The organism is Streptacidiphilus sp. MAP12-33 (assembly GCF_041261265.1).
In the GTDB taxonomy this organism is placed as follows: Bacteria; Actinomycetota; Actinomycetes; order Streptomycetales; family Streptomycetaceae; genus Streptacidiphilus.
Map to the genome: position 1 here is coordinate 1 of NZ_JBGCCA010000052.1, position 56,208 is coordinate 56,208.

The window sequence follows — 56,208 nt, forward strand, 5'->3', positions numbered from 1 at the left end:
CAGGGGCGCGGGGGGGGGCCCCCCCGCCGCGCCCCCCCCGGGGGGGGGGGGCCCCCCCCCCCGGGGGGGGCGCGGCGGGGGGGGGGGGGGGGGCCCCCCGGGGGGGGGGGGGCCCCCCCCCCCGCCCCCCCCCCCCCGGGGGGGGGGGGGCGCGCCCCCCCCCCCCCCACCCCTCTCGCGTTGTGGCTCAGTCCTCGCCGAGGTACGCCTTGCGGACGGACTCGTCGTGCAGCAGGTCCGCACCGGTGCCCGACAGCGAGATCTTGCCGATCTCCATCACATGGCCCTGGTCCGCCAGCGAGAGCGCGGCCTGGGCGTTCTGCTCGACCAGCAGGATGGTCATGCCCTGGTCGCGCAGCTCGACGACGGTCGACATGATCTTCTGCATCATGATCGGGGACAGGCCCATGCTGGGCTCGTCCAGCATCAGCAGCTTGGGCTGCGACATGAGCGCGCGGCCCATCGCCAGCATCTGCTGCTCACCGCCCGACAGGGTGCCCGCCGCCTGCTTGCGGCGCTCGCCCAGGATCGGGAAGAGCGCGTAGGCGCGGTCAATGTCGGCCTGGATCCCCGCCGCGTCCCGGCGCAGGAACGCGCCGAGCTGGAGGTTCTCCTCGATGCTCATCCGGGCGAAGATGCGCCGGCCCTCGGGCGAGTGGGCCAGGCCCATGCCGACGATCTTGTTCGCGGCCGTGCCGTCGATCCGCTCGCCGTTGAAGCGGACGGTGCCGCCCACCGGCTTCAGCAGCCCCGAGACGGTGCGCAGCGTGGTGCTCTTGCCCGCGCCGTTGGTACCGATGAGCGTGACGATCTGGCCCTGCTCGATCGAGAAGGAGATGCCCTTGACGGCCTCGATCTTGCCGTAGGCGACGCGGAGGTCCTCGACCTCAAGGAGCGCGGTCACTGGTTCTCCTCCGTGCTCTCCGTGCTGGTCGTGCTCTCCGTGCCGGCCTCGGCGCCGTCCATGGGGGTGCCGAGGTAGGCCGCGATGACGCGCTCGTCGCTCTGGACGGTCTGCGCGTCGCCTTCGACCAGCTTCTTGCCCTGGACGAGCACGGCCACCCGGTCGCACAGGTTGAAGATGAACCGCATGTCGTGCTCGATGACGAGCACCGCGATGCCGCGGTCGCGGATCGCGAAGACCAGCTCCTCGGTGGCGCGGGTCTCCTGCGGGTTCATGCCGGCCGTCGGCTCGTCGAGCAGCAGCAGGCCCGGCTCGCTGGCCATGGCGCGGGCGATCTCCAGCTTGCGCTGCTCGCCGTAGGGCAGGTTGCGGGCAAGCATGTCGCGCTTGTCCGCCAGCCCGACGAACTCCAGCAGCTCCATGGCCTTGGCCCGGGAGTCCGCCTCCTCGCGGTGGTAGCCGGGGCCGCGCAGGATCGCGGAGACGATGCCGACCTTGGTGCGCGTGTGCCGGCCGACCAGGACGTTCTCCAGCACCGTCATGTTGTGGAACAGACGGATGTTCTGGAAGGTCCGGGCCATGCCCGCCTGGGTGACCTTGTGCGGGGTCGGCGGCAGGATCTGGCCCTGATAGCGGACCTGGCCCTCCGTCGGCACGTACAGGCCCGTCAGGCAGTTGAAGAAGGTGGTCTTGCCGGCGCCGTTGGGGCCGATCAGACCGATGATCTCGCCGGTGTTGACGGTGAGGTCGACGCCGCCGACGGCGGTCAGGCCGCCGAAGCGCATGACGACGTCGCGCGCCTCCAGCAGCGGCGTCCCGGCCGCCGGGGCGGCCGCGGGAACGGTGGTGGTCTCGGTGGTCATCTCGTTCACGCCCCCGCGGTGCTGAGCTGGGCCGCGGGTGCTTCCTCGGCCTCGTGGAACTCCAGCTTCCGGCTCTTGCTCGCGATGATGCCCTCCGGCCGCAGCCGCATGAACAGGATCAGCGCGACACCGAAGATGAGCAGCTCGTTGCTCTGGAGGAACGTCAGCTTCTGCTGGAGCAGGTAGAAGAGTGTGGCGCCGACGATCGGACCGGAGACGGTGCCCATGCCACCGATGACGACGGCGGCCAGCAGGAACGCGGAGTTGGGAGGCACCGGCCCGGCGAAGACGAACGGGTCGGGCACCACGGAGAAGTTGACGTGGGCCATCACCGTTCCCGCGAGGCCGGCCAGGGAGGCCCCGAGCGCGAAGGCCAGCAGCTTGAACCGGAAGCCGTTGATGCCCATGGCGGTGGCGGCGGTCTCGTCCTCGCGGATGGCGACCCAGGCGCGACCGATCCGCGAGTCCGCGGCCCGGCTGAACACCAGCATGATGATCGCCATGATGATCAGCATCAGCCAGAAGTAGTTGGCGAACCGGCCGATGGTCGCACCCAGGATCGTGTGCGGGTTGCCGAGGTTGAACCCGAGGATGCTGAGGTCCGGGATGTTGACGATGCCGTTCGGGCCACCGGTGACGTTCGGGCCGGAGACACCGTCGAGGTTCGACACGACGATGCGGAAGATCTCTCCGAAGCCCAGGGTCACGATGGCGAGGTAGTCGCCGCGCACCCGCAGCGTCGGCGCACCGAGCAGCACACCGAAGATCCCCGAGACCGCAGCGCCGGTCAGCGCGGCGGCCCAGAAGGGGAAGGTGGCGTGGACGGAGGAGGTGACCGCGCCGGAGACCAGTGCCGCCGCGTACGCGCCGACCCCGAGGAAGGCCACGTACCCGAGGTCCAGCAGACCGGCCAGGCCGACCACGACGTTCAGGCCGAGCGCGGTCGCCGCGAAGATCAGCACGTTGACGCCCAGAGCGGCGTCGGCGTCGCTCTGCTGGACGAACACGAAGGCCGCGGCCGTGAGGAAGCCGAGCACCGCCGCGACGGCGCGGTTGCGGTCGAACACCTCGGTGGCCCGGCGCAGCAGCCCGGACTGGGACAGCGCCCAGAAGCCGAAGCAGAGGACCGCGAGGAAGCCGACGAACAGTTGCCCGTACGGCGTGTCCACGCCGTAGGCGAAGACCTCCAGGGCGATCGCCAGCATGACGACCATCAGCACGACGTCGAGCGCGACCGGCAGCCGCTTGGCCGCCCGCAGCGTCGGGGTCGGGCCGGTGTAGCGGCTGAGCACGATGCACAGACGGGCGATCAGGACCACGCCGGCGCCGGCCATGACGAGGCCCGAGGCCCCGTTGTCGGTCACGTGGAGCAGGTAGCCGACGGCGAGCAGGCCCGCGCCGCCGCCGAGGGTCTGCAGCCACTCGGCGCGCGTCGGCGCGCACGTGGTGGCCCCCGGCGCGCGCGGCAGGCCGAGCGTGCCGACCAGGGCGACCAGGCTCGCCACGCCGGCGATCCAGCCTCCGCTGGTCAGGTTGACCAGCCCGTGCAGCTGTACGGCGATGGCGATCAGGGTGAACCAGGTGACCGCGACGCCGCCGACCGCGAACAGCAGCGTGGCGTTGCCCGGGTTGCCCGGGGCCAGCACGCGCAGGCCCGGGACCGCGGCGAGGACGCCCATCAGGGCGGTGAGCACACCAGCCGTCAGGGTCAGCCACTGCAGGCCGCCCGGGTAGCCGTTGATGGTCAGGTCGCCGGGGAAGGACGAGCTGTAGGTCCAGGCGAGGAAGGCGGAGACGGCGGTGAACACACCGCCGCCGATGGCGAGCCCCTGGGCCACGACGACAGGCATGCGCAGGGCGGGGCGGAGCGCTGCCCCGTCGGGCAGCTCGGTGGTGAGGGTCTTGGTGTCGGTCATGCTGCTCACGCCCTGTCCGCGACGCGCTCGCCCAGCAGGCCCTGGGGCCGGAACATCAGGACGAGGATGAGGATGACGAAGGCCCACACGCCGGACCAGTCCTGGCTGCCGAACTGGCTCATGCCGGGGATGTACTGGATGTACGCGGCGGAGAGGGTCTGGGCCAGGCCCAGCACCAGGCCGCCGAGCATGGCACCGTAGATGTTGCCGATCCCGCCGAGCACGGCGGCCGTGAAGGCGAACAGGCCGTTGAGGAAGCCCATGTTGTACTCGATCTGGCCGTAGCGCAGACCACTCGAGACGCCGGCGATCGCGGCGAACACGGCGCCGATGGCGAAGGCGATCACGATCACCTTGTCGGTGTCGATACCCATGAGCTTGGCGGTGTCCGGGTCCTGCGCGGTGGCCTGCATGGCGCGACCGGTGCGGGTGCTGCGCACGAAGTAGGCCAGGAAGAGCGTCGAGAGGACCGCAGCGACCACAACGAAGATGTCAGCGGACTGGAAGACGACGGAGCCCACGTGGAACGGGCCGCCCGGCAGCGAGGGGAAGACCCGCGCGGACTTGTTGCCGGGGAAGCCCCAGACCAGCTGCTGCAGGAAGATGGAGAGGCCGATCGCGGTGATCAGCGGGGCGAGACGGGGAGCGTTGCGCAACGGCCGGTAGGCGAAGCGCTCCGCGAGGACGGCGACGAGCGTGGCGGTGGCCACGCCTCCCACGATCATCAGCGGCAGGGCGATCCAGATGGAGACACCGGCGCCGAGCTTGCTGTAGACGGCCAGCGCACCGAAGGCGCCGGTCATGAAGATCTCGCCGTGGGCGAAGTTGATGAGCTGGATGATGCCGTAGACCATCGTGTAGCCGACGGCTATAAGCCCGTACATGGCCCCGAGAAAAAGGCCGTTGGCCAGGTTTTGCGGCAGTTCGTGCACCGCAGGCCTCCGTTGTGGTTCGGATATGGAAACGCGCGGGGGCGCAACGGTGTGCTGCGCCCCCGCGCGGGCAGGGTCTGCGGTACGTCAGCCGGTGAAGGTACCGGTCTTGATGGTGGCCCACTGGCCGCTCTTGACGCCGTACACGGTGAGCTGCTTGTTGGTGGCGTCGCCGTACTGGTCGAAGGAGACCTGGCCGGTCACACCGGCGAAGCTGACCTGGGCCATGGCGGCCTCGATGGCCTGGCGCGGGTTGGCCGGCAGCTTGCCGCTGTTCGCCGCGGCGACGGCCTTGACGGCCTCGATGATCGACCAGGCGGAGTCGTAGGAGTAGCCGCCGTAGGCCGCGTACGGGTCGGCGTAGCCGGCCGCCTTGTAGTTGGCGATGAAGGTCTTGGCGGAGTCGAGGGTCTCGACCGGGGCGCCGACCGAGGTCGCGAAGTCACCCTCGGACGCGGTGCCAGCCAGCTTGATGTACGTCGGGTCGTACATGCCGTCGCCGCCGATGACGGGGATCTTGTCGCCCTGCTGCTTCAGCTGCTTGGTCAGCGGGGCGGCGTCCGGGTACTCGCCACCGAAGTAGACGAAGTCCGCGCCGGAGGCCTTGATCGCGGTGACGGTGGAGGAGTAGTCGCTCGCGCCGCTGGTGACGTGGTCCTGGCCCGCCACGGTGCCGCCGAGCTTGGTGAACTCGTCCTTGAAGGTCGCGACGAGGCCGACACCGTAGGTCAGCTTGTTGTCGACGAGGAAGACCTTCTTCTTGTTCAGCGTGCTGTACGCGAACTGGGCGGCGAAGGGGCCCTGGATGGCGTCCGTGGTCGCCGTGCGGAAGTAGGACTTGAACTGGCGCACCTTGGTGCCGGTGCCCCAGTTCGGGCCCTGGGTGAGCGCCGGGTTGGTGTTGGCCGGGGAGACCTCGACCAGGTTGGCGTTGTCGAAGATCTTCTGCATCGAGACCGCGACACCGGAGTTCAGCGGGCCGACCACGCCGACGACGCTGTTGTCGGCGACCAGCGTGGTGGCGTTCTGCTGGCCCTGCTGCGGGGAGGCCTTGTCGTCCGTCGCCTCGATCTTGAACGTGATGCCCGGGACCTCGTTGGTCTTGTTGGCGGTGTTGACCGCCAGGTCCACGGAGTTCTTGATGCCGAGGCCCAGGGCGGACAGCGGGCCCGTCAGCGGGGCATCCACGCCGATGGTCACCGTGGTCGCGGAAGACGCACTGCTGGAGCCGCTGGCGCCGGAGGCAGCGCGGGAACCGCAGGCGGTGAGGGTGAGCGTGCCGGTAGCCGCGATGGCGGTCAGCACGAGCAAGGAACGGTTGCGCACGGAGAGTCCTTCCACTGGCATGAGGGGTAGCCCGCGCGAAGGCCCCGACCTTCTTAACCATGGCGCGGTAACTGGCCGTGACTTTAAAGCTCCGTTGCGCTCCGCCGGGAGCGGTTGTCTCGCTATGTGATGGGGTTGTTATGTGCTGAGGAAGATTTGAGCCTTCACGCTCGACGGCAGGCGGCGGTCATGGCGTGGTGAAGGTCGGCGGTGTATCGGTCACCGAGTATTTCGCTTTCCTGCCCCATTGCGCGGATGTTACGGAACGTAACGTCTATGAAAGGTAGTTCGTCGTTCACCGGGATGTGCGAGCAATCGGTTGCGGTGGCGATGAGCCGAATCCGCCGACTTTGTCCGGGTTGCACCTCGACCGGCAGTGACGGTTCCGTACGCAGTGTCAAGCCCGAGTACTCAAAATGGATCTGAGTGACCGTCACAGCAGCGGCGTCATCGTCCCGAACGGAGATCACGAACTCGTCCGGGTGCGTACCGAGGCCGTCGTAGGTGACGGTGGAGCGCAGGGCGGGCCACGGGGTCGGTGCCGGAGGCGCGGGTTGAGGCAGCGTCAGATAGCGTGCCAGAGCGGCCGAAACGGCGACAAGAAGCCCGATACCGACCAGTGCGAGCCGACGCTTCGGGCTCTGTCGCCGACACCAGCCGCGCGGGCTGCGACGGTCACGGTCGTTGGCTTCCAGGATCTCGACCCGCCCCGCCCCGGACTCTCCCGCCATGCGGGCCAAGGTGCCCGCAGACAATGCGTGGCAAACACCTCGGGGGCGCGAGGAACCGCGAGACAAGCCACCGATGAGCAGATGGTCCTCAACGCGCAGGGCCATCCGCCTTGGGCGGGTTGCCCGCGCGGTTCCTCGCGCCCCAGGTAGTACAGCTGCTAGAGGTCGCGCAGCATGCAGGTCAGGCGGCAGCTGGTGATGCGGCGGCCCTGGTCGTCGGTGATGGCGATCTCGTACGTCGCCGCGGTGCGGCCGCGGAAGACGGCCGTCGCGACGCCGGTGACCAGACCGGAGGTCGCGCTGCGGTGGTGGGTCGCGTTGAGGTCCACACCGACCGCGTACCGGCCGGGGCCGGCGTGCAGCATCGCGCCGACCGAGCCGATGGTCTCCGCCAGCGCCGCGGACGCGCCGCCGTGCAGGAGACCGTACGGCTGCTGGTTGCCCTCGACCGGCATCGTGCCGACCACGCGCTCGGGCGAGGCCTCGACGATCCGGATGCCCAGCTTCTCGCCGAGGTGCCCGCCGGAGAAGGTCTCGGGGGTCACCCCCAGCTTCGCGAAGTGGTCCAGGACGTCCTGCGGGACGTTCAGCTGGATCGCGGCCTGCTCGGAGGCGGACTGCTCGGGCTGCTGGTCGGCCATGTTGCTCCTGACGCCGTCGTCGTGCGAGATCCGTGCGATCGTACGACGCGGGAGTGGGCCCGGCCGATGTGACGCAGGTCGCTCCAGCAGAACTGTCGGTGCCGGGCCATAGGATTCCAACGGCAGCAGCAGGACAGTCGGCGACGCGTTGGGTGGCGGAGTATGGCAGGCAGTAAGGGTACGACCGGCGGGGGCAAGGGGCGGCTGCTCCTCATGGACGGCCACTCCATGGCCTACCGCGCCTTCTACGCCCTCCCCGAGGAGAACTTCTCCACCGCCACGGGCCAGCCGACCAACGCGGTCTACGGCTTCACCTCCATGCTCGCCAACATCCTGCGCGACGAGAAGCCCACCCACTTCGCCGTGGCCTTCGACGTCTCCCGCAAGACCTTCCGGGCCGGCATCTACCCGGAGTACAAGGCCACCCGCTCCGCCTCGCCCGAGGGCTTCCGGGGCCAGGTCGAGCTGGTCTCCGAGCTGCTGGACGCGCTGCACGTGCCGCACCTGCGCTCGCCCGAGTACGAGGCTGACGACATCATCGCCACCCTGGCCACCGCCGCCGCGGCCGAGGGCTACGAGGTGCTGATCCTCACCGGCGACCGCGACGCGCTCCAGCTGGTCAACGACCACGTCACCGTGCTCTACCCGACCAAGGGCGTCTCCGAGTTCACCCGCTACACCCCTGACAAGGTGTTCGAGAAGTACGGCGTCACCCCCGCCCAGTACCCGGACCTCGCCGCTCTGCGCGGCGACCCGTCGGACAACCTGCCCGGCATCCCCGGCGTCGGCGAGAAGACGGCGGCCAAGTGGATCAACCAGTACGGCAGCTTCGCCGAGCTGGTCGCCCACGCCGACGAGGTCAAGGGCAAGATCGGCGAGAAGCTCCGCGGCGGCCTGGACGACGTCAAGCTGAACCGCGAGCTCACCGAGCTGATCCGGGACGTCGAGCTGCCGCTCGGCCTTACCGACCTGGTCCGGCAGCCCTACGACGTGCCGGCCACCACGCTGCTGCTGGACACCCTGGAGTTCCGCAACCAGCAACTGCGTGACCGCCTCTTCGCCGTGGACCCGGGCGCGGGTGCCGCCGAGGCGGGGGCCGCTGCCGAGTCCGCGGCCGGGCCGGGCGTGGAGATCCACGGCGCGCTGCTCACCGAGGCGGGCGCGCTCGCCGCCTGGCTGGCCGAGCACGCGGCCGAGGCGCGGATCGGCCTGGCGGCCGACTACAAGTGGTCGCTGGGGGAGGGCCACGTCACGGCCGTCGCCCTGGCCGTGGAATCCGGGCCCGCCGCCTGGTTCGACCCGACCTCGCTGGCCGAGGCGGACGAGCGGGCGCTGGCCGCCTGGCTCGCCGACGCGTCGCGGCCCAAGGCGCTGCACATCGCCAAGCAGGTGCAGCGCGCCTTCGCCGAGCACGGCTGGGAGATCGCCGGGGTCGAGGCGGACAGCGCGCTGGCCGCCTACCTGGAGAAGCCGGGCCGCCGCACCTTCGGTCTCGACGTGCTCGCCGAGGAGTACCTCGGCCGTACCCTCGGCTCCGCCACCGCTGCCGACTCCGGCCAGCTCGCCTTCGGCGACGAGGCCTCCGAGGACGACGCCACCGCGGCCGCCGCCGAGTTGCTGATGGTCGAGGCGCGCACCGTGCTGGATCTCGCCGAGGTGCTGGAGGCCCGCCTGGCCAAGGACAGCGCGCTCGCGTTGATGCGCGAGCTGGAGCTGCCCATCGCCGAGCTGCTGGCCCGGATGGAGCGCACCGGCATCGCCGCCGACCGGGAGTGGCTGGCCCAGCTGGAGATCCAGTTCGGCTCCGCCGTGCAGCAGGCGGTCAAGGAGGCCCACCACGCGGTCGGCCACGAGTTCAACCTCGGCTCGCCCAAGCAGCTCCAGGAGATCCTCTTCAACGAGCTGGGCCTGCCCAAGACCAAGAAGATCAAGACGGGCTACACCACGGACGCGGACGCGCTCACCTGGCTGGCCGGCCAGACCGAGCACGAGCTCCCCGTCATCCTGCTGCGCCACCGCGACCAGGCCCGGTTGCGGACGACGGTCGAGGGCCTGATCAAGACGATCGGCGCGGACGGCCGGATCCACACGACCTTCAACCAGATGGTGGCCGCGACGGGCCGTCTGTCGTCCACGGATCCGAACCTGCAGAACATCCCGGTCCGCACCGAGGAGGGCCGGATGATCCGCCGCGCCTTCGTCGTCGGCGAGGGCTACGAGACGTTGCTGACGGCCGACTACAGTCAGATCGAGCTGCGCGTCATGGCGCACCTCTCCGAGGACGCGGGCCTGCTCGCGGCGTTCGCCTCCGGCGAGGACCTGCACACCACCGTCGGCTCCTACGTCTTCGACGTCGCCCCCGACGCGGTCGACGCGGAGATGCGCCGCAAGGTCAAGGCGATGTCGTACGGGCTCGCGTACGGTCTGTCGGCCTTCGGCCTCTCCCAGCAGCTGGGCATCGAGACGGCCGAGGCGCGCCGCCTGATGGACACCTACTTCGAGCGCTTCGGCGGCGTGCGGGACTACCTCCAGCGCGTGGTGGAGGAGGCCCGGGGTACCGGCTACACCGAGACCCTGCTCGGCCGCCGCCGCTACCTGCCGGACCTCACCTCCGACAACCGTCAGCGCCGCGAGATGGCCGAGCGGATGGCGCTGAACGCGCCCATCCAGGGATCGGCGGCGGACATCGTCAAGATCGCGATGCTCAAGGTCGACGCGGCGATGCGGGAGGCGAGGCTGGCCTCGCGCATGCTGCTTCAGGTCCACGACGAAATCGTCCTGGAGATCGCCCCGGGCGAGCGCGGCTCCGTCGAGGACCTGGTCCGCCGCGAGATGGCCGGCGCGTACCCGCTGCGTGCGCCGCTGGACGTCTCGGTCGGCGCCGGCCGCAACTGGGAGGACGCGGGCCACTGAGGCGCGTAGCGCCTTTCAGGGGCGCGGGGAACTGTGCGAGCAACCCACCCGAGGCGGATGGCCCTGTGCGCTCGGGAGCTGACTGCATGTCGGTGGCTTGTCGCGCAGTTCCCCGCGCCCCTGGGTAGTGCACCTACGTGTCCGCGCTCATCCGATGGGCCAGCCAGACCGGCACCGCGGCCAGCACGATGAGCGCGGAGGCGCGACGTCCACGACCGGGCCCTGGTTGGGGCGGGCGAGGTTGTCGAAGATCCAGAGCGGCAGGGTCTGGGTGCCCGGGCCCGCGGTGAAGGTGGTCACCACGATCTCGTCGAAGGAGAGCGCGAAGGCCAGCAGCGCCCCCGCGAACAGCGCTCCGCGCACCGCCGGCAGGGTGACGTACCAGAAGGTCTGGAACGTGTGCGCGCCCAGGTCCGCGGAGGCGTCCTCGCTGGTGGAGGCCAGCCGCCGCAGGCGGGCGGAGACGTTGTTGAAGACCACGACGATGCAGAACGTCGCATGGCCGACGATCACGGTGAACAGTCCGAAGCCGATGCCCAGCGGCGTGAGCACCGTCCGGAACGCCGCGTTCAGGGCGATGCCGGTGACGATGCCGGGCAGCGCGATCGGCAGGATCAGCAGGAACGACACCGCCTGCCGCCCGAAGAACCGGTAGCGCGTCGCGGCGAACGCGGCCATGGTGCCGAGCACCAGCGCGACGCCGGTCGCACCCAGCCCTGCCTTCACCGTCCACAGCGCCGACCGCAGCCCCGGCTCCTGCCAGGCCGCCTGCCACCACCGCAGACTGAACCCGGTGGGCGGCCACGCGAACGAGCGTGAGGCGTTGAACGAGTTCAGCAGGACCACGAGCAGCGGCACGTAGAGCACGGCGAGCCCGAGCACCATCGCCAGACGCAGCGCGATCCTGGCACGGAGGTTCAGATGCATCAGAGGTTCTCCAACGCGCCGGTGCGGCGCACGGCCAGCAGGTAGCCGACGATCAGCAGCACCGGGACGCACGAGACCGCCGCCGCCATCGGGAGGTTGAGCGTCACGTCGGAGGCGATGACGGTGCCCAGCATCTGCGTCGTCCCGCCGACGATCTGAACGGTGAGGTAGTCGCCGAGGCTGAGCGAGAAGGTGAAGATCGAGCCCGCCAGCAGCGCGGGTTTGGCCAGCGGAAGGATCATCGACCGGAACGTGCGCCACGGGCGGGCCCCGAGATCGGTGGAGGCGTTCAGCAGGCTGTCCGGCAGCTGCGCGAACGCCGCGTACAGCGGCAGCACCAGGTACGGCAGCCACAGGTACCGGGCGTGGATTGTGCGCCCGTACAGTCGCGGCATGCCGGTGCGGTTGGGGGAACTGCTCGCGGAGCGAGGGCTGGGTCTGCGTGCCCTGACGGACGACTCGGGTGTGGGTCGTCCGGTCAGCTGGGCCGTGCCGTCCGAACTCGCCGATCCGACGCCGTGGTTGGACGGCGGCGAGCTGGTGCTGACGACCGGGCTGCGGCTGCGCTCCCGGGCCGTTCAGGAGGCCTTCGTCGACCGGCTGGTGCTGGCACGGGCCAGCGGGATCGGCTTCGGAACAGGGCTCGGGCACGACCGGGTGCCACGCGCCTTGGTGGCCCGCGCCCGGCCGGCGGCGCTTCCGGTGCTCGAAGTCCCCTACGAGACACCGTTCGTCGCGCTCGTCCGGTTCGTCGCCGAGCGGCTGGAGCTGGAACGGCGGGCGGCGACCGACCCGTCGGGGCGGCGTGGCCCGTTGGGCCGGGTGCTGTCCGAGGTGCTGTCCGGCGGCTTCGACGAACCCACCGCGGAAAGGGTGCTGGCCTGCCACGACATCGACCTCGCGCGACCGCACCGGGTGGTGCTGGGCGCCTGGTCCGCGACCGGGCGTGAGGCCGAGGCCCGGCTCGCGGCGCTGCCGTGCCGGTCGGCCGCCGCCGTGCTCGACGGTGCGCTGGTGGTGGCGGCGCCAACGGCGCTGGCCGAGGAGGCGGCGGCAGGGCTGCGCGAGGCGCTGGGCCGGGACCCGCGCTACGGCGCGGGTGCCGACGTCGCCCTCGGGCCGTCGGGCACGGGCGCGCGGGGCCTGCGGGTCGGCTACGCGGTGGCCCGCGAGCTCCTGGGCCGCGGGCGGCGCGGGAGCCCCGGAGGCCCCCGGCTCGCCGAGCTGCTGGCCGCGCAGAACGACCCCTCGGTCCGGCAGTTCGGCCGGCTCCTGCTGGAACCCCTGGTCCGCTTCGACAGCGAGCACCGCGCGGATCTCGTGGGCACGCTGCGCCGCTAGCTGGAGACCGACGGATCGGTGCAGGCGACCGCGGAGGGGCTGTTCGTCCACCGCAACACGGTGCGCTACCGCCTGTACAGGATCGAGGAGCTGACGAACCGTTCGCTCGCGGTGACGGCCGACCGCGCCGAGCTCTGGCTGGCCCTGGCGGTCACCTGACAGCCGGCGATACGCCCGGCGAGACGGGCAGCGAGACAGCCAGCGAGTAGAACTTGTTCTCATTTGGGGTGCGCGACGCTACGGTGCGCATCTGTCCGGCGACCGGAGGGAGCGGGAGACGTGCGTGTGCTGATCGCCGCGGCCGTGGGGGCCGCCGTCGCCGTGCTGGTGGGACTGGTCGCCGTGCCGCTCGCGGACCAGAACGGGCCGACCTCGCCCAAGCCCCTGCTCACCGGCGCCCCGGCGCATCCCTGACGCGCACCACCTGGCGCGCGTTCCCGACGAGAGGCGGCGGCATGAGGCAGCGACTGGCCCTGGTCCTGGTGGCGCTCTCGGCGTTCCTCGCCGTGCTCGGGGTGATGCTGCGCTGGTGGGTCTACCCGCACGTGGTGGCCGTGCCCGACAACCAGTACCAGGCCGTCGTTCTGGAGGCGGACGACGCCACCCTGATCGACTACAGCAAGATGACGGGCGTCCCGCACCAGCACGTCACCATCGTCGAGACCCTCAAGGGCGACGCGGCGGCTGCGCAGGCGGAGAAGCGGCGCACCGGGCGCGACGTGGTGGTCTGGGACGCGCTCTCCTACGTGCTCGGCAACGACGGCAAGCGGCTCTCCGCGATCCCCGAGATCTACCCCTTCGACGCCCGTACCCAGGAGCCGGTGCACTGCTGCGGGGAGAACGTCGACGGGCAGTCGCTCAGCCGGATCGGCATCGAGTACAAGTTCCCGTTCAACACCCAGCCCCACGACTACCAGTACTTCGACCCGCAGACCCGTACCTCCGCGCCGATTCACTACAAGGGGACCACCACCCTCGACGGATTGACCGTCTACTACTTCGAGCAGACGATCCCCTGGATGCGGGTGCCCTTCCCCAAGGCCATGCCGGAGGGTGTGGCGATCACGCCCCAGCAGATCGACAGTCTCGGCTACCAGCGCTGGTACACCACCGTCCGCAAGTTCTGGGTCGATCCGCTCACGGGCGCGCCGATCAACGGCGAGGAACTGCACAACGAGCAGCTGCGCATGCCGGCGAGCTCCGGGTTGGCCCCGGTGACGATCTTCTCCGGCGACGTGAAGATCCGCCCCGACTACCTGGCCGCGACGGTGGCCCTGGTCAAGAAGGAACGGGGTCTGTTGCTGCTGCTCCACGACGACCTGCCCGAGGGGCTGGCCGTCGCCGCGGTCGGGGCGTTGGCCCTCGCCTTCGTGGTCGAGGGCCGAGCCCGTCGTCGCCGGGTGGCGCAGTCAGTCGCGCACGCAGACGAAGATCGCGGTGCCGGGGAAGTGGCGTCCGCGCAGGGGGCTCCAGCCGCCCCATTCTGAGGTGAGGCCTTCGGGCCACTCCGGCTCGACCAGGTCCAGCAGTCGGAAGCCGGCCCCCGTCAGTTCGCGCACCCGGTCGCCCAGGGTGCGGTGGTGCTCGACGTAGACGGCGGCGCCGGTCTCGTCCTGCTCGACGTAGGGCGTGCGGTCGAAGTAGGAGGCGGTCGCCGTCAGTCCCTCCACGCCGGGCTCGTCCGGGAAGGCCCAGCGGATCGGGTGGGTGACCGAGAAGACCCAGCGGCTTCCGGGCTTCAGCACCCGGTGCACCTCGCGCATCAGCCGGGCGGTGTCGGCGGCGAAGGGGACCGCGCCGTAGGCGGAGCAGGCCAGGTCGAAGCTGCCGTCGGCGAAGGGCAGCACGGTGGCGTCGGCCTCGACCAGCGGCACCGGCGGGCGCTCCGACTGCTCGTCGATCCGCCGCGCGTGCTGGAGCTGCCGGTGGGAGAGGTCGAGCGCGACCGGGAGCGCCCCCTGGTCGGCCAGCCAGCGGGAGCACTGCGCCGCGCCGGCGCCGATCTCCAGTACCCGGGCGCCGCGCAGGGCCGCAGGGTCGCCGAGGAGCCGGGCGTCGGCCTCGTCCAGGCCCTCGGGGCACCAGGTGAAGCGGGCGTCGCCGAGGAACGCGCCGTGTTCGAGCTGGTACTCGTCGGCGTTCCGGTCCCACCAGCCCCGGTTGGCCCGGCTGCTCTCGTCGTCGCCGGCCTCGCGGCGGAGCGCCTCGGAGTCGTCCTCGGCGCTGTCGTCGTCCACGTCGTCGTGGGGTGTGTCATCGATCATGTCGTCGATAGCGTAGCCTTGGCGCCGTAGCAAGCGAGGTCAGCGCGTGGCCTAGCGGAATGTCCCGATCGGGCGATGTGTCACCATCCGTCCGGGCTGTTCCCGCAGTGCGGCTTCCGCATTGACCGTGCATGGCTGTCCCCGTATGCTACAAGTTGCGCTGCGGGCCTGCGCGCCTCGGACGGAGCAGGTCGCGCTCGCATCTGTTGAAGACTTCACGGACCGTGCTTTCAGGCTCTCTTCTGCGTGCACGTCAATGTGGCGTCCTTGGTGGAGCGAACACGGGTCCCCGGCGTGGTAGTACCTACGACTTCATGTCCGTACCGGAGCCCCTTTCCTAATGACGAGCAGCACCGAGGCCCCCACCACTCCCCAGGTTGCGGTCAACGACATCGGCGACGCCGAGGCATTCCTCGCAGCGATCGACGAGACCATCAAGTACTTCAACGATGGTGACATCGTCGAAGGCACCATCGTGAAGGTTGACCGTGACGAGGTGCTCCTCGACATCGGTTACAAGACCGAGGGCGTCATCCCGTCCCGCGAGCTGTCGATCAAGCACGATGTCGACCCGCACGAGGTTGTCGCGGTCGGCGACAGCATCGAGGCCCTGGTCCTCCAGAAGGAGGACAAGGAGGGTCGCCTGATCCTGTCCAAGAAGCGTGCGCAGTACGAGCGCGCCTGGGGCACGATCGAGAAGATCAAGGACGAGGACGGCATCGTCACCGGTACCGTCATCGAGGTCGTCAAGGGTGGTCTCATCCTCGACATCGGCCTCCGTGGCTTCCTCCCGGCCTCCCTGGTCGAGATGCGCCGCGTTCGCGACCTCCAGCCCTACGTGGGCAAGGAGCTCGAGGCCAAGATCATCGAGCTGGACAAGAACCGCAACAACGTGGTCCTGTCCCGCCGTGCCTGGCTGGAGCAGACCCAGAGCGAGGTCCGTCAGACCTTCCTCACCACCCTGCAGAAGGGTCAGGTGCGCTCCGGCGTCGTCTCCTCGATCGTCAACTTCGGTGCCTTCGTGGACCTGGGTGGCGTCGACGGCCTGGTGCACGTCTCCGAGCTGTCCTGGAAGCACATCGACCACCCCTCTGAGGTTGTCGAGGTCGGCCAGGAGGTCACCGTCGAGGTTCTCGACGTTGACATGGACCGCGAGCGCGTCTCCCTGTCGCTGAAGGCGACCCAGGAGGACCCGTGGCAGCAGTTCGCCCGGACGCACCAGATCGGTCAGGTCGTCCCGGGTAAGGTCACCAAGCTGGTTCCGTTCGGTGCGTTCGTCCGCGTGGACGAGGGCATCGAGGGTCTGGTCCACATCTCCGAGCTGGCCGAGCGCCACGTGGAGATCCCGGAGCAGGTCGTCCAGGTCGGCGACGAGATCTTCGTCAAGGTCATCGACATCGACCTCGAGCGTCGTCGCATCAGCCTCTCGCTGAAGCAGGCCAACGAGTCCTTCGGTGCCGACCCGATGGCGGTCGAGTTCGACCCGACCCTCTACGGCATGGCCGCGTCCTACGACGACCAGGGCAACTACATCTACCCGGAGGGCTTCGACCCCGAGGCGAACGACTGGCTGCCCGGCTACGAGAAGCAGCGTGAGGAGTGGGAGCGCCAGTACGCCGAGGCGCAGTCCCGCTTCGAGCAGCACCAGGCCCAGGTCGTCAAGAGCCGCGAGGCCGACGCCGAGGCTGCTGCCGCTGGTGAGGGTGCCGCTGTCGAGACCGGCGGCAGCGCCGTGTCCGGTGGCTCGTACTCCTCCTCCAGCGAGGAGTCCTCGGGCGCCCTGGCGACCGACGAGGCCCTGGCTGCCCTGCGCGAGAAGCTGGCGGGTGGCCAGAGCTGAGGCTCTGCCCCACGTGCTAGTCGCTAGCGTCTGACGAACCCCCGCCCGGGGAACCGGGCGGGGGTTCGTTCGTTGCCGGAGGTTTAACTCCAGCTGACGACTATGGCGCAGCCCATACCGGAAGCCTCTACCGATCAAGGGACAACTCGGTCACCGTGGACTGAGTTGCCCTGAACGGAAGCAGGCCGTCCACATGCACGAGACCCCCACGAAGCTCCGCGGTCCTTTCGCGGCGCTCGGCCGGTTCAGCTTCCGTCACCGTCGCTGGGTGGCGCTGGCCTGGGCCGTGCTGATCGTGGTCGGTCTGGTCTTCGGCACCAAGGTCTTCAACGCCGCCGCCCCCTCCGCCAAGGCCGCCGGCTCCGAGTCCGCGACCGGCTCCGCGCTCCTGTCCCAGTACGGCGGCGGTGGGGACTCCCTCCAGGCCCTCGTCAGCGGCAAGTCCCCCGACGACGCGGCGGTGAAGTCCGCCGTCGCCTCCGCCGAGAAGGACCTGCGCGCCCTGCCTGGCGTCTCGTCCGTCAGCGACACCCGCGCCCAGAACGGCACCTCCCAGATCGTCTCCGTCCAGCTGAGCGACCCCAAGGCGCTGAACCGGGCCGGCGCGGTGCTGGACGGCATCGGCCCGAAGAGCGGCACGACCGTCAAGCTCGGCGGTGACCAGGTGCTCCAGCAGCAGGTGCAGGAGCAGACCAAGTCCGACACCGAGACCGGTGAGATGGTCGCCCTGCCGATCACCCTGGTGGTGATGGTGCTGATCTTCGGCGGTTTCATCGCCGCCGGACTGCCGCTGATCGGCGCGATCGGCTCCGTCGCCGGAGCGCTGCTGGCCCTGCTGGGCTTCACCCAGATCATGCCGATGGACACCAGCGTCCTGCCGATCACCACCGTGCTCGGGCTCGGCCTCTCCATCGACTACGCGCTGCTGGTCGTCAACCGCTTCCGTGAGGAGCGCAGCAAGGGCGCCACCATCGAGCAGGCCGTGGAGCGCACGAGCGCCACCGCGGGCCGCACCATCGCCTTCTCCGCGCTGACGGTCGCCGTCGCCCTCTCCGGCCTCTTCGTCCTCACCAGCCCGATCTTCCACGCGGTCGCCGCCGCCGGCGTCAGCGTCGTCGTCATCACCGTGCTCTCCGGGCTGACGCTCGTCCCCGCGCTGCTCGGCTTCGCCGGCAAGAAGATCAAGCCGCCCAAGCAGGGTGTCCGGGACAAGGGACGCTTCGCCTGGGTCGTGCGCAAGGTCCGCCGGCGCGCCATGCTCGTGGCACTCGGCACCGTCGCCCTGCTCATCGCGGCCGCCGCGCCCTTCTTCGGCGCCCACGCGCAGAGCCTGAGCACCGAGACCCTGCCCACCAGCTTCAGCAGCCGCGCCGTCGCCGACACCATCGCCGCGGACTACCCGACGCTCCAGAACCCCGACGTCACCGTGCTGGTCAAGTCCGACCCGACGGCCGCCGCCGACTACGCCAAGAAGATCTCCGACCTGCCCGACGTGAAGTCCGCGGCGGTGACGCAGTCCGGCGGCAGCGGCTCCTCCGCCTGGTCCGCGGTGGGCGTCCACGTGGACGGCTCCCCGCAGGGCGCCACGGCCCAGCACGTCGTGGGCGAGCTGCGCGCCGACCGCGCCGGGCTGACCACCTACGTCACCGGCGACGCGGCGAGCGTCGTCGACTTCCAGCACGAGATTTCCACCCGCGGCCCCTGGGCGCTGGGCCTGATCGTGGCGGCGACGTTCGCGCTGCTCTTCCTGATGACCGGATCGGTCGTCGTCCCGATCAAGGCGCTGGTGATGAACCTGCTCTCGCTGGGCGCGGCGCTCGGCGTGATGACCCTGGTCTTCCAGGGCGGCTGGTTCAGCGGGTTCCTCGGCTTCACGCCCACGGGCGGGCTGGAGGCGTGGATCCCGGTCCTGGTCTTCGTCTTCTCCTTCGGCCTGTCCATGGACTACGAGGTCTTCCTGCTCTCCCGGATCAAGGAACTGCACGACGAGGGCTACTCGTGCGCACGCTCGGTCGAGCTGGGCGTGCAACGCAGCGGCCGGATCATCACCTCGGCGGCGGCGCTGATGGTGATCGTCTTCCTGGGCTTCTCCACCGGCAAGATGCTGGACATCAAGGAGATCGGGCTGGCCCTGGCCGTCGCGGTCCTCGTGGACGCGACGCTCGTGCGGATGCTGCTGGTCCCGGCGACGATGTCGATGCTGGCCCGGGTCAACTGGTGGGCTCCGCCCTTCCTCCGCCGCCTGCACGCCCGCTACGGCTTCAAGGAGCACACGGTCCTGCCCCCGCTGCCCGTCGCGGTCCTGCCGGAGCAGCGGGCGGACGTCGCACTCACCCCACCAGGGGCGCGGGGCTCCGACACATCCGGCTCCGCCGCGGGGGCGCGAGACACCACTGACGAGCGGATGGCCCTGAACGTTCGGTGATGTAGCTCCCGGGGTGGCTTGTCGCGCAGTTCCCCGCGCCCCTGGAGAGTGCAACTGACTGCTAGGTTGCATGCCATGGTGAAGGTGGGTTTGACCGGCGGTATCGGTGCGGGCAAAAGCGCCGTCTCGGCGCTGCTCGCGGCGCACGGTGCTGTGATCGTCGACGCGGATCTGATCGCCCGCGAGGTCGTCGCGCCCGGCACGGAAGGCCTCGCGGCCGTGGTCGCCGAGTTCGGCGACGGGGTCCTCGCCGCCGACGGTTCACTCGACCGGCCGGGGCTCGGTGCGATCGTCTTCGCCGATCCCGAGAAGCTCGCGGCCCTGAACGCGATCGTGCACCCCCTCGTCGGCCGCCGCTCCGCCGAGCTGGAGGCCGCCGCCGGGCCTGAGGCCGTGGTCGTGCACGACGTCCCGCTGCTGGCAGAGAACGGGCTCGCGCCGTTCTACGACCTCGTCGTGGTCGTCGACGCGGCCGACGAGACGCGGGTGCGCCGCCTTGTCGAGCTGCGCGGGATGAAGGAGGAGGACGCCCGGGCGCGGATGGCCGCCCAGGCGAGCCGGGAGGCGCGCCTCGCCGTCGCGGATCTGGTGATCGACAACGACGGTCCCCTGGAGCGCCTCGCTCCCCAGGTCGGCGACGTGTGGGAGAAGCTCGTCGCCTACCGGCCCGAGGCCTGACCGGCCGGCCCGGCCTGAACCCGGAGCACGGTCACCGTCGGCGGGAACTGCGCCAGGACCGTGCCGGGCGGCAGCTCCGCCGGGGTGCCGGCGAGGCTCACGCCGACCACCAGCTCGCCGCGGCGCATCGTCAGCCAGCGGCCGTCCTCGTCGGACCGCACCCGCACCGGGCCGGATGCGAGCGGGCGCAGCCGGATCAGGCGGCGGTACCAGTCCAGCAGCGTGGCGTGCGGCTCCTGCCCTGGCTGGTTCCAGTCGAGCTGCGAGGCGAGGTACGTCGACTCCGCCTGCGGGTCGGGGATCTCCTCCGGCTTCCAGCCGTGCTCCGCGAACTCCCGGCGGCGGCCCTCGCGGACCGCCTGGGCGAGGGCCGGGTCCTGGTGGTCGGTGAAGTACATCCACGGCGTCGTCGCGCCCCACTCCTCGCCCATGAACAGCATCGGCGTGAACGGCGCGAGCAGCGTCAGCGCCGCCCCGGCCGCGAGCAGGCCGGGGGAGAGCGATGCGGCGAGCCGGTCGCCGCGGGCGCGGTTGCCGACCTGGTCGTGGGTCTGGGTGTAGCCCAGCAGGCGGTGGGCCGGGGTGCGCGACGCGTCGATCCGACGGCCGTGGGTGCGGCCGCGGAAGCTGGACCAGGTGCCGTCGTGGAAGAAGCCGTGGGAGAGCGTCTTGGCCACCGCAAGCAGCGGGCGCTCCGCGAAGTCGGCGTAGTAGCCCTGCCCCTCGCCGGTCAGCGCGGCGTGCAGGGCGTGGTGGAAGTCGTCGCTCCACTGGCCGGCGAGCCCGATCCCGCCGGCCTCACGGGCGGTGACCAGACGGGGGTCGTTCAGGTCCGACTCGCCGATCAGGAACAGCGGCCGGCCGGTGCGCTCGGCGAGCTCGTCGACACCGGCGGCGAGCTCCTCCAGGAAGGTCAGCGCGCGGGTGTCGACCAGGGCGTGCACGGCGTCGAGCCGTAGTCCGTCGATCCGGTAGTCGCGCAGCCAGGCCAGCGCGCTGCCGATGAAGTAGGCGCGCACCTCGTCCGACCCGGGTGCGTCCAGGTTCACCGCCGCGCCCCAGGGGGTGTGGTGACGGTCGGTGAAGTACGGTCCGTAGGCGGGCAGATGGTTGCCGGACGGGCCGAGGTGGTTGTGGACCACGTCCAGGACCACGCCGAGTCCGAGCGCGTGTGCCGCGTCGACCAGGCGCTTGAGCGCGTCGGGGCCGCCGTAGGGCTCGTGCACCGCCCAGGGCGCCACCCCGTCGTAGCCCCAGCCGTGGCGGCCGGGGAACGGGCAGACGGGCATCAGCTCGATGTGGGTGACGCCGAGCTCGACCAGATGGGGGAGGCGCTCCACGGCCGCGTCGAAGGTGCCACCGGGGGTGAACGTCCCGACGTGCAGCTCGTACAGGACCGCGCCGTCGAGCGACCGGCCCGGCCAGGCGGCGGTGCGCCACTGGAACGCGGCGTGGTCGACGAGCTGCGAGAGCCCGTCCGGCCCGTCCGGCTGCCGGGCCGAGCGCGGGTCGGGCCGCGTCGGTCCGCCGTCCAGGCGGAACCCGTAGCGGCTGCCGTGCGGATCCGCCGCCACCCCGGCCTCCCACCACCCGGGACGCGCCTGGTCCGGCCGCATCGCGTGGACCGCCGCGTCGACCTCCACCTCGACGCCGGAGGCCTCGGGGGCCCAGACGGTGAAGCGGTGCGGGCGGCGGGCGGTGGGCTGAGCGGGAGTCGGCATACCGGAGGTCCTACCCGCCGGGGGCGGCCGGGCATGCGCCACGCGTGGCCCGGTCCGCCGGGCGGCGGTAGCGCGTCAGCCGCGGCGCAGCAGCGCGACGGGCCGACGGGCGAGCAGGTCGGCGAGCCGGACCGCGCCCGTGCAGCCCCCGCCGTCCGTCAGCAGGTTCGTCCAGGAGCCGTCCGGGAGCGAGAGTGCGGCGTCGCGCCAGCCCCCGGCCTGTTCAAGGCCGTGGGGGAGACGGGTGACGACGGTCAGCAGCTCCTCGCCGCGGAGGAAGGCGAGCGCGTGCGGGGAGGGTGTCGGCCAGACGGCGTAGGACGCCTTGGGGTCCAGGCGGGCTCTGGCCAGCAGGGCCGTCCGGGTGAGCGCGGCCTTCTCGGCGGCGGGGGGCGCTGCGGCTTCAAGGCCTCCCGGCGGAAAGCTCACGACACTGCGGTTGTCCGGGTCGACCAAGGTGTGGAGCGGGAACTCGCTGCCCTGGTACAGGTCCGGCGCGCCCGGCATGGTCAGGTGCAGCAGGGCCGCGCCCAGGGAGTTGGCGCGAGCGTGCGGGGCGAGGCGCTCCACGAACGCGCCGATGCGGGCGGCGAGTGCCTTGTTCGCGGGTATGGAACGGGCCAGCGCCTCGACCGCACGCTCGTAGCCGGGGTCGGGGTCCGTCCAGGTGGTGTGCAGCTTGGCCTCGCGGACGGACTTGAGGGCCACCTCGGCAAGCCGCTCGCCGTCGATCGGCCACGCGGCGAGCGTCGTCTGCCAGATCAGGTCCTCCGCTGCCCGGTCCTGCGGCAGCCCGCCGCCCGGCACCAGCGCGGACCAGGCGGTGCGCTCGGCGAGCCATTCCTCGGGCAGCTCGGCCAGCACCGCCAGCCGGGCGCGGGCATCCGCGCTGCGCTTGGTGTCGTGGGTGGACAGCGCCGTCATGGTGCCCGGCCACTCGTCGGCCAGATGGGCGCAGAAGGTGTGGAAGTCCTCCGGGCTCAGGCCCGGGTGGGCCGGGTCGCCGCCGACCTCGTTGAGGGAGAGCAGTGGGTGGTGCCGGTAGTAGGCCGTGTCCTCGACGCCCTTGGCGGCGACCGCCGCGGCCGTCTGGGCGAAGCGGGCGCGCAGCGACGCGGGGGAGCCCGGGTCGATCAGCAGCTCCCTGACGAGCGCGGCCGTCCCGGCGAACACGGCGGGGACGAGCGCCTCGTCCGGCGCGGCCCGCAGCGCGGCGATGTCGGCGTCCGGCAGCGGCTCGCCCGGGACGGGGTAGGGCCGGTAGCGGGGGAACCCGGCGAGCAGGCCCGCGACGGCCTGACGCACGGCCCACGCCGGATGATCGCTCCTGGCGCTGTCGCCCGCGCAGGTTTCCTGCACCTCGCGCACCAGTCGCTCCACCTCCGCGTCCAGCTCGCCCTGCGGGCGCACCAGCTCCGCCTTGCCGCGCAGCCCCGCGCCCGCCGCACCGCCCGCCGGCGGGCGCAGCGCCCGGCGCACACCGTCCGCGTCGGTCAGCACCCCGTCGATGTGCCGCAACGCGTCGTAGCCGGTCGTGCCCGCGCAGGGCCAGTCGGCCGGGAGGCGCTCCTGGCCCGTGAGGATCTTCTCGACGACGACATGGGCCCCGCCCGTGGCCTCGCGCAGGCGCCGCAGGTAGCCGCGGGGCTCGGCCAGGCCGTCGGGGTGGTCGACCCGGAAGCCGTCCAGCACGCCCTCCCGGTGGAGGCGGACGAGCAGGGCGTGCGTGGCCTCGAAGACATCCGGCAGCTCGACGCGGACGGCGATCAGCTCGCTGACGGTGAAGAAGCGCCGGTAGTTCAGCTCGGTGCGGGCCAGCCGCCACCAGGCGGGCCGGTACCACTGGCGTGCCAGCAGCTCGGTCAGCGGGAGCTGCTCCGTGCCCGGGCGCAGTGGGAAGACGTGCGGGCCGCTGCGCAGCACCGGCTCGTCCCCGTCGGGCCCGCCGCCCGAGGCCACGCTGAACCCGCCGTCCGCGAGGACGGCGCCGAGCCGGTCGCCGAGCACCGGCAGCAGTACCCGGCACGCCTGGGCGGGCCAGTCGATGTCGAACCAGGCGGCGAACGGCGACCGCGGGCCCTCGCGCAGGGTGCGCCACAGGGCGCGGTTGAGATGCAGCGGGGTGGGCGCGGCCATGTGGTTGGGCACGATGTCCGCGATCAGCCCCAGCCCGTGGGCGCGCGCACGCGCGGCGAGCGCGCGCAGGCCCTCCTCCCCGCCGTGGTCGGCGCTGATCCGGCCGTGGTCGACGACGTCGTACCCGTGTCGGGAGCCGGGCACGGCCTGGAGCACGGGGGAGAGGTGCAGATGCGAGACGCCGAGCCCCGCCAGGTACGGCACGGCGTCGGCGGCCTCCCCGAACCCGAAGCCCGGCTGCAGTTGCAGCCGGTAGCTGGCCGTCGGTGGACGTCGCTCGGCGGTCGTCATACCTACACGCCTACCCCATCCGGCGTGGTGCCACGACTGGGGCGGGGCCTTTAGGGGCGCGGGGAACTGCGCGACAAGCCACCCACGCAGCTGCTGGGCCGAACGTGCAGGGCCATTCGCTCGTCGGTGGTGTCTCGCGCTCACGCGGCGGAGCCGCATATCAGCAGAGCCCCGCGCCCCTGGAGGCGCTGTGCGCCTCAGGCCGACGGCCGCTGGAGGACCATCATCGACCGGTCGACCAAGCGGAGCGTCTCGCCCGCGCGGACCTTCGCGCCCGTGCCCGGGGCGATCGTCCACGGCAGGGAGGTGTCGACCACCACCTGCCACTCCTGGCCGTGGTTGACCGGCACCACGAACTCCAGCGGCTCGGCGTCCGCGTTGAACAGCAGCAGGAAGGAGTCGTCCGTGATCCGGCCGCCGCGCCGGTCCGGCTCCGAGATCGCGTTGCCGTTCAGGAACACCGTGAGCGACTTGGCGAACGAGGCGCGCCAGTCGCGCGCCGCCATCTCCTGGCCCTCGTTGGTGAACCAGGCGATGTCCGTCAGCTCGTCGTGGGTGCCCGAGACCGGGCGCCCGTGGAAGAAGCGGCGCCGCCGGAAGACCGGATGGTCGCGCCGCAGCCAGACCATGTGCCTTGTGAACTCCAGCAGTTGGCCGGCCGGGCTCTCCTCGTCGAGCAGCGGCCAGCGGACCCAGGAGATCTCGTTGTCCTGGCAGTAGGCGTTGTTGTTGCCGCCCTGGCTGCGGCCGAACTCGTCGCCGTGCAGCAGCATCGGCACGCCCTGGCTGAGCAGCAGCGTGGCGATGAAGTTGCGCTGCTGGCGCGAGCGCAGGCCCAGCACCGTCGGGTCGTCCGTGTCGCCCTCGACGCCGCAGTTCCAGGACCGGTTGAAGCTCTCGCCGTCGCGGTTGTCCTCGCCGTTGGCGTCGTTGTGCTTCTGGTTGTAGGAGACCAGATCCCGCAGGGTGAAACCGTCGTGGCAGGTGACGAAGTTGATGCTGGCGATAGGACGGCGGCCGTCGTCCTGGTACAGGTCGGAGGAGCCCGTCAGGCGCGAGCCGAACTCCGCCAGCGTGGCGTTCTCGCCACGCCACAGGTCGCGCACGGTGTCGCGGTAGCGGCCGTTCCACTCCGTCCACAGCGGGGGGAAGTTGCCGACCTGGTAGCCGCCCTCGCCCAAGTCCCAGGGCTCGGCGATGAGCTTGGCCTGGGAGACCACCGGATCCTGCTGGACCAGGTCGAAGAAGGAGGAGAGCCGGTCCACCTCGTGGAACTGGCGGGCCAGGGTGGCCGCGAGGTCGAAGCGGAAGCCGTCGACGTGCATCTCGGTGACCCAGTAGCGCAGCGAATCCATGATCAGCTGGAGCACGTGCGGGCTGCGCATCAGCAGGCTGTTGCCGGTGCCGGTGGTGTCCTCGTAGTACCGGCGGTCCTCGGCGAGCCGGTAGTAGGAGGGGTTGTCCAGGCCGCGGAAGGCCAGGGTGGGGCCCAGGTGGTTGCCCTCGGCGGTGTGGTTGTAGACCACGTCGAGGATGACCTCGATGCCGGCTGCGTGCAGGGCCTTGACCATCGACTTGAACTCCTGGACCTGCTGGCCGCGGTCGCCGAGGGAGGAGTACGCGCCGTGCGGGGCGAAGAAACCGATGGTGTTGTAGCCCCAGTAGTTGGCCAGACCCAGATCGGTCAGCCGGTGGTCGTCGACGAACTGGTGCACCGGCATCAGCTCCAGCGCGGTGACGCCGAGCTTGACCAGGTGCTCGATCACGGCCGGGTGCGCGATCCCGGCGTAGGTGCCGCGGATGTCCTCCGGGATGCCCGGGTGCACCTTGGTCAGGCCCTTCACGTGGGCCTCGTAGATGACCGTGCGGTGGTAGTCGGTGCGCGGCGGGCGGTCGTTGCCCCAGTCGAAGTACGGGTTCACCACGACCGAGGCCATGGTGTGGGGGGCGGAGTCGAGGTCGTTGCGGCGTTCGGGCGCGCCGAAGTGGTAGCCGTAGACGGACTCGTCCCAGTCGACCCGGCCGCTCATGGCCTTGGCGTACGGGTCCAGCAGCAGCTTGGCGCTGTTGCAGCGCAGCCCGCGGGCCGGGTCGTGCGGCCCGTGGACGCGGAAGCCGTAGCGCTGGCCGGGCTGCACGCCCGGCAGGTAGGCGTGGCGGACGAAGGCGTCCGTCTCGCGCAGCTCGACCGAGGTCTCCGAGCCGTCCTCGGCGAGCAGGCACAGCTCGATCCGTTCCGCCGCCTCGGAGAAGACGGCGAAGTTCGTCCCGGCACCGTCGTAGGTGGCACCCAGGGGGTACGGCTGGCCCGGCCAGACTTGCATGGTCCTCAACCAATCCTGCTCGGGGATCGTGCGCGGTGGGGCGGCCCTCTTGGCGTGATGCCCGGCCCGACAGATCGTCATGTCCGTCTGCATCGTGACGTAGCACACCGGTTCCCATGACAGACTTGCCGGTTCTTCGCCCGAACGAGTGTCTGTCCTCTCTACTGTGAGGGCGACGCGTGTCACCGTGGCGCTCGAACTGCTGCGCCGGTCTCCGGATTGGCAGTAGTCTTGATCGTCCGGGCCGACCCGGACGGCCCGCATCCGGCCGCTCGGCGCGGTAGCGTGTGGGCGCGGCCGATCGGCGCGGCGCTCCGGCGTACGTTCCAACGGTCGTCCAGAGCAAGCGGGATGACGCGGAATAGGGACGGTGAAGTCCGGAATGGTGGTCCCCGACGGGGGTTCCCCGGGGAACGCGGCACGGGGCGACGTTCCCACCGTCGTGGTCCGGACCGGCTCCGGCCGGACCGTTCCGACGCAGTCCGGCCCGCTGGAGCCTTCGCTCGCCTGGCCCACCGGGGCCTGGGAGGAGGCCCGCCTGCGCGTGGGCCGCGCCGGACGTGCCTACGTCTGGCTGAACCTCGTCGAGCAGCGCCTGCGCTCCGTCGTCGCCGAGGTGCTGCGGCCCGTCTACGAGCCGGCCCACGGGGACGACTGGGTCATCGCCGCGGCCGGACCGGCCGGCGAGGAGTGGGTGCAGCGCGCGGGAGCCGTCCGCGAGGTCAGCCGCCGCAAGGGGTATCTGCTCGATCCGGACGACGACGCCCTCGTCGTCTTCCTCACCCTGCCGCAGCTGCGCGAGCTGATGGTGCAGCACTGGCCCTGCTTCGAGCCCTTCCTGGGCGACCGGCGCGAGATAGAGCTGGCGCTGGACGAGCTGGAGGTGGCCCGGCACGTCGTCTCCCGCAACCGCACCCTGACCGAGAACGTCCTCTCCCAGGCCGAGCGCGCCTCCGCGCGGCTGCTGCTCCTGCTCGACGGCGCGGGCCGCGAGGCCGCGGCGGCCGCGAGCACCCACGGGATGCGTGCCCCCGTCGACGCCGTCGAGGAGCTGATCGGCGACCGCTACGCCGATGTGATCGGGGTCCACCAGGACCGGGTCCGGCTCCAGCGCACGCTGCCCGTCGAGGACCTGCTGGCCGGGGCGCGGCGGCTGGACGCCGTCGGCATCGGGCTCAACCTGCTCTGCCAGAACTTCACCGGACGGCGCCTGGTCCAGCTGGCCGACACCGGCTGCCGGATCCGGCTCCTCTTCCTCAACCCCGCGAGCAGCACCCTGCGCAGACGGGAACGCGAACTCGGCCTCGGCCGCGGCGAGCTGGGCAAGCAGGTGGAGACGAACATCATGCACGTGCGCCGGGTCCGTTCCCGGCTGCGTGACGCGGGCGCCTTCGAGATCCGCGTCTACGACGAGCTGCCGCGCGCCTCCGCCTACCTCGTCGACGGGGACAGCCCCGACGGCCTCGGCGTCGTGCAGCCCTACCTGCGGCGCAGCCGGGGCATGGAGTCCCCGGTCCTGGTCCTGCGCGGCGGCTCGGCCGTGCCGCTGGCGCCGGGACGCCCGCCCGAGCCGGGGCTGTTCCAGGTCTACCAGGAGGAGTTCGAGGGCGCCTGGGGCGACTCGCGTCCGGTGTCCTGAGCGGTCCTGCGGCGCCGGCGGACGAGCAGGCGCAGCGTCGTCGGCAGCGCGATCGCGGTGAGCAGCGCACCGACGCAGACCAGGATCCAGTCCCGGTCCTGGAGGCCCATCCCGAACTGCGCGACCCCGGCCACCGACAGGACGGCGCCGACGGCGGCTGCCGACCGCTCCTTGCGGCGCTGCGCCGCCAGCAGACGCTTGGTCAGCGGGCGGAGCGCGCCCAGCGCCGCGTCGAGCTGTTCGGCCACGGCCGCCTGCCGCTCCGGTTGCCCCTCCAGTTCCTGGCAGAGGCGGCCCAGCCGGCCCACCTCCCGCGACTGTTCCACCCACTGGTGGCGCAGAGCCGTCAGCTCGTCCACGGGTCCCCCTCCCGGTTCGGCACCGCTCCAGTGTGGCGCGAGGGGAGCTTCGAGGGGAACCTGCCCGCCGGCCTGTCAGTGCCGCGCGCGATGATGGTGGCCGACGGGACGAGAGGACGCGCTTGATGAGCTGGTTGCACGACATGCTGGTCGGTTTCGACCTGGAGACCACCGGTACGGAGCCCGCCGAGTCACGCATCGTCACGGCCGCCCTGGTGGAGGTCAAGGAGGGCGAGCCGGTCCGCTGCCGCGAGTGGCTGGCCGATCCCGGCGTCGCCATCCCGGCGGAGGCCACGGCGGTCCACGGCATCACCACGCGGCGCGCGGTGGCCGAGGGACGGCCGGCGGGGGACGTGGTGGCCGAGGTCGCGGCGGCGCTGGTCGCCTACTGGCGGGCGGGCATACCCGTGGTGGTCTACAACGCCCCCTTCGACCTCAGCCTGCTGGCGGCGGAGCTGCGGCGGCACGACCTGCCCTCGCTGGAGCGGCAGTTGGGCGGCGCGCCGGTGGGCCCGGTGGTGGACCCGCTGGTGGTGGACCGGGCCCTGGACAGGTACCGCAAGGGTTCGCGCTCGCTGGAGAACGCCTGCGCGGTGTACGGCGTCCGCCTGGACGACGCCCACGAGGCCGGAGCGGACGCGCTGGCCGCGGTCCGGGTCGCCCTCGCCCTCGGCGCACGGTACCCGCGCGAGGCGGGCGAGGTGGAGCCTGCGCTCCTGCACGAGCGCCAGGTGGCCTGGCACGCGCAGTGGGCCTCCGGCCTGGAGGAGTGGCTCCGCACCAAGAAGGACCCGGCAGCCGTCGTCGACCGCTCCTGGCCGGCGCGCTGACCTTGCGCCTCGCCTGAGGTGAGTGCGACCTATGGGCAGGTGATGACCTGGCCGGCCCAGGAGAGGCCGCCGCCGAAGGCGAAGGTGAGGACGGGGGTGCCGGAGGCGAGCTCGCCGGATTCGACGAGCTTGGCGAGTGCCAACGGGACCGACGCCGCCGAGGTGTTGCCCGAGTCGACCACGTCGCGGGCGATCACGACGTCCTCGCGCAGACCGAGGTGCCGGGTCAGCGACTCGATGATGCGCAGGTTCGCCTGGTGCGTGACGACACCCCCGAGCCCGGCCGGCGTCACGCCTGCCCGCGCGCAGGCCTCGCGCGCCATCGCGGGGAGCTCGCTCGTGGCCCAGCGGAAGACCGACTGGCCCTCCTGGGCGAACCGCGGCTGCCACGCGCCCATCAGGCGGACCGCGTCGCCGCGCGTCGGGTCGGAGCCCCAGACGACAGGGCCGATGCCGGCGCGCTCCGTCCCGGTCAGGGAGACGACCGCCGCGCCCGCGCCGTCGCCGAGGAGGATGCAGGTGCTGCGGTCCGTCCACTCCAGCAGGTCGGACATCTTCTCCGCGCCGATCACCAGGGCGTGTCGCGCCGCGCCCGCGCGCAGCGTGTGGTCGGCGGTGGCGAGCGCGGTGCAGAAACCGGCGCAGCCGTTGTTGAGGTCGTAGCAGACGGCGGAGGGGATGCCGAGGCGCGCGGCCACCTGCGCGGCGGTGGAGGGGCAGCGGTCCCGGTTGCTGCAGGTGGCGACGGTGACCAGGCCGATGTCGGCCGGTTCCAGGCCGGAGGAGGCGAGCGCCTTGGCCGCCGCCTCGGCGGCCATGTCGGCGACGGTCTCCTCCTCGGCCGCGATCCGTCGCGTCGCGATCCCGGTGCGCTGGCGGATCCACGCGTCGTTCGTCTCGACGAGCTGTTCGAGGTCGGCGTTGGTGAGGACACGGGAGGGCTGGTAGTGGCCGAGCGCGGTGATGCGGGAACCAGACACGGGTCTTCTCTCCACGGCTAGAGGATCGCTTGATCGTCGGGTGATGGGCGGGAATATAGCAATCGATCGTTCGGAAGCTATATGTGGGGGTCGGTATCATGGCGATTCATGAGCCCTCGGAAGTCCGTCGCTGAAAGCCGCCTGACCCGGCGGCGCATCGTCGACCGCAGCTTGGAGCTCGCCTCGACGGAGGGGCTGGAGGGGCTGACGATCGGTCGGCTGGCCGGTGACCTGGGCATGAGCAAGGCGGGGGTGCTCGGGCACTTCGGCACCAAGGAGAGCCTGCAACTGGCCGTGGTCGACGAGGCGGCCGAGGTCTTCGCGCGCGAGGTGCCCGAACGCGTGCCCCAGGTGCCGGCCGGGCTCGCGCGCCTGCGGGCGATGTGCGAGGCGTGGGTGGCGTACCTGGAGCGCCATGTGCTGCCGGGCGGCTGCTTCTTCACCGCCGCCGCGACCGAGTTCGACGACCGCGGCGGGCCGGTGCGGGACGCGATCGCGGGGATGAGCGCCGTGTGGCAGCGGGACCTGCGGATCCAGGCCCGGCTGGCGGTCCACGGCGGCGAGCTCCCGGCCGACACCGACGTCGGCCAGCTGGTCTACGACCTGGTCGGTGTGATGCTGGCGCTCAACCACTTCCTGCAGCTCCAGGGCGACCGGGCCGCGCCCGAGCGCGCCCGGCGCTCGCTGTGCCGCCTCCTCGGCGCCTGAGCTCCGGCCGACCCGGAGCGCCGGCTCAGGGGTGAATCTCCACCCTGAGCAGGAGACGGATCCACCCGGGGGACGAGGACTTCCGCCCCTGGCGGCAGGCAGGATGATCGAGGCAGACCTGGGGTTGCCGACGGGGAGATCGGTGGCGGGCGCGACGCCGCGTTACTGACTTGCCGGGCGGCAAGTAAGTTCCTTAGGATGCCCACACACTACGAAATTTCCTGCCGTCCGAGCGAGTCGGGTGGCCAGATCGCCCTGCCCACGACCTCACCCGGGGTGGCGGTGATCCATGCCGTGGAGGGGCAATCGACATGTTTCACCGGATCGGACGGGTCGTCGTCCGACACCCGTTCTGGACACTGATCGCATGGATCGTGGCCGCGGTCGCCATCGCGGCCTCGGCACCGACGCTGTCGTCGAACAGTGACGAGAGCAGCTTCCTGCCGAAGAGCTACGAGTCCATCCAGGCGATGGAGCTCCAGCAGTCGGCCTTCCCGTCGAAGTTCACCCCGGGCGCGGAGATCCTGTTCCAGCGCGCCGACGGAAAGCCCCTGACCGCGGCGGACAAGGCCCAGGTCACGGCGATCAACAACGAGCTGTCCGCGAAGAAGGACATCCCGCTCAACCAGGGTGTCTACCCGGCGCCGTTCTCCAAGGACGGCCTGTACGGCCTGGGCATGGTCAACCTCGGCAACAACAGCTCGGACCAGCAGAAGATGTCGGACGCCGCCAAGGCGATCCGCGCGGACGTGGCCGACCTGACCAAGGGCACCGACCTGACCGCCAAGGTCGGCGGTAGCGCGGCCCAGGTCCTGGACCAGGCCGACTCCAACAAGACCGGCCAGGCCATCATCGGCCTGGGCACGTTCGTCATCATCATCCTGGCGATGCTGCTGATCTTCCGGGCGCCGCTGATGGCGATCCTGCCGATCCTGCTGATCGGTGTGGTGCTGGTGGCGGCCAACGGGTTGATCGCCGACGTCACCACGGCGCTCAACCTGTCCTACAACGCCTCGGTCTCCGGCATCCTCATCGTGGTGCTCTTCGGCGTCGGCACGGACTACATCCTGTTCCTGATGTTCCGCTACCGCGAACGCCTGCGCGCCGGTGAGGACCACAAGGAAGCCATGATCAACGCGGTCGGCCGCGTCGGCGAGGCCATCGCCTCCGCCGCCGGCACCGTGATCATCGCCTTCCTCGCGCTGAGCCTGTCGTCCATCTCCTTCCTCAAGCAGATGGGCCCCTCGCTGGCGATCTCCGTCGGTGTCACCCTGCTCGCCGGTCTGACGCTGGTGCCCGCGGTGTTCTCCTGGATCCCGCCGCGTGTCCTGTTCTGGCCGTCGAAGAAGTGGCAGATCGAGCCCGAGGGCTCGCGTTTCGCCGCGATGGGCAACACCGTCAAGCGCCGCCCGGCCCTGGTCGCGGTGGTCTCCGGTGTGCTGATGGTCGCGATCGCCCTGGTCGCCACGACCTACAAGGCGAGCTTCGACTTCGCCTCCGGCTCGATGCCGAAGACCGTGGAGTCGATGGTCGTCCAGGACACCATCACCAAGGCCTACAGCGCCGGTGCCGCCACCCCGACCGACGTCTTCGTGACGAGCTCCACACCGCTCGACAAGAGCGCGGTCGACGCGCTGGGCTCCAAGCTCGACATCTCCGGGGTCGCCAGCGTCGCCCCGGCGAGGTACAACGCCGCGGGCAACACGGCCGACATCAGCGTCGTCTTCAGCAACGACCCCTCCAGCAGCCAGGCCCTCGACACGGTGGCCAAGCTGCGCGACGTCGCCCACGCCAACGCCCCCAACGGGACGAAGGTGCTGGTCGGTGGGATGAGCGCGATCTTCGCGGACATCCAGAAGGCGATCGACCGCGACTACTCCGTGGTCTTCCCGGTCGCCGCGGTCCTGATCATGCTGATCCTCGGTCTGATGCTGCGCAGCGTCGTCGCGCCCTGGTACCTCATGGCCTCGGTCGGCCTCGGCTTCGCCGCCACGCTCGGTGCGACGGTCCTGGTCTTCCAGCACCTGTCCAACCAGGGCGGCCTGATGTTCATGCTGCCGGTCTTCATCTACCTCTTCGTCGTCGCCATCGGGACGGACTACAACATCCTGATGATCTCCCGACTGCGCGAGGAGGCCCGTGAGGGCCGCGAGCCCCGCGAGGCGGCGGCGCAGGCCCTGCGTCACGCCGGTCCGACGGTCGCGGCGGCCGGTGCGATCCTCGCCGGCACCTTCGCCTCGATGATGCTGGCCGGGAACTCGCTCTTCGCGGAGATGGGCTTCTCCATCAGCATCGGCATCGTGATCGCCGCCTTCGTCATGGCGATGTTCTTCACCCCGGCGCTCACCGCGCTGGTCGGCCACGCCGCCTGGTGGCCGGGGCACGCCGACCGCCGCAAGGCGGAGGGCAGCCGGATCGTCGCCTCCTCGGCGGGCACCCGCTCCGAGGACGACGAGCTGGACTCCAGCCGCCGTTGAGCGCGTGTGACTGATTGCGCGTCAGCTCGCTGGCACCACGAAGGGCCGCAGCCGGAACGGCTGCGGCCCTTCGTGCACGGCTGGTAGCCTCGCGGTCATGCCGGAGCTGATCTTGCCGACCACGCGACTGCACGCCTCCTGGCTCGCCGCCCGCGCGGAGTGGCCTCCCGGCGCGCACCAGGACGGCACGGCCCTGCGCCTCGCGACGGATCTGGAGCTGGACACGGAGCAGGGGTTCGCCGCCTGGGTCGAGCGGCTGCTGGTCCAGTCCGACCGGACGCTGCCACTGCCGGAGGGCGCGGTGCACGCCACCCACTGGTGGATCGTCGAGGGCGACGAGTACCTCGGCGCGATCGACCTGCGGCACTACGTCAACCAGTTCCTGTACGACATCGGCGGCCACATCGGCTACAGCGTCCGCCCCTCCGCGCGCGGCCGTGGCGTCGCCACCTGGGCGCTGGCCGCGGTCCTCCCGCACGCCCGCGCGATCGGCCTGCGACGGACCCTGCTGACCTGCGACGACGCGAACGAGGCCTCCGCCCGGACGATCGAGCGCAACGGCGGGGTGCTGGAGGACGTGCGCAAGACCTACGCGCACGGAAAGAAGCGCCGCTACTGGATCGCCCTGTGACGGTCGGTATGACCTCGTTCCGGGACGCGGTCACCGCCTGGGCGGCCGCGGGAGGCGGCGCCGAGGACCCGAACGGCGCGCGGGCGCGTGAGCTGGCCGGGTGCCTGCCGGTGCGGACCGTGGTCCTGCTCGAAGGGCTGAGCGACGTCGCCGCGGTCGAAGCCCTGGCAGAGGCGCACGGCCGGGATCTGGCGGCCGAGGGGGTCTGCGTCCTGCCGATGGGCGGTGCGATGAGTGTGGGCCGCTTCGCGGGCCTGCTCGGCCCGTCCGGCCTGGGTCTGCGGCTGACGGGGCTCTGCGACGAGCAGGAGGCCGGCTACTACGCGCGGGGCTGGGAACGGGCCGGGGCCGATCCGGAGGGGTTCTTCGTCTGCCGGGCGGACCTGGAGGACGAGCTCATCCGCGCGCTGGGCCTCGACGTGGTGCGGGACCTCGTCCGCGCGCAGGGCGACCTGCGCCCCCTGGAGACCTTCCTGAACCAGCCCGCACAGCGCGACCGTCTGCCGCAGCAGCAGTTGCGGCGCTTCTTCGGCACCAAGGGGGGACGCAAGATCCACTATGGCCGCGTCCTGGTCGAGGCGCTGACGGCGGACCGTGTGCCGACACCGCTCGCGGGCCTGTTCGCCACCCTCTGACCGCGCCGAGCTGTCCGGCTACGCCCCGACGGCCAGTGCGGCCGGACGGATTGTCAGTGCTTCGGCATAGCGTTGCAGCAGCAACTCGGCGAGGTCGGGGGACGCGCCGATGGGCGCCGCGACGGCGGGGATGCCCGCCGTCGCGGCCTGGGCCGCGATGCGGTCCGGGAGCAGTCCGGGCGCCAGCAGGTACGGCGCGACGGCGAGGTGGCGCAGGCCCTGGGCGCGCAGGGCGGCGGCTGCCTCGGCGACGGACGGGGGCGCGGCGGAGGCGTGGGCCACCGCCACGCCTCCCCAGCCCGCCGCGCGCTGCCATGCGGCCGCCGTCGCGCGGACGGCCGCGTTCGCGGACGCGTCGGAGGAGCCGGCGGAGGCGAGGACGATGCCGGTGTCGGCGGAGGGCCGCACGCCCGCCTCGGCCAGGCGGCGCTCCAGCGCGCGCCACAACAGCGGGGAGGGGCCGAGCACGTCGGCCTGCTGGACGGTCAGACGGGGCAGCCGGGCGGCCGCCTCCCGCAGCACGCCAGGGATGTCGGTCTTCGCGTGGTAGGCGCGCGCCAGCAGCATCGGCACCGCGACGACGGGCGCCTGCCCCTCCTCGGCCAGCTGCTCCAGCGCACGCGGGATGCGCGGGGCACAGTGGTCGAGATAGCCGACGCGCGCGTCCAGCCCCGGGCGCAGGGCCCGGAGCCGGCCGGCGAGCGCGTCCATCGTCGCGGCGTGCCGCGGGTCGCGGCTGCCGTGCGCGAGGAGGAGCAGGCGGGGCGTCGTCATCGGTGTCATGGTCGTCCGGCCTAGCGCTTGGCGGCCAGCAGGCCGCGGGAGCGCAGCACGCGTCGCTCGATCGGGTTGAAGATGAGCAGTTCGATCCCGATGCCGACGAGCAGGATGAGAATGATCGTGGCGAGGACCCCGGGCATGTCGAGGTTCTGCCGGGAGAACTCCAGCTGCGCGCCGAGGCCGAGGCCGAGTGCGGGGGAGCTGGCGATGAGTTCGGCGGCCATCAGCGAACGCCAGGAGAAGGCCCAGCCCTGCTTGAGTCCGGCGACGTAGCCGGGCAGTGCGGCCGGCAGCAGGACGTGCCAGACGCCGCGCAGGCCGGTGGCGCCGAGGGTGCGGCCGGCCCGCAGGTAGAGCGGCTGCACCTGGTCGACGCCGGCCACGAGGCCGTTGGCGATCGAGGGCACGGCGCCGAGCAGCACGACGGCGTAGATGGTGGCGTTGGACAGCCCGAACCAGATGACGGCGGCGGGCACCCAGGCGACCGACGGGATCGACTGGAGGCCCGACAGGATCGGGCCGATCGCGGCCCGGACGAACTTGACCCGGGCGACCAGCAGGCCGATCGGGGTGCCGATGAGGACGGAGACCAGGAACCCGAGCACACCGCGCGAGAGGGAGGTCCAGATGACCGAGAGGATGGTCCCCTGCAACCACTGGTCGTGCAGGCTGTTCCACACGTCCAGCGGGCTGGGCAGCAGGTCCGGGCGCTTGATGTGCGCGGAGTACGCGAGCTGCCACACCAGCAGCACCAGCGCGATGGCGATCAGCGGCGGCAGCACCTTGCCGGTGAGGACCTTGACGAACGGGGTCCGTTCGACGGTCTGGGTCTCCAGGGCGTCCAGGCCGGCGCTGATGTCGGAGACGTCCGAGGCCGGCTTCGAGGTCGCCTCGGTGGGCTTGAGGTCAGTGCTGGACATGGCGGCGGATCTCCCCTCGGAGCTTGTCGGTGATCTCCACCGCGAGGTCGGCGACGCCGGCCGACTCGATACGGCGCGGCTGCGGCAGGTCGATGTCCCACTCCTGGGCGATGCGCCCGGGCCGGGAGGAGAGCAGCACCACGCGCTGGGCGAGGCGGACGGCCTCGCGCACGTTGTGGGTGACGAACAGGACGGAGAGGTTCGTCTCTTCCCAGATCTGGATGAGCTCCTCGTGCAGCACGTCGCGGGTGATCGCGTCGAGCGCGGCGAACGGCTCGTCCATCAGCAGGACCTTGGCGTCCTGGGCCAGGGCGCGGGCCATGGCCACGCGCTGGCGCATGCCGCCGGAGAGCTCGTGGATGCGCTTGCCGTGGGCGCCGCCGAGGCGCACCAGCTCCAGCAGGCGCTGGGCCTCGGTGCGGCGCTCGCCGCGCGGCACGCCGCGCAGGCGCAGGGCGAGCTCGATGTTCTGGCCGGCGGTCAGCCAGGGGAAGAGCGCGTGCTCCTGGAACATCAGCGCGGCCCGCCCGCCGGGCACCTCGATGGAGCCGGAGGTCGGCTGGTCCAGCCCCGCGACGAGGTTCAGCAGGGTGGACTTGCCGCAGCCGGAGGCGCCGAGGAGGCAGACGAACTCGCCCGGGGCGACGTTCAGGCTGATGTCGTCCAGGACGACGTGGGCCGCGGTGTTGCGGCCGAAGGACTTGGTGACGTGGTCGAGCCGGACGGCGGTGTCGACCACGGGGGTGGCCTCGGTCAGCAGGGCGGTCATGCGGTCACCTCCTGGTGCTGGCTGCGGATGGGGGAAGACTGTGGCCGAAGGCCGCTCCGGTCCGGGCTGACTGGGCATCGACGCGGACCGGAGCGTCCTTCGGAGCTGGGGTGGGCTACTGGGCGCCCAGTCCGCCGGCTGAGACGGTGGGCTTGCCCTCGGCGGTGAGGACCTGGTTGAGCGGGGTCAGGTCGTAGATGCCGGTGAGGTCGGGCTGCTTGATGAAGCCGGCGGTGACGGCGTGCTGGGCCTCGGCCTGGAGGGAGGCGGCGAGCGGGTCGTCGGTGACGGTGAGCTCGCTCCAGGCGGCGTCCAGGACCTTGGTGGACAGGGCCTTGCCGGTGAGGGCCTTCAGGGCGGCGTTGGCGTCGGTCCTGGCCTGGGCGGGGTTGGCCTGGATCCAGGCGTTGGTGTCGACGGAGGCCTTCAGGACGGCCTTGACGACGTCGGGGTGGGCCGTCAGGAAGGTCTGGGAGACGATGACGTTGGTGGAGACGAACTGGTTGTTCGGCCACAGGGTCTTCTCGTCGAGGAGGATCCTGGCGCCTTCGGAGACGAGCTTGGAGGCGGTTGGCTCGGGGACCCAGGCGCCGTCGATCTGGCCGGCGGCGTAGGCGGCGGGCGTGAGGGAGTTGTCGGTGCGGATGACGGAGACGTCGCCCGCGCCGGTCTTGGGGTCCTCCTTGTAGCCCTTGCCCGCGAGGTAGTTGAGCAGGGCGACGTCCTGGGTGTTGCCGGCCTGGGGGGTGGCGATCTTCTTGCCCTTGAGGTCGGCCAGGGTCTTGATGGTGGCGGGGTTGACGACGAGTTCGGCGCCGCCGGAGGTGGCCCCGGAGATGATCTTCAGGGCGGCGCCGTGGGACTTGACGTAGCCGTTGATGGCGGGGGAGGGGCCGATCCAGGCGATGTCGATGGCGCCGGAGTTGAGGGCCTCGATCTCGCTGGGGCCGGCGTTGAAGATCTGCGTGGCGATCTTCGTGCCGCCCAGGGCCTGCTGGAACTTCCCGTCCTGGATGCCGATCAGCGGGGTGGCGTGCGTCAGGTTGGCGAAGTAGCCGATGTGCACGGTGCTCGCCGACAACGCCGGACCCGACGCGGCCGAGGAGGCGGAACTGTTGTCAGAGGACGAGGTGGCGGCCTGCGAGCCGTAGCCGCACGCGGTCAGCAGCCCGGCGGCGGTCACGGCGGCGACGCCGGCCAGGGCGGCTCGTCTGATCCGGGTGGTGCGGGGCGAGCGGGAGCGCTGCGACATGGGAGAGGTTCCTCACGGGATGAGTGGCGAAGTCTTCGGTCAGGGACAGGCGGTGCGGCTGCGTGCGACGCGGGGCAGGTGCCCTCGCGTCAGCGGCACATCGGTCGACAGGCGCCGATGGCGCCGCGGCCGGCCCCGAGCGCGCCGCTGCCGACGCGCCCGCCTTCCTTCGCGAAGAGCGAGTAAGCCTCGCCACTCATCGTGTGATGACCCTTCATCAGAACCGTTGTCGAGGCCGCGGCCTCAGAACGCCTCGCCCGCCATGCCGGCGGTGAGGGTGGTGCCGTCGGCCTGGTCGATCAGCAGGAACGAGCCGGTGCGGCGGTTGCTGCGGTAGTCGTCCAGGGCCAGGGGCTCGGCGGTGCGCAGCACCACGCGGCCCAGGTCGTTGACGTTCAGGCTGCCCGGGCGCTCGATCTGCTCCAGGGTGTCCACCGAGATCGCGTAGGGGATGTCCTTGACGATCGCCCGCACGGTCCGGGTGGTGTGCTTGAGCAGCACCTTGTCGCCGACGCGCAGCGGGCGCTCGTTCAGGTGCGCCACCGTGGCGGCGACGTCCTGCGTCGGCTCGGGGGCGGGCCCGGCCGCGATCAGGTCGCCACGGGAGATGTCGATGTCCTCGGCCAGGCGGACCGTCACCGACTGCGGTGCCCAGGCGATGTCGCGCTCCTCGCCGAGCACGTCGATCCCGGCGACGGTGGTGGTGATCCCGGCCGGCAGCACGGTCACCGTGTCGCCGGTGCGCAGCACGCCGGAGGCGAGCTGGCCGGCGTAGCCGCGGTAGTCGGGGTTGTCGGCCGACTGCGGGCGGATCACGTACTGCACCGGGAACCGGGCCGGCTCCTCGCTGGGGTCGGAGCCGACCGGCACCGTCTCCAGGTGCTCCAGCAGGGTGGGGCCGCCGTACCAGTCCATGTTCGCGGACGGCTCGACGACGTTGTCGCCGGCCAGCGCGCTGATCGGGACCGCGACGACGTCGCTGACGCCGAGCGAGGCGGCGTAGGCGCCGAACTCCTCGGCGATCGCGGCGAAGACGGGCTCGGCGTAGTCGACCAGGTCCATCTTGTTCACGGCCAGCACCACGTGCGGCACGCGCAGCAGGGCGGCGACGGCCGCGTGGCGGCGGGTCTGCTCGACCACGCCGTTGCGGGCGTCGACCAGCACGACCGCCAGCTCGGCGGTCGAGGCGCCGGTGACCATGTTGCGGGTGTACTGCACGTGCCCCGGGGTGTCGGCCAGGATGAACCGGCGACGCGCGGTGGCGAAGTAGCGGTAGGCCACGTCGATGGTGATGCCCTGCTCGCGCTCGGCGCGCAGGCCGTCGGTCAGCAGCGCCAGGTCGGGCGCCTCCTGGCCCCGCTTGCGCGAGGCGTGCTCGACGGCCTCCAGCTGGTCGGCCAGCACCGACTTGGAGTCGTGCAGCAGCCGTCCCACCAGGGTGGACTTGCCGTCGTCGACGGAGCCGGCCGTGGCGAAGCGCAGCAGCGAGGTGGCGGTGATCTCGTCCGCGGTCACAGTCATGGTTAGAAGTACCCCTCGCGCTTGCGGTCTTCCATGGCGGCCTCGGACATCTTGTCGTCCGCGCGGGTGGCGCCACGCTCGGTCAGGCGGCTCGCGGCGATCTCGGTGATCACGGCAGCGATCGTGTCGGCGTCGGAGTCGACGGCGCCGGTGCAGGACATGTCGCCGACCGTGCGGTAGCGCACCAGGCGCCGCTCCACGGTCTCGTCCTCCTTGGGGCCGCCCCACTCACCGGCGGTCAGCCACATGCCGTTGCGGGCGAACACCTCGCGCTCGTGGGCGTAGTAGATCTCGGGGAGGTCGATCTTCTCCCGCTCGATGTACTGCCACACGTCCAGCTCGGTCCAGTTGGACAGCGGGAAGACGCGCACGTGCTCGCCGACCGCGTGGCGGCCGTTGTAGAGCGACCACAGCTCGGGGCGCTGACGGCGCGGGTCCCAGGCGCCGAACTCGTCGCGCAGCGAGAAGACGCGCTCCTTGGCCCGCGCCTTCTCCTCGTCGCGGCGGCCGCCGCCGAAGACGGCGTCGAAACGGCCCGTCTCGATGGCGTCCAGCAGCGGGACGGTCTGCAGCGGGTTGCGGGTGCCGTCCGGGCGCTCGCGCAGCCGGCCGTTGTCGATGAACTCCTGCACCGAGGCGACGTGCAGACGCAGGCCGTGCTCGGCCACCGTCCGGTCGCGGTACTCGATGACCTCGGGGAAGTTGTGCCCGGTGTCCACGTGCAGCAGCGCGAACGGCACCGGCGCGGGCGCGAACGCCTTCAGCGCCAGGTGCAGCATCACGATCGAGTCCTTGCCGCCGGAGAAGAGGATCACCGGGTTCTCGAACTCGCCCGCGACCTCGCGGAAGATGTGGACCGCCTCGGCCTCCAGCGCGTCCAGGTGCGACAGCGCGTAGGGGTTGTCCTGCGCGGCGGCGGGCAGGGAGATTGCGGTGGTCACGCCAGTCCCCTCTCGGTCAGCAGAGCGTGCAGGGCGGCGGCGGACTCGGCCACCGTCTGGGTGTGCGCCTCGATGCGCAGGTCGGGGAAGGCCGGGGCCTCGTAGGGGTCGTCCACGCCGGTCAGACCGGAGATCTCACCGGCTGCCTGCTTGGCGTACAGGCCCTTCACGTCCCGCTCGGAGCAGACCTCGACCGGGGTGGCGACGTGCACCTCCAGGTAGGCGGTGTGCTGCGTGGCGTGGCGGGCGGCGACGGCGGCGCGGGAGTCGGCGTAGGGCGCGATCACCGGGGCGAGGACCTTGACGCCGTTGGAGGCCAGCAGCTCGGCGACGAAGCCGATCCGCTGGATGTTGGTGTCGCGGTCCGCGCGGGTGAAGCCGAGGCCGCGCGAGAGGAACTCGCGGATCTCGTCGCCGTCGAGGATCTCCACGCGGTGCCCCTCGGCGCGCAGGCGCTCGGCCAGCGCGGAGGCGATCGTGGTCTTCCCGGCGCTGGGCAGGCCGGTCAGCCACACGGTGGCGCCGCAGGCCTGCACGGCGGCCGCCGTGGAGGCCGCCGGTGCGTCAGCTGTGGTGGTCATGAAGGTCTGCTCCAGTGATGGGGGTCGGAGTCGGGAGAAGGTCAGAGGTGGATGCCGCACTCGGTCTTGCCGGCGCCGGCCCAGCGCCCCGAGCGGGCGTCCTCGCCCTCCTGCACCCGGCGGGTGCAGGACTCGGGCGAGCAGCCGATCGACGCGTAGCCGTCGAAGAGCAGCGGGTTGAGCAGGATGCCGTTGGCGGCGACGTAGGCGTCCACGTCCTCCTGCGTCCAGCGGGCGATCGGGGCGATCTTGACCTTCTGCCGCTTCGGGTCGTACGCCACGATCGGGGTGTTCGCCCGGGTGGGGGACTCGTCGCGGCGCAGGCCCGTCGCCCACGCGTCGTAGCCGGCCAGGCCCCGGTTCAGCGGCTCGACCTTGCGCAGCTTGCAGCACAGGTCGGGGTCGCGGTCGTGGAGCCTGGCGCCGTACTCGGCGTCCTGCTCGGCCACGGACTGACGCGGCGTCAACGTGAGGACGTTGACCGGCATGGTCGCCGCCACCGCGTCGCGGGTGCCGATGGTCTCGACGAAGTGGTAGCCGGTGTCCAGGAAGATCACGTCGATGCCGGGCAGCGCGGTCGAGGCCAGATGGGCGACGACGGCGTCCTCCATCGAGGAGGTCACCGCGAGGCGCCGGCCGAAGGTCTCGGCGGCCCACCGCATGATCTCCTGCGCGGAGGCGTTCTCCAGCTCCACCGCGGCGGTGGCGGCCAGCGCCTCCAACTGCTCCGCGGTGTAAGCGGATCCGGTCGCGGACTCGGTCTCAGTGCTCATCTGCGTTTCCCCCGTCGGTGGTGGAGGCGTTGAGCAGCCCCAGGAACTTCAGCGCGAACGCGCGGCGGCAGGACGCGCATTCCCAGGCCCCGTGCCCGCCGGACTCGCTCGGGCGCAGGTCCTCGTCCCCGCAGTAGGGGCAGTAGAACGGCGCGGCGCGCTCACTCATGCGAGCTGCTCCTCACTGGCCCGGGTGGTCCACTGCGCGAAGCGCTCGCCGTCCTGACGGTCGTCCAGGTAGCGGCGCAGCACGCGCTCGACGTAGTCGGGCAGACCGTCCTTGGTCACCTTCAGGCCGCGGACCTTGCGGCCGAACCCGGCCTCCAGGCCCAGCGCGCCGCCCAGGTGCACCTGGAAGCCCTCGACCTGCTCGCCGTTCTCGTCGGTGACGAGCTGGCCCTTGAGGCCGATGTCGGCGACCTGGATGCGGGCGCAGGCGTTCGGGCAGCCGTTGATGTTGATCGTCAGCGGCTCGTCGAACTCCGGAAGGCGCGCCTCCAGCTCCTCGATGAGCGTCTTGCCGCGCTCCTTGGTCTCGACGATGGCGAGCTTGCAGAACTCGATGCCGGTGCAGGCCATCGTGCCGCGACGGAACGGGGACGGCTTGACGTGCAGGTCCAGCGCCTCCAGACCCGCCACGAGCGAGTCGACCTGGTCCTCGGCCACGTCCAGCACGATCATCTTCTGCTCGGCGGTGGTCCGCAGGCGGTCCGAGCCGTGCTGCGCGGCCAGGTCGGCGACCTTGGTCAGCAGCGAGCCGTCGACGCGGCCGACGCGCGGAGCGAAGCCGACGTAGTAGTTGCCGTCCTGCTGCCGGTGCACGCCGACGTGGTCGCGCCAGCGCTCGACGGGCTCGGCCGGGGCCGGGCCGTCGACGAGCGCACGGTGCAGGTACTCGTCCTCCAGCACCTGACGGAACTTGGCCGGGCCCCAGTCCGCCATCAGGAACTTGAGGCGGGCGCGGTTGCGCAGGCGGCGGTAGCCGTAGTCGCGGAAGATCGAGATGACGCCGACGTAGACGTCCGCGACCTCGTCCAGGGGAACCCAGGCACCCAGGCGCTCGCCCAGACGCGGGTTGGTGGACAGCCCGCCGCCGACCCAGAGGTCGAAGCCGGGGCCGTGCTCGGGGTGCTCGACGCCGACGAAGGCGATGTCGTTGATCTCGTGGACCACGTCCAGCAGCGGGGAGCCGGAGATCGCGGACTTGAACTTGCGCGGCAGGTTGGAGAAGTCCGGGTTGCCGATGACGCGGCGGTGGATCTCCTCCAGCGCCGGGGTGCCGTCGATGATCTCGTCCTCGGCGATACCGGCGACCGGCGAGCCGAGGATGACACGCGGGCAGTCGCCGCAGGCCTCGGTCGTGGACAGGCCGACGGCCTCCAGCTTCTGCCAGATGACCGGCATGTCCTCGATCCGGATCCAGTGGTACTGGATGTTCTGCCGGTCGGTCAGGTCGGCGGTGCCGCGGGCGTAGGTCTGCGAGATCTCGCCGATGGTCCGCAGCTGAGCGACGGTCAGCGCGCCGCCGTCGATGCGGACGCGCAGCATGAAGTACTCGTCCTCGAGCTCGTGCGGCTCCAGGATCGCGGTCTTGCCGCCGTCGATGCCCTGCCGGCGCTGCGTGTACAGGCCCCACCAGCGCATCCGGCCGCGCAGGTCGTTCGGGTCGATGCCGGCGAAGCCGGTGTGGGCGTAGATCGTCTCGATCCGCGTCCGCACGTTGAGACCGTCGTCGTCCTTCTTGAACTGCTCGTTGCCGTTGAGCGGGGTGAAGTGACCGGCAGCCCACTGGCCCTCGCCGCGGTGGCGGGTCACCTTGCGCTTCGGCGTGGAGGAGGCGGGGGTGGCGGCCATGAGGTGCGTCCTTCGGCAGTTGGTTCGGGGCCTGAGCGGTGCTGGTCCCGGACCGGTGCTGCGGCGCTGACCTGCACGAGGGTGCGTGCAGTCGCGGCGGCGACCCGGCCTGGGGCGACGCGTTCCGCGCGGCGGCGGGCGGTGCGTCGGGCTTGCTGTCGGTGGGGGCGGCAGGGGTATCAGGTCACCGGACAGATGGCGCTGGACATGCGGCCGAGGTCGACGTGAAGTCGACCGACCAGGGCAGTTCCGGCACCAGACATGGCAGAAGCGTCGCACGCCGAACTTTTCGCAGTCCAGCACCATCCGGTATCTGGACAAAACTGTCCCGCAGGCTGGGATTTCCGGGCGAGGCCGGTGCGACGGGAGGGCCGGGGGGTCGCGATCGGGCCTGCTATTCCGATCTGCAAGACGCGACCATCCATTATGTGGAATATCGCTCGGGCGGCGGTATCGCACGCGGCGGGTCGGAACGGCGGGCACGCCGGGTTCCCAGGATCGGAGAGTACGCCGCAGGCCGATAGGTTTGCCCTGTGCAACCAGCAGGCGAACCCACCCCGAAGGCCAGGCATCGCGCCCACGGTATGCGGCGTGCCAACCGCCGTCGGCCGCACGGGTGGCACCGGGCCATCGCCTGGAAGCTGATCAAGGACACCACGAACACCTGCGTCGAGTACCGGGTCACCGGACTCGCCGCCGAGGTGGCCTTCTTCACCCTGATGTCGGTGCCGCCCCTGCTGCTGAGCATCGCGGGCACGCTCGGCTACCTCAGCCACAGCGTGATCGCCAAGCTGGAGGCGGACATCCTGCGGGCCGCGGGCACCTTCCTGACCCCCAGCTCGGTGCACCAGACCGTCCAGCCGCTGCTCGACAGCGTCTTCCGCAACGGTCGCCCCGACCTGATCTCGATCGGCTTCCTGTTCGCCCTGTGGTCCGGCTCGCGGGCGCTCTACGTCTTCGTCGACACGGTGACGATCATGTACGGGCTGGAGGACCAGCGCGGCATCGTCCACACCCGGCTGCTCTCGCTCGGCCTCTACATCGTCGCGCTGATCGCCGGCACGGTGATCGGCCCGCTCGTCATCGCGGGCCCCGACCAGATCGTGCACTGGTTCCCCGCCACCGCCGACGTCGTGCACATCCTCTACTGGCCCGGCGCGATCCTGCTCTCGGTCTGCTTCATGACCACGCTCTACCACGTGGCCGTGCCGGTCCGGACGGCGTGGAAGGAGGACGTGCCCGGCGCGATAGTGGCGCTGTTCGTCTTCTTCGTGTGCAGCATCTTCCTGCGGCTGTATCTCGTGCACTCGGTGGAGGGCCCGACCGTCTACGGCTCGCTCGCCGCGCCGATCGCGGTGCTGCTGTGGATCGGCGTGATCGCCCTGGCCGTGCTGATCGGCGCGGCGGTGAACGCCGCGATCGACCGCATGTGGCCCACCCGGGAGACCGCGCAGGCGCGCGCGGAGAACGAGAAGGCCCGCGAGGAGGAGGCCCTGGAGGTCATACGGCGCGCCGAGGCCCGCCGCTCCGCGACCCGCAACCGGGCGGCGAACCCGCCGGCCTCCGGCGCGGAGGGCGAGTCCGAGACCCCGGCCGAGTACCCGGAACGCTGGGCGGACTTCCTGCCCCCGAAGGACGTCCGCGGCCGCATCCAGTCCAAGGGCGCGCGCAAACGCCGCTACCCGTCACCCTTCGACCGGGAGTAGCGGCGCAGCCCTCAGGCGGCGCAGCCCTCAGGCGGCGCAGCCGCCAGGGGCGCGGAGCTCTGCCGATTTGCGGCTGCTCCCCCAGCCTTCGGCCGGGAGGTGCCCCCTGCGTGGGCGCGAACAACCACGGCGTGCGGATGGCCCCGCTCGTTCGGGATCCGAAGCCCTCGGTGGCCTGTCGCGCCGTTCCTCGCGCCCCTGAGGGTAAATCCCTTGGCGCGTGGGTGACCGTCGGCGGTAGCGTTCCACACACCAGTGAAGTCCAGAGGAGGTGAGGAAGCGATGAACACCGTTCTGTGCCCGCAGCAGTCGAACGTCTCCGCTTTCACCCCTCGAAGGGCTTCTCTTGTCATCTCCCTCTGCCTTCGTTGACCTCTCCCGCTACGGCTGGGACGAGGACTGGCAGTCCGCCTTCGCGCCCTACGCGGCGCAGGGCCTGATTCCCGGCCGGGTCGCGCGTGTCGACCGTGGCCTGTGTGACGTCGTCACACCCCGCGGCACGCTGCGTGCCGACACCGCCCTGGTCACCCCCCGCGATCCGGTCCGGATCGTCTGCACGGGCGACTGGGCCGTCGTCGCCGACGGTGCCGCCGAGGTCGGGGCGCAGGTGCGCGCCCTGCTGCCGCGGCGCACCGCGGTGATCCGGGGCGGCGCGTCGCGCCGCTCCCTCGGGCAGGTGCTGGCGGCGAACGTCGACACCGTGGTCGTCGCCGTCTCGCTCGCCGTCGAGCCGGACCTCGGCCGCGTCGAGCGCTTCCTCGCGCTCGCGTGGGAGAGCGGTGCCGCGCCCGTCGTCGCGCTCACCAAGGCCGACCTCGCCCCCGACGCCGACCTCATCCGCGGGGACATCGAGCGGATCGCGCCCGACGTCCCCGTCCACGCCGTCAGCGCGACCGAGCGTGAGGGCCTCGCCGAGTTGCGTGCCGTCCTCGGCGAGGGGACTGTGCTGGTCGGACAGTCGGGGGTCGGCAAGTCCACGCTGGCCAACGCGCTCGTCGGCGCGGACGCGATGGACGTGCGCGCCATCGGCGTCGACGGCAAGGGCCGGCACACCACGACCACGCGCGAGCTGCTGCCACTGCCGGGCGGACGCGGGGTCCTCATCGACACCCCGGGCCTGCGCGGGGTCGGCGTCATGGACGCGGCCGGCGGTCTGCAGCAGGTCTTCGCCGACATCGACCGGCTCGCCGCCGACTGCCGCTTCGCGGACTGCGGTCATCTCGGCGAGCCGGGCTGCGCGGTCCAGCAGGCGCTGGACGACGGTGAGTTGTCGTTCCGGCGGCTGGAGAGCTACCGCAAGCTCGAGCGCGAGAACCGGTGGATGGCCTCTCGCGCCGACGCCCGCCTGCGCGCCGAGGCCCGCCGGGCGCGCATCGAGCGGGACCGTCACTGGGGTGAGCGGGGTCAAGGTCGCCACGCCAACCATCGGGTGTGACAGGACTGTTGCACTGGTGACCGGGTTGTGGCCCGCCCGCCCGTCGCGGGCGGGCCAAGCTGGGTAGGAGCCTTCCGGGGACGCGGCCCGCGCGTCCCGGGGAGGAGAGGGGTCGGACCGTGGCCGAGAACCGCCGTCGCGTTCCCTGGTACGTGAGCGTTCCGCTGACCTTCGCCGTGATCGTGGCCCTGTTCCTGGCCGCCGCGCGGTTCGACTGGCTGCCGGGGTTGCCCAACCCCTTCGGCGAGCAGACCGTCGACCGCAGCGGACCGGCCGTGCTCCAGTCCGTGCAGAACATGAGCCGCTACGACGCCGCGGCGGGCAACTTCCAGGTCGTCGTCGACCTCGACAAGGAGGCGCGCTTCCTGCCGTCCGCGCTGCTCGGCAACCGCACCCTCTACGTCGCCGAGGGCAGCGTCGACGCCTACGTGGACCTCGGCAAGGCCCAGGTGTCCGTCTCGTCCGACCGCCGCAGCGCCACCCTCACGCTGCCGCACGCCCAACTCGCCTCCGCCGCGCTGGACGTCAAGCACTCCTACGTCGTCGCGCAGGAGCGCGGACTCTTCGACCGGATCGGCCAGTTCTTCAGCGGCAACCCCGGCGACCAGCAGCAGCTCAACGTGGTCGCGGTGAACCGGATCCAGGCGGCCGCCACGGGAAGCGGGCTGACCGCACGGGCGCAGCAGAACACCACGCAGATGCTCCAGGGCCTGCTCAAGTCCCTCGGCTTCACGACCGTCACCGTCGCCTACCACTGAACCGCTGAGCCACCCCGGAGCAGTCAGCAGGCGCAGGAGATGCCGGAGCGCGGAGCGGTGAGGTCGTCGATCGGGCGCTGCTCCGTGCCCTTGGCCGACTCGAAGGCGAAGCCCTCGCGGACCCAGTACTCGAAGCCGCCGATCATCTCCTTGACGGAGTAGCCGAGCCGGGCGAAGGCGAGTGCGGCGCGGGTGGCGCCGTTGCAGCCCGGTCCCCAGCAGTAGGTGACGACCGTCGTGCCGGGGGCGACCAGCGTCGGGGCGAGCTCGGCGATACGGGCGGTGGGGATGTGCAGCGCGCCGGGGAGGTGGCCCTGGGCCCAGGCCGCGTCGCTGCGGGAGTCGACCACGACGACGCCCCGGACGCCGGCCGCGAGGTCGGCGTGGACGTCGGAGACGTCGGCCTCGAAGGCGAGGCGGGCGGCGTAGTGGGCGGCGGCGACGGCCGGGTCGGCGGCGGGGACGCTCAGGACGGCGCTGGTGGCGGCGGTGGCGTCGGTGGTCGTCATCGTGGTCCTCGTCCCTGGTCGTTTCTTCGCTTCGCTGCCGGTTCCCCCGGCGGCACCTCGATTCTGTCGGTCGGGCGATCTTCGCCACGAGTGGCGCGAACGCCCCTGAACGTGAAGATCCCGCCACGCCCGGGTGCTGCCACTGCCATGTCCGATTCCCGCCAGTCACTCGCCCCGCGATGCCGCAGACTGGAGGACGTGAGGATGCACGAAGACGCCTGCTACCGGGCGGTGAGCAGCAAGGACGCCCGTCTCGACGGAGTGTTCTACACGGCCGTGCGGACCACCGGCATCTACTGCCGACCCAGCTGCCCCGCCAGAACCCCCAAACGAGAGAACGTCGACTTCTACCCGACCGCCGCGGCCGCCCAGGCCGCCGGCTTCCGCGCCTGCCGGCGCTGCCGTCCGGAGGCGGCCCCCGGCTCGCCCGAGTGGAACCTGCGCGCCGACCTCGTCGGCCGCGCGATGCGCCTGATCGCCGACGGCGTCGTCGACCGCGACGGTGTCGCCGGTCTGGCCGCCCGCCTCGGCTACAGCGAACGCCACCTCGCCCGCGAGCTCCACGCCGAACTCGGCGCCGGACCGCTCGCGCTCGCCCGCAGCCAGCGCGCCCAGACGGCACGCGTACTGCTGCAGACGACCGACCTGGGGGCGACCGAGGTCGCCTTCGCGGCCGGATTCGCGAGCGTGCGGCAGTTCAACGACACCATCCGGGAGGTCTACGCGATGACCCCGACGGAGCTGCGCACCCGCCAGGGCCGCCGCACCGTCGTCCAGGGTGTCATCCCGCTGCGACTGGCCCACCGTCAGCCGTTCGAGGCGGCCGCCGTCTTCGACTTCCTGGCGCTGCGCGCGGTGCCCGGCGTCGAGGAGGTCGTCCCGCGCGCCGGGACCGGGCCCACGGCGGTCCGCACCTACCGCCGGACGCTCGCGCTGCCCGGCGGCCCGGCCGTCGCGGAGGTCGACGAGCCCTCGAAGCCGCAGGGCTGGCTCGACGCCCGCGTCCGGCTCGGCAACGTCCGCGACCTGACGGCCGCCGTCCAGCGGCTGCGCGCACTGTTCGACCTCGACGCCGATCCGGACGCGGTCGCCGAGGTGCTCGGCGCGGACCCGTGGCTCGGCCCGCTCGTCACCAAGCGTCCCGGCCTGCGCTCGCCCGGGCACGTCGACGCCCACGAGCTCGCGGTGCGGGCGGTCCTCGGCCAGCAGGTCACCGTCGCGGCGGCCCGCACCCTGGCCGGACGCCTCGCCGCCCGCTACGGCGCGCCCCTGCCCGAGGCGAGTGGCGGGCTCACCCACCTGTTCCCCTCGGTGGCGAGCCTCGCCGAGGCCGACCCGGCCGATCTCGCCATGCCCGCCGCACGCCAACGCGCCCTGCGCGGCCTGTGCGCGGCGCTGGCGGACGGCAGCGTCCGCCTCGACCCGGGCGTGGACCGCGACGCGGCGGGCGCGGCCCTGCTCGCCCTGCCGGGCATCGGCCCCTGGACCGTCAGCTACGTGCGCATGCGCGCCCTGGCCGACCCCGACGCCTACCTGCCGACCGACCTCGGCGTCCGCCACGGCCTGCGCGCGGCCGGCCTGGAGGCCGAGCCCGCGACCGAGGCGTGGCGCCCGTGGCGCTCGTATGCGGTCCACCACCTCTGGGTCGCGGCGGGCGAGGCCGCGCCGACGGCAGCCACCAACCGGACGTCCTCTTCGCATTCGAAGGTGAGCAAGTGATGACGCGTTACACGACCATGGACTCCCCGCTGGGCCGCCTTCAGCTCACCGCCGACGAGGAGGGGCGGCTCACGTCCGTCTACGCGCCGGTCCAGAAGGGCCGCACGGTCGAGCCGGATCCCGCCTGGACCCGCGACCCGGAGACCTTCGCCGACGCAGTCACCCAGCTCGGCGAGTACTTCGCGGGCACCCGCAAGGAGTTCGTGCTGGAGCTCGCGCCGGCCGGCACGGAGTTCCGGCAGCGGGTCTGGCGCGCGCTGGACGACATCCCCTTCGGCGCGACGGTCACCTACAAGGAGCTGACGCTCGCCGCGGGCCTCCCGCCGACCTCCGTCCGCGCGGTCGCGGGCGCGGTCGGCGCGAACCCGCTGCTCATCCTGCGGCCGTGCCACCGCGTCCTCGGCAGCGACGGCTCACTGACGGGCTTCGCGGCGGGCATCGAGGCGAAGCAGGCCCTGCTGGGCCTCGAAGGAAGCTGACCCCTGGTCAGTCGCACCATCCAGGGGCGCGGGGCTCTGCTGATCAGCAGCTCCTCCCTGCGGCCGGGAGGTACCCCCTGCGGGGGCGCGAGACTCCCCAGCCTTCGGCCGGAGGTGCCCCCTCCGATGAGCAGATGGTCCTCCACGTGCAGGGCCATCCGCCTCGGGTGGGTTTCTCGCGCCCCGCGGCGGAGCCGCTGATCAGCAGAGCCTCGCGCCCCTAGCCGGCTTCCTCGCCGAGCGCTGTCGCCAGACGTTCCAGGCCCGGGATGGCGTTCAGGACCGCGGTGCTCTCCGCAGGAGCGAGCGTTGCGAGCGCTGCGGCCAGCCGGCGCTCGTGGGCGCGCTGCCAGTCACCCAGCTGACGATGGCCCGCGTCGGTCAGGCCGATCCGGGCCGTCCGGCGGTCGCCCGGGTCGTTCTGGCGGTCCACGAAGCCCGACTCCAGCAGCCGGCCGACCAGCCCGCTGACGGTGTTCGGTGCGAGCCGCTGACGCGCGGCCAGCTCGCCGACGCGCAGCGGGCCCGTCGCGGCGAGCGTCTGCAGGAGCTCGACCTGCGCCATCGGCAGGGCCTCCCACGGGTAGTCCGTGCGGATGCTGCTCCGCAGCGCGCGGCGCAGCCGCGTCACCGCGTCGGTGAGGCGCTGGACCTGGGCCGTCGCCACCTGACCTGGCGCCGGAGTCAGCGGATCGGCATGATCGACAGGTTCTGGCATGCGGGAAGCCTAACGGGCGACCCAGCCCCGCTCGTACGCGTGCCAGCCCAGCTGCAGGCGGGTGCTGACTCCCGTCAGCGTCATCAGCCGTTGGACGCGCCGCTGGACGGTGCGCAGACCGAGGTCGAGCTGCTTGGCGACGCTGGCGTCGGTCAGCCCGGTGAGCAGCAGCGAGAGGATCTGGAGGTCCACCGGATCGGGCCGGTCCTCCGCCACCTCCAGCCCGCCGGGCCCGACGAGACCGGCCGGCCCGTCGAGCCCCACCACCCCGTCGGCGGCGAACCGCACCGGGTACGCCGACTGCCAGCACTGTTCGAACAGTCCGATCAGCGCCTCCAGCAGTCCCGGGGCGCGCACCAGCAGGGCGGCCGGTTCGCCGGGAGTGCCGAGCGCGAGCAGCGGCACCATGGCCAGCCGCCGGTCGGACACGACCAGCTTCGTCGGCACCTGCTCGGCGACGCGGACCTGCTGGCCGCGCTCCAGCGCGAGCGCCAGCGCCTCCATGACGGGTCCGTCGGCGAGGCGGTCGCGCGACAGCACCGTGCGGTGGACCACGCCCCGGGCGACGACGATGTCCTCCGCACCGTTCTCCTCCGGGCGGACGGCCACCGGGGCCTCGGTGACGAGCGCCAGCAGCTCCCGCTCGGTGCCGAGCTGGATCTGCTCGAACCGGTGGCGCAGGGCGGAGACGCCGGAGACGACCTCGACCAGGTCGGCCGCCCCGGAGCTCGCCGCGCCGGTGCGGCGGTACTCGTCGGCGAGCATTTCGACGACGCGCTCGGCCTCCTGCAGTTCGTGCCGCCGCTGCGACAGCGCCGGAGCGAGAGCGACGCCCGGCGGCGCGGCGACGTAGTGGTCGGGCAGCGAGGCGGACGCCGCAGCCAGGCCGTTGGCCTCCAGTTCCGTCAGGGACTGCTGGACCAGGCACGGATTGAGCGACAGCCGCTCGCCGAGCGCGTCCGGTGTCACGGCACCGAAGGAGAGCAGTGCCCGGTAGACCAGCTCGGCGCGTTCGTCGAGCCCGACGAATTCCAGCACCCTGCCTCCCACCGTCCTTCGCTCGAGGCCCTTCGCCCGAGGTCCTTCGCTCACTGCGCTCACGTGACGCCTATGCGTGCGCGCGCAACGATCATCATGCCTCGGCTTGCCGGTCGGCCGGTAGTCGGGGATCGGAACGCCGCTTCGACTGATTGTCCGGAAACCTTCGTTCGCTTGCTCCGGACGTGTTCTGATTCGCCGGTTCCCGGCCTCGGCGGGCTTCGCGCGTGGACAATGGCGTCCATCCCGGCGGTCAGGACGGAGGCGGCAGCACCATGAGCGAGCCAGGCGAACCGGCCGTGCCGAGCGGGCCGGGCGGCCCCAGAGGTGCGGGCCCTGCGGCTGCGGCGGAGGACGCCTGGTGGGACGCCGTCTACGGTCCGGCCGAGCGGGAGGCGCGGTACCGACCGAGTACGGGCACGGTGGACGACTGGTTCGCGTCGGCGCTCGGCGCGATGGGCGAGACGGCGCCACCGAGCGCACCCCCGGCGCCACGCGCCCCGATGGACGACACCGTCCCGGACCTGCCGCCCATCCCGTCCGTCCCACCGCCGCCGCGCGTCCCCGATCCCCGCGTCGGCGCTCCGCGCCCCCTGCCGGACCTCGACCTGGATCCGGACGTCCTGGCCTGGCCCCCGGACACCACCCGCCCGCCCGTTCCAGCCGATGAGCCTCCGCCCCCGGCGGCCACCGCGCCCGACCCGCCGACACTCGACCTCACGAGCCCCCCGCCGCCCGCGCCGACCGAGGCCGCGGCCACGAGCCCGGCTGCGCCGGGCGTGGGTGAGGACCTGTTGGCGGCCTCCGACCCCTCGGCGTCGGACGGGGTGCCGCCGGCGCGGGCCGGGGCTTCGCGCGCCGCGCAGCCGGCCGCCGACGCTTTCGGGCTGGTCCGCCCCTCTGCACCGGCTTCGCCGGGCGAAGGCGTCAGCCCTTCGGGCGCATCCGACGCTTCTGTGCCGGACGGGGTGCCGCCCGCGCCGGGCGTGGCTTCGCGCGCCGAGCCGCTCGACGCCGATGCCTTCGGGCCCGTCCGCGCCTTCGCTCCGGCCGAGCCCCCGACATCGCCGACCGAAGGCCTACCGGCCTCGTCCGGCGCTTCCGCGCCGCAGGTGGCGCCGCCGGAGCCGGGCGCGGCTTCGCGTGAGGCGCGGGCGGCTGGGGCGGGGCGGAACGGTTTGGGGCAGCCGCCGCATGTGCCGGTGCCGACGCTGCCGGACGGGGCGGCGTTGCGGTGGGGGCGGAGCCGGCCCGCGGCCGGGGAGCCCTTGCCGGAGCCGGACGCGTTGCCCGAGGCCGACCCGGATGATCTCGGCGCTTTGGTGCCCGACACCGCCTTGGAGCTCGCACGGCACGGCAGCATGACGCTCCGCGCCGGGACCGTGCGGGGCGAGGAGGCCCGCGCGCTCGGCGTGCCGCGTCGGGACCGGCTCGTGGCCGCGCGGTTCGGCGAGGCCGCCGACGGGCTGATGGTGGTCGTGGTGGCCTCGGGCCGCGGCGCGGGGGAGGCGGCGCGGCTGCTGGCCGCCTCCGTGGGGCGCAGTCGCGCGGGCCTGCTGGCCGACCTGCGTCAGGGCGCGCAGGAGCGCCTGCGCTTCGGACTGCAGCGGCTGACCGCGCGCGCCGCGCGCGTACTGGGAACGGAGGGCGCGGTCCACGCCGTGCTCGCGCCGCTGGACCCGACCAACCGGCTCCGGGCCGGCTTCGGCACCGGGCCTGGCGCGCTGATGCTGCTCGGGGACGACGCCTGGTACGACGCCTACGCGGGGCGTCGGCTCACGCCCGTCCCCGAGGAGGGCGACGGGTCCGGCGGGCCGCAGGGGCTCTTCCGGTTCCGCGCCGTCGTGCCCGAACCGGGCGACGTGCTGATGGTCTGCACGGACGGTCTCGCGACGCCGTTGCGCACCGAACCCGCCGTCGCCGCGCTGCTGGCGGAGCACTGGTCCCAGCCGCATGCCCCGGGGGGTGTCGACTTCCTCCGGCAGATCCAGGCGCGGGCGTCCGGTCACTCGGGTGACCGGACGGCCGCGGCGATCTGGGAGGACTGAGGCGACGGACGCCGCTCAGGCGTCCTTCGGGCCGTTCTCCGTGGGGGTGCTCGCGTCCGCGTCCGTGGCGGACGTGGGGACGGTCGGCTCCGGCAGCGGGCTGTCGCTGTCACCGTCGCGCTGCGCCGGGACGGGCGTGAGGATCACCGTGGAGTGCTCCTCCGCCTGGCGCGGGATCACGGCGGTGGGAACCTCCACGGGCACCGCGTCCTGCGGCGCCGCGTCCTCCGGCTGGGCCACCTGCGTCGGGGCAGTCTCCACCGGGGCCACCTGCGTCGGGACCGGGACCGGCGCCTGCGGGGGCACGCTCGCCTGGTACGTCGCGGGCGCCGGCGGGGCGTCCTGCGGCTGCGTCGGCGCCGGGACGTACCCGGGCATCGGCGCGGGAGCGGGGACGGTGCCGGGGTAGCCGTAGGCCGCCGACGGGTCGGCGTACGCCGCGTACGGCACGCCCAGCGGAGCGGTGGGCGCGGCGTAGGGGTGGCCGGTGCCCGGGCCCTGCAGGATGCGGATCTGCTGCATCGAGGTCAGCTTGCGGATCATGATGATGCCCAGCACCGCCGACGCGATGCGGCACAGGCCGACGACGCCGCCGAGGCCGAAGACGAACGCCAGCCCGCCCGACGTGGAGTAGCTGTCGACCGCGATGTTGCCGACCGAGAACGCCAGCAGCTGCTGGCCGACGATGAAGGTGAGCCACCACCAGGTCACCAGGTGGGTGCGGGGCTTGCGGCCGGTCGGCTCGGCGCCCAGCGGGATCGCCGCGCGCCAGATGCCACCGGCGACGATCCGCGGCAGGACCCAGTACGCGAGCGGGATGAACCAGCCGCCGACCGCCCAGCCCGGCGCGAGCGCCTGCTGGCCGGGGGCCAGGATCCGGGCGAGCGCCGCCGACTTGTAGAACCAGATGATGAAGACGACGCCGGCGGCGAGGTCCAGCAGGCTGCCGATCCCGTTGAAGGCCGAGGCGAGCGCGGCCCTGGCGAGGGGGTCCGTGTAGGTGCCCGTGTCCAGCGAGTGCTGCGCCGAGCTGTAGGCCCAGAGGTCGGTGCCGAAGGCGACGACGGCGATCAGGCCGCACACGGCGATCAGGATCTGCGCGGCGAGCCCGATGCCGGCCGGGGCGGTCGGTGTGACGAGCGCCGGCTGCGGGTAGTAGGCCGCGTACGACGGGGCCGGCGGAGCGGCGGAGTAGCCGCAGTGCGGGCAACGACCGTACGCGTCGAGCGCGGCCGCGGAACAGGACGGGCAGAGCACGGGAGATCCCCTTGACTGGATCCGCGCTCCTCGCCGCGCGGCTGGCGGCCGATGGTATGCGATGCGGCCGACAGTCGTCCATGTGTTCAGAGATGGCCTTCGTGTGCGAACCATCCAGCGTCGGCCCGAGGTGGACCGAATCACCCTGCTCGTGCCGATGGTTCCGTGCGCGCTCAAGCCCCTTTTGCGTGGCTCTGGTCGCCGCGCGGCATGACCGGCGTCACATCGGACCCGCATCGCACCCGCACATCGCACCCGCACTCGCCCGTCAGCCCGCGAGCAACGCCTCGCGCAGGTACTCCTCGACGTGGCCGAGCGCGACCTCCCGGCCCGCGCCGGGCAGGCCGACCACGATCGGGGTGCCGAAGCCGTCCAGCAGGGCGCCGAGCCTGACGGCGAAGCGCTCCGGCTCGACCTCGCGGAACTCGCCCGCGCCCAGGCCCTCGCGCAGCAGGGTGACCAGGTCCTCGCGCCACACAGCCTCGATCTCCACCTGGCCGGCCCGGATCTCCTCGCTCGCCTGCGAACGGCCCCAGACCTCGACCCAGAGCGTCCAGCGCGGGTCGCCGGGGCCGGTGGGCAGGTAGAGGGCGGCGAAGGCGCGCAGCCGGTCCGCCGCCGGTGCGGCGCCCGCGAGGAGCGCGCGGCGGCGCTCGCCCAGTTGCGACTCGCTCCAGCGCAGCGTCTCCAGCAGCAGCTGGTCCTTGCTGCCGAAGTA

Annotated in this window: 48 protein-coding genes and 2 pseudogenes (1 of these 50 only partly in view); 20 read left to right on the top strand and 30 right to left on the bottom strand. The window is 72.0% G+C overall.

Annotation, left to right across the window (positions count from 1 at the left end; all coding sequences use genetic code 11):
* Positions 1–187 precede the first annotated feature (187 nt).
* The 7 genes from ABH931_RS36445 to ABH931_RS36475 form a co-directional block, all read right to left on the bottom strand.
* Positions 188–904, bottom strand: coding sequence for an ABC transporter ATP-binding protein (locus ABH931_RS36445; RefSeq protein ID WP_370123475.1), 717 nt, complete (start codon positions 902–904; stop codon positions 188–190).
* Positions 901–1,767: an ABC transporter ATP-binding protein gene (locus tag ABH931_RS36450; protein WP_370123609.1), complete on the bottom strand. Its 867-nt coding sequence runs from the start codon at positions 1,765–1,767 to the stop codon at positions 901–903. Before ABH931_RS36450 ends, ABH931_RS36445 begins: the two co-directional genes overlap by 4 nt.
* Before the next feature lie 5 nt (positions 1,768–1,772).
* A complete protein-coding gene (locus tag ABH931_RS36455; protein ID WP_370123478.1) occupies positions 1,773–3,683 on the bottom strand; it encodes a branched-chain amino acid ABC transporter permease in 1,911 nt (636 codons plus the stop codon).
* Positions 3,684–3,688: 5 nt separating this feature from the next.
* Positions 3,689–4,615 carry a branched-chain amino acid ABC transporter permease gene (locus ABH931_RS36460; RefSeq protein ID WP_370123481.1) on the bottom strand — a complete coding sequence of 309 codons (927 nt, stop codon included), beginning with the start codon at positions 4,613–4,615 and terminating at the stop codon, positions 3,689–3,691.
* An 87-nt stretch (positions 4,616–4,702) separates the two neighbouring features.
* A complete protein-coding gene (locus ABH931_RS36465; protein WP_370123484.1) occupies positions 4,703–5,941 on the bottom strand; it encodes a branched-chain amino acid ABC transporter substrate-binding protein in 1,239 nt (412 codons plus the stop codon).
* Between the two features lie 164 nt (positions 5,942–6,105).
* Entirely contained in the window at positions 6,106–6,672 is a 567-nt protein-coding gene (locus ABH931_RS36470; RefSeq protein WP_370123488.1) for a hypothetical protein, read from the bottom strand.
* Between the two features lie 158 nt (positions 6,673–6,830).
* Positions 6,831–7,313, bottom strand: coding sequence for a PaaI family thioesterase (locus ABH931_RS36475; protein ID WP_370123491.1), 483 nt, complete (start codon positions 7,311–7,313; stop codon positions 6,831–6,833).
* Between the two features lie 162 nt (positions 7,314–7,475).
* On the opposite strand from ABH931_RS36475, the gene polA reads away from it, so the two are divergent.
* On the top strand, positions 7,476–10,226 hold the full coding sequence (gene polA, locus ABH931_RS36480; RefSeq protein WP_370123493.1) for a DNA polymerase I: 2,751 nt from the start codon (positions 7,476–7,478) through the stop codon (positions 10,224–10,226).
* A gap of 133 nt (positions 10,227–10,359) precedes the next feature.
* On the opposite strand, the pseudogene ABH931_RS36485 reads toward polA, so the two are convergent.
* Both ABH931_RS36485 and ABH931_RS36490 read right to left on the bottom strand, forming a co-directional pair.
* Positions 10,360–11,153: pseudogene (locus ABH931_RS36485) on the bottom strand (ABC transporter permease).
* Positions 11,153–11,512, bottom strand: a pseudogene (locus ABH931_RS36490) (ABC transporter permease); the annotation flags it as partial. The pseudogenes ABH931_RS36485 and ABH931_RS36490, both read right to left, overlap by 1 nt.
* A gap of 34 nt (positions 11,513–11,546) precedes the next feature.
* Here ABH931_RS36490 and ABH931_RS36495 point away from each other — a divergent pair.
* The 4 genes from ABH931_RS36495 (at position 11,547) to ABH931_RS36510 (ending at position 13,981) form a co-directional block, all read left to right on the top strand.
* A complete protein-coding gene (locus ABH931_RS36495) occupies positions 11,547–12,494 on the top strand; it encodes a PucR family transcriptional regulator ligand-binding domain-containing protein (RefSeq protein ID WP_370123496.1) in 948 nt (315 codons plus the stop codon).
* On the top strand, positions 12,495–12,653 hold the full coding sequence (locus ABH931_RS36500; RefSeq protein WP_370123612.1) for a helix-turn-helix domain-containing protein: 159 nt from the start codon (positions 12,495–12,497) through the stop codon (positions 12,651–12,653).
* Positions 12,654–12,773: 120 nt separating this feature from the next.
* Positions 12,774–12,908 (top strand): SPW_0924 family protein, encoded by a 135-nt coding sequence (locus tag ABH931_RS36505; protein WP_370123498.1) that lies wholly within the window; start codon positions 12,774–12,776, stop codon positions 12,906–12,908.
* A gap of 41 nt (positions 12,909–12,949) precedes the next feature.
* On the top strand, positions 12,950–13,981 hold the full coding sequence (locus tag ABH931_RS36510) for a DUF3068 domain-containing protein (protein WP_370123500.1): 1,032 nt from the start codon (positions 12,950–12,952) through the stop codon (positions 13,979–13,981).
* On the opposite strand, the gene ABH931_RS36515 is transcribed toward ABH931_RS36510, so the two are convergent.
* Entirely contained in the window at positions 13,904–14,758 is an 855-nt protein-coding gene (locus ABH931_RS36515) for a class I SAM-dependent methyltransferase (protein WP_370123503.1), read from the bottom strand. The two genes, ABH931_RS36510 and ABH931_RS36515, sit on opposite strands and share 78 nt — an antisense overlap.
* A gap of 340 nt (positions 14,759–15,098) precedes the next feature.
* Between ABH931_RS36515 and rpsA the strand changes: the two genes are divergently transcribed.
* The 3 genes from rpsA (at position 15,099) to coaE (ending at position 19,701) form a co-directional block, all read left to right on the top strand.
* Positions 15,099–16,598: a 30S ribosomal protein S1 gene (gene rpsA / locus ABH931_RS36520; protein ID WP_370123506.1), complete on the top strand. Its 1,500-nt coding sequence runs from the start codon at positions 15,099–15,101 to the stop codon at positions 16,596–16,598.
* A 193-nt stretch (positions 16,599–16,791) separates the two neighbouring features.
* Positions 16,792–19,023 carry an MMPL family transporter gene (locus ABH931_RS36525; protein WP_370123509.1) on the top strand — a complete coding sequence of 744 codons (2,232 nt, stop codon included), beginning with the start codon at positions 16,792–16,794 and terminating at the stop codon, positions 19,021–19,023.
* 75 nt (positions 19,024–19,098) lie between these two features.
* Entirely contained in the window at positions 19,099–19,701 is a 603-nt protein-coding gene (gene coaE / locus ABH931_RS36530) for a dephospho-CoA kinase (protein WP_370123511.1), read from the top strand.
* Here coaE and treZ read toward each other — a convergent pair.
* The 3 genes from treZ to glgX all read right to left on the bottom strand — a co-directional run bounded on the left by treZ (position 19,683) and on the right by glgX (position 26,173).
* Positions 19,683–21,422 carry a malto-oligosyltrehalose trehalohydrolase gene (treZ, locus tag ABH931_RS36535; RefSeq protein WP_370123514.1) on the bottom strand — a complete coding sequence of 580 codons (1,740 nt, stop codon included), beginning with the start codon at positions 21,420–21,422 and terminating at the stop codon, positions 19,683–19,685. The genes coaE and treZ overlap by 19 nt on opposite strands.
* 75 nt (positions 21,423–21,497) lie before the next feature.
* The gene (gene treY / locus ABH931_RS36540; RefSeq protein ID WP_370123517.1) at positions 21,498–23,849 is read right to left on the bottom strand and encodes a malto-oligosyltrehalose synthase; all 2,352 of its coding nucleotides are present in this window, start codon (positions 23,847–23,849) and stop codon (positions 21,498–21,500) included.
* Between the two features lie 197 nt (positions 23,850–24,046).
* The gene (glgX, locus tag ABH931_RS36545; protein WP_370123615.1) at positions 24,047–26,173 is read right to left on the bottom strand and encodes a glycogen debranching protein GlgX; all 2,127 of its coding nucleotides are present in this window, start codon (positions 26,171–26,173) and stop codon (positions 24,047–24,049) included.
* A gap of 382 nt (positions 26,174–26,555) precedes the next feature.
* Here glgX and ABH931_RS36550 point away from each other — a divergent pair, with 382 nt between their 5' ends.
* Entirely contained in the window at positions 26,556–27,812 is a 1,257-nt protein-coding gene (locus tag ABH931_RS36550; RefSeq protein WP_370123618.1) for an SAV2148 family HEPN domain-containing protein, read from the top strand.
* Here the strand turns inward: ABH931_RS36550 and ABH931_RS36555 are convergent.
* The gene (locus ABH931_RS36555; RefSeq protein ID WP_370123519.1) at positions 27,761–28,171 is read right to left on the bottom strand and encodes a hypothetical protein; all 411 of its coding nucleotides are present in this window, start codon (positions 28,169–28,171) and stop codon (positions 27,761–27,763) included. The genes ABH931_RS36550 and ABH931_RS36555 overlap by 52 nt on opposite strands.
* 125 nt (positions 28,172–28,296) lie before the next feature.
* Between ABH931_RS36555 and ABH931_RS36560 the strand changes: the two genes are divergently transcribed.
* Positions 28,297–29,001 carry an exonuclease domain-containing protein gene (locus ABH931_RS36560; protein ID WP_370123522.1) on the top strand — a complete coding sequence of 235 codons (705 nt, stop codon included), beginning with the start codon at positions 28,297–28,299 and terminating at the stop codon, positions 28,999–29,001.
* 29 nt (positions 29,002–29,030) lie between these two features.
* Here the strand turns inward: ABH931_RS36560 and ABH931_RS36565 are convergent, their stop codons facing one another.
* Positions 29,031–29,981, bottom strand: a complete 951-nt coding sequence (locus tag ABH931_RS36565) for a beta-ketoacyl-ACP synthase III (protein ID WP_370123525.1) — start codon at positions 29,979–29,981, stop codon at positions 29,031–29,033.
* A gap of 108 nt (positions 29,982–30,089) precedes the next feature.
* Here ABH931_RS36565 and ABH931_RS36570 point away from each other — a divergent pair, with 108 nt between their 5' ends.
* The 4 genes from ABH931_RS36570 (at position 30,090) to ABH931_RS36585 (ending at position 34,432) form a co-directional block, all read left to right on the top strand.
* On the top strand, positions 30,090–30,689 hold the full coding sequence (locus ABH931_RS36570; RefSeq protein ID WP_370123528.1) for a TetR/AcrR family transcriptional regulator: 600 nt from the start codon (positions 30,090–30,092) through the stop codon (positions 30,687–30,689).
* Between the two features lie 311 nt (positions 30,690–31,000).
* On the top strand, positions 31,001–33,166 hold the full coding sequence (locus tag ABH931_RS36575; RefSeq protein WP_370123530.1) for an MMPL family transporter: 2,166 nt from the start codon (positions 31,001–31,003) through the stop codon (positions 33,164–33,166).
* Positions 33,167–33,263: 97 nt separating this feature from the next.
* A complete protein-coding gene (locus ABH931_RS36580; RefSeq protein ID WP_370123533.1) occupies positions 33,264–33,797 on the top strand; it encodes a GNAT family N-acetyltransferase in 534 nt (177 codons plus the stop codon).
* A gap of 8 nt (positions 33,798–33,805) precedes the next feature.
* Positions 33,806–34,432 (top strand): TOPRIM nucleotidyl transferase/hydrolase domain-containing protein, encoded by a 627-nt coding sequence (locus ABH931_RS36585; RefSeq protein WP_370123621.1) that lies wholly within the window; start codon positions 33,806–33,808, stop codon positions 34,430–34,432.
* Between the two features lie 18 nt (positions 34,433–34,450).
* Here the strand turns inward: ABH931_RS36585 and ABH931_RS36590 are convergent, their stop codons facing one another.
* The 10 genes from ABH931_RS36590 to ABH931_RS36635 all read right to left on the bottom strand — a co-directional run bounded on the left by ABH931_RS36590 (position 34,451) and on the right by ABH931_RS36635 (position 43,823).
* Positions 34,451–35,206 (bottom strand): sirohydrochlorin chelatase, encoded by a 756-nt coding sequence (locus ABH931_RS36590; RefSeq protein WP_370123536.1) that lies wholly within the window; start codon positions 35,204–35,206, stop codon positions 34,451–34,453.
* A 20-nt stretch (positions 35,207–35,226) separates the two neighbouring features.
* Entirely contained in the window at positions 35,227–36,132 is a 906-nt protein-coding gene (locus tag ABH931_RS36595; protein ID WP_370123539.1) for an ABC transporter permease, read from the bottom strand.
* Entirely contained in the window at positions 36,119–36,901 is a 783-nt protein-coding gene (locus ABH931_RS36600; RefSeq protein ID WP_370123542.1) for an ABC transporter ATP-binding protein, read from the bottom strand. Before ABH931_RS36600 ends, ABH931_RS36595 begins: the two co-directional genes overlap by 14 nt.
* A gap of 115 nt (positions 36,902–37,016) precedes the next feature.
* The gene (locus ABH931_RS36605) at positions 37,017–38,153 is read right to left on the bottom strand and encodes an aliphatic sulfonate ABC transporter substrate-binding protein (RefSeq protein ID WP_370123545.1); all 1,137 of its coding nucleotides are present in this window, start codon (positions 38,151–38,153) and stop codon (positions 37,017–37,019) included.
* Positions 38,154–38,396: 243 nt separating this feature from the next.
* Positions 38,397–39,674, bottom strand: coding sequence for a sulfate adenylyltransferase subunit 1 (locus ABH931_RS36610; RefSeq protein ID WP_370123548.1), 1,278 nt, complete (start codon positions 39,672–39,674; stop codon positions 38,397–38,399).
* Positions 39,675–39,676: 2 nt separating this feature from the next.
* On the bottom strand, positions 39,677–40,615 hold the full coding sequence (gene cysD, locus ABH931_RS36615) for a sulfate adenylyltransferase subunit CysD (protein WP_370123551.1): 939 nt from the start codon (positions 40,613–40,615) through the stop codon (positions 39,677–39,679).
* Entirely contained in the window at positions 40,612–41,196 is a 585-nt protein-coding gene (cysC, locus tag ABH931_RS36620; protein WP_370123554.1) for an adenylyl-sulfate kinase, read from the bottom strand. The genes cysD and cysC overlap by 4 nt, the downstream gene beginning before the upstream one ends.
* Positions 41,197–41,237: 41 nt before the next feature.
* Positions 41,238–41,969, bottom strand: coding sequence for a phosphoadenylyl-sulfate reductase (locus ABH931_RS36625; protein WP_370123557.1), 732 nt, complete (start codon positions 41,967–41,969; stop codon positions 41,238–41,240).
* On the bottom strand, positions 41,959–42,138 hold the full coding sequence (locus ABH931_RS36630) for a hypothetical protein (RefSeq protein WP_370123560.1): 180 nt from the start codon (positions 42,136–42,138) through the stop codon (positions 41,959–41,961). The genes ABH931_RS36625 and ABH931_RS36630 overlap by 11 nt, the downstream gene beginning before the upstream one ends.
* A complete protein-coding gene (locus tag ABH931_RS36635) occupies positions 42,135–43,823 on the bottom strand; it encodes a nitrite/sulfite reductase (protein ID WP_370123563.1) in 1,689 nt (562 codons plus the stop codon). Before ABH931_RS36635 ends, ABH931_RS36630 begins: the two co-directional genes overlap by 4 nt.
* A 533-nt stretch (positions 43,824–44,356) precedes the next feature.
* Here ABH931_RS36635 and ABH931_RS36640 point away from each other — a divergent pair.
* From ABH931_RS36640 to ABH931_RS36650, 3 genes are all read left to right on the top strand, one after another.
* Entirely contained in the window at positions 44,357–45,529 is a 1,173-nt protein-coding gene (locus tag ABH931_RS36640; protein ID WP_370123565.1) for a YihY/virulence factor BrkB family protein, read from the top strand.
* A gap of 346 nt (positions 45,530–45,875) precedes the next feature.
* Positions 45,876–46,964, top strand: a complete 1,089-nt coding sequence (gene rsgA / locus ABH931_RS36645) for a ribosome small subunit-dependent GTPase A (RefSeq protein WP_370123568.1) — start codon at positions 45,876–45,878, stop codon at positions 46,962–46,964.
* A 119-nt stretch (positions 46,965–47,083) separates the two neighbouring features.
* Complete coding sequence (locus ABH931_RS36650; RefSeq protein ID WP_370123571.1) at positions 47,084–47,722, top strand: DUF4230 domain-containing protein; 639 nt, start codon at positions 47,084–47,086, stop codon at positions 47,720–47,722.
* A 23-nt stretch (positions 47,723–47,745) separates the two neighbouring features.
* Here ABH931_RS36650 and ABH931_RS36655 read toward each other — a convergent pair whose 3' ends face one another.
* On the bottom strand, positions 47,746–48,231 hold the full coding sequence (locus ABH931_RS36655; RefSeq protein WP_370123574.1) for a rhodanese-like domain-containing protein: 486 nt from the start codon (positions 48,229–48,231) through the stop codon (positions 47,746–47,748).
* Between the two features lie 204 nt (positions 48,232–48,435).
* Between ABH931_RS36655 and ABH931_RS36660 the strand changes: the two genes are divergently transcribed.
* Positions 48,436–49,950, top strand: coding sequence for an AlkA N-terminal domain-containing protein (locus ABH931_RS36660; RefSeq protein ID WP_370123624.1), 1,515 nt, complete (start codon positions 48,436–48,438; stop codon positions 49,948–49,950).
* The gene (locus ABH931_RS36665) at positions 49,950–50,429 is read left to right on the top strand and encodes a methylated-DNA--[protein]-cysteine S-methyltransferase (RefSeq protein ID WP_370123575.1); all 480 of its coding nucleotides are present in this window, start codon (positions 49,950–49,952) and stop codon (positions 50,427–50,429) included. The genes ABH931_RS36660 and ABH931_RS36665 overlap by 1 nt, the downstream gene beginning before the upstream one ends.
* 220 nt (positions 50,430–50,649) lie before the next feature.
* On the opposite strand, the gene ABH931_RS36670 is transcribed toward ABH931_RS36665, so the two are convergent.
* Positions 50,650–51,147, bottom strand: coding sequence for a MarR family winged helix-turn-helix transcriptional regulator (locus tag ABH931_RS36670; protein ID WP_370123577.1), 498 nt, complete (start codon positions 51,145–51,147; stop codon positions 50,650–50,652).
* 9 nt (positions 51,148–51,156) lie between these two features.
* On the bottom strand, positions 51,157–52,185 hold the full coding sequence (locus ABH931_RS36675) for a helix-turn-helix transcriptional regulator (RefSeq protein WP_370123580.1): 1,029 nt from the start codon (positions 52,183–52,185) through the stop codon (positions 51,157–51,159).
* Positions 52,186–52,460: 275 nt separating this feature from the next.
* Between ABH931_RS36675 and ABH931_RS36680 the strand changes: the two genes are divergently transcribed.
* Entirely contained in the window at positions 52,461–54,233 is a 1,773-nt protein-coding gene (locus tag ABH931_RS36680) for a hypothetical protein (protein ID WP_370123583.1), read from the top strand.
* Between the two features lie 15 nt (positions 54,234–54,248).
* Here the strand turns inward: ABH931_RS36680 and ABH931_RS36685 are convergent, their stop codons facing one another.
* Both ABH931_RS36685 and ABH931_RS36690 read right to left on the bottom strand, forming a co-directional pair.
* The gene (locus tag ABH931_RS36685; RefSeq protein WP_370123586.1) at positions 54,249–55,490 is read right to left on the bottom strand and encodes a DUF4328 domain-containing protein; all 1,242 of its coding nucleotides are present in this window, start codon (positions 55,488–55,490) and stop codon (positions 54,249–54,251) included.
* 268 nt (positions 55,491–55,758) lie between these two features.
* Positions 55,759–56,208, bottom strand: the 3' portion of a protein-coding gene (locus ABH931_RS36690) for a TetR family transcriptional regulator C-terminal domain-containing protein (RefSeq protein WP_370123589.1). 153 nt of this gene lie beyond the right edge of the window; 450 of the gene's 603 nt are visible here — the last part of the coding sequence; the start codon falls outside the window, past its right edge; the stop codon is at positions 55,759–55,761.

Coding starts and splice junctions, on each gene's coding strand:
- ABH931_RS36450 (WP_370123609.1), bottom strand. CDS start 1,767: ATGACCACCGAGACCACCACCGTTCCCGCGGCCGCCCCGGCGGCCGGG.
- ABH931_RS36455 (WP_370123478.1), bottom strand. CDS start 3,683: ATGACCGACACCAAGACCCTCACCACCGAGCTGCCCGACGGGGCAGCG.
- ABH931_RS36470 (WP_370123488.1), bottom strand. CDS start 6,672: ATGGCGGGAGAGTCCGGGGCGGGGCGGGTCGAGATCCTGGAAGCCAAC.
- ABH931_RS36475 (WP_370123491.1), bottom strand. CDS start 7,313: ATGGCCGACCAGCAGCCCGAGCAGTCCGCCTCCGAGCAGGCCGCGATC.
- polA (WP_370123493.1), top strand. CDS start 7,476: ATGGCAGGCAGTAAGGGTACGACCGGCGGGGGCAAGGGGCGGCTGCTC.
- ABH931_RS36495 (WP_370123496.1), top strand. CDS start 11,547: ATGCCGGTGCGGTTGGGGGAACTGCTCGCGGAGCGAGGGCTGGGTCTG.
- ABH931_RS36510 (WP_370123500.1), top strand. CDS start 12,950: ATGAGGCAGCGACTGGCCCTGGTCCTGGTGGCGCTCTCGGCGTTCCTC.
- ABH931_RS36515 (WP_370123503.1), bottom strand. CDS start 14,758: ATGATCGATGACACACCCCACGACGACGTGGACGACGACAGCGCCGAG.
- rpsA (WP_370123506.1), top strand. CDS start 15,099: ATGACGAGCAGCACCGAGGCCCCCACCACTCCCCAGGTTGCGGTCAAC.
- ABH931_RS36525 (WP_370123509.1), top strand. CDS start 16,792: ATGCACGAGACCCCCACGAAGCTCCGCGGTCCTTTCGCGGCGCTCGGC.
- coaE (WP_370123511.1), top strand. CDS start 19,099: ATGGTGAAGGTGGGTTTGACCGGCGGTATCGGTGCGGGCAAAAGCGCC.
- treZ (WP_370123514.1), bottom strand. CDS start 21,422: ATGCCGACTCCCGCTCAGCCCACCGCCCGCCGCCCGCACCGCTTCACC.
- treY (WP_370123517.1), bottom strand. CDS start 23,849: ATGACGACCGCCGAGCGACGTCCACCGACGGCCAGCTACCGGCTGCAA.
- glgX (WP_370123615.1), bottom strand. CDS start 26,173: ATGCAAGTCTGGCCGGGCCAGCCGTACCCCCTGGGTGCCACCTACGAC.
- ABH931_RS36550 (WP_370123618.1), top strand. CDS start 26,556: ATGGTGGTCCCCGACGGGGGTTCCCCGGGGAACGCGGCACGGGGCGAC.
- ABH931_RS36560 (WP_370123522.1), top strand. CDS start 28,297: ATGAGCTGGTTGCACGACATGCTGGTCGGTTTCGACCTGGAGACCACC.
- ABH931_RS36570 (WP_370123528.1), top strand. CDS start 30,090: ATGAGCCCTCGGAAGTCCGTCGCTGAAAGCCGCCTGACCCGGCGGCGC.
- ABH931_RS36575 (WP_370123530.1), top strand. CDS start 31,001: ATGTTTCACCGGATCGGACGGGTCGTCGTCCGACACCCGTTCTGGACA.
- ABH931_RS36580 (WP_370123533.1), top strand. CDS start 33,264: ATGCCGGAGCTGATCTTGCCGACCACGCGACTGCACGCCTCCTGGCTC.
- ABH931_RS36585 (WP_370123621.1), top strand. CDS start 33,806: ATGACCTCGTTCCGGGACGCGGTCACCGCCTGGGCGGCCGCGGGAGGC.
- ABH931_RS36590 (WP_370123536.1), bottom strand. CDS start 35,206: ATGACGACGCCCCGCCTGCTCCTCCTCGCGCACGGCAGCCGCGACCCG.
- ABH931_RS36595 (WP_370123539.1), bottom strand. CDS start 36,132: ATGTCCAGCACTGACCTCAAGCCCACCGAGGCGACCTCGAAGCCGGCC.
- ABH931_RS36600 (WP_370123542.1), bottom strand. CDS start 36,901: ATGACCGCCCTGCTGACCGAGGCCACCCCCGTGGTCGACACCGCCGTC.
- ABH931_RS36605 (WP_370123545.1), bottom strand. CDS start 38,153: ATGTCGCAGCGCTCCCGCTCGCCCCGCACCACCCGGATCAGACGAGCC.
- ABH931_RS36610 (WP_370123548.1), bottom strand. CDS start 39,674: ATGACTGTGACCGCGGACGAGATCACCGCCACCTCGCTGCTGCGCTTC.
- cysC (WP_370123554.1), bottom strand. CDS start 41,196: ATGACCACCACAGCTGACGCACCGGCGGCCTCCACGGCGGCCGCCGTG.
- ABH931_RS36625 (WP_370123557.1), bottom strand. CDS start 41,969: ATGAGCACTGAGACCGAGTCCGCGACCGGATCCGCTTACACCGCGGAG.
- ABH931_RS36630 (WP_370123560.1), bottom strand. CDS start 42,138: ATGAGTGAGCGCGCCGCGCCGTTCTACTGCCCCTACTGCGGGGACGAG.
- ABH931_RS36635 (WP_370123563.1), bottom strand. CDS start 43,823: ATGGCCGCCACCCCCGCCTCCTCCACGCCGAAGCGCAAGGTGACCCGC.
- ABH931_RS36655 (WP_370123574.1), bottom strand. CDS start 48,231: ATGACGACCACCGACGCCACCGCCGCCACCAGCGCCGTCCTGAGCGTC.
- ABH931_RS36660 (WP_370123624.1), top strand. CDS start 48,436: ATGCACGAAGACGCCTGCTACCGGGCGGTGAGCAGCAAGGACGCCCGT.
- ABH931_RS36665 (WP_370123575.1), top strand. CDS start 49,950: ATGACGCGTTACACGACCATGGACTCCCCGCTGGGCCGCCTTCAGCTC.
- ABH931_RS36670 (WP_370123577.1), bottom strand. CDS start 51,147: ATGCCAGAACCTGTCGATCATGCCGATCCGCTGACTCCGGCGCCAGGT.
- ABH931_RS36680 (WP_370123583.1), top strand. CDS start 52,461: ATGAGCGAGCCAGGCGAACCGGCCGTGCCGAGCGGGCCGGGCGGCCCC.